The organism is Paenibacillus amylolyticus (genome assembly GCF_001570725.1).
Classification (GTDB): domain Bacteria; phylum Bacillota; class Bacilli; order Paenibacillales; family Paenibacillaceae; genus Paenibacillus; species Paenibacillus amylolyticus_A.
Window position 1 is genome coordinate 1 of the sequence record NZ_BCNV01000004.1, and the last position, 57,671, is coordinate 57,671.

At 46.3% G+C, this 57,671-nt stretch carries 46 protein-coding genes, 11 tRNA genes, 1 rRNA gene and 1 riboswitch; of the genes, 43 read left to right on the forward strand and 15 right to left on the reverse strand.

The genetic code is table 11. The annotated features are described in order from the left end of the window. The first annotated feature begins 114 nt into the window (after nucleotides 1-114). The 12 genes from rrf to PAHA3_RS19155 all read left to right on the forward strand — a co-directional run bounded on the left by rrf (nucleotide 115) and on the right by PAHA3_RS19155 (nucleotide 1,232). Nucleotides 115-231, forward strand: a 5S ribosomal RNA gene (gene rrf, locus PAHA3_RS19100). An 84-nt stretch (nucleotides 232-315) separates the two neighbouring features. Beyond that, nucleotides 316-391, forward strand: a tRNA-Asn gene (locus tag PAHA3_RS19105). Nucleotides 392-394: 3 nt separating this feature from the next. Next, nucleotides 395-467: transfer RNA gene (locus tag PAHA3_RS19110), tRNA-Thr, on the forward strand. A 10-nt stretch (nucleotides 468-477) separates the two neighbouring features. Further along, nucleotides 478-549, forward strand: a tRNA-Glu gene (locus tag PAHA3_RS19115). 7 nt (nucleotides 550-556) lie between these two features. Then, nucleotides 557-632, forward strand: a tRNA-Val gene (locus PAHA3_RS19120). A 12-nt stretch (nucleotides 633-644) separates the two neighbouring features. Beyond that, a tRNA-Gln gene (locus tag PAHA3_RS19125) sits at nucleotides 645-719 on the forward strand. Nucleotides 720-728: 9 nt separating this feature from the next. Continuing rightward, nucleotides 729-804 (forward strand) — tRNA-Lys (locus PAHA3_RS19130). A gap of 6 nt (nucleotides 805-810) precedes the next feature. Continuing rightward, a tRNA-Leu gene (locus PAHA3_RS19135) sits at nucleotides 811-891 on the forward strand. Between the two features lie 10 nt (nucleotides 892-901). Next, a tRNA-Gly gene (locus PAHA3_RS19140) sits at nucleotides 902-976 on the forward strand. 7 nt (nucleotides 977-983) lie between these two features. After that, a tRNA-Arg gene (locus tag PAHA3_RS19145) sits at nucleotides 984-1,060 on the forward strand. A 15-nt stretch (nucleotides 1,061-1,075) separates the two neighbouring features. Further along, nucleotides 1,076-1,149: transfer RNA gene (locus tag PAHA3_RS19150), tRNA-Pro, on the forward strand. Between the two features lie 12 nt (nucleotides 1,150-1,161). Next, nucleotides 1,162-1,232: transfer RNA gene (locus tag PAHA3_RS19155), tRNA-Gly, on the forward strand. 213 nt (nucleotides 1,233-1,445) lie between these two features. Here the strand turns inward: PAHA3_RS19155 and PAHA3_RS19160 are convergent. Beyond that, nucleotides 1,446-1,778: a WGxxGxxG family protein gene (locus PAHA3_RS19160; protein ID WP_235599507.1), complete on the reverse strand. Its 333-nt coding sequence runs from the start codon at nucleotides 1,776-1,778 to the stop codon at nucleotides 1,446-1,448. A 580-nt stretch (nucleotides 1,779-2,358) separates the two neighbouring features. Here PAHA3_RS19160 and ppc point away from each other — a divergent pair. The 8 genes from ppc to glmS all read left to right on the forward strand — a co-directional run bounded on the left by ppc (nucleotide 2,359) and on the right by glmS (nucleotide 13,285). Then, nucleotides 2,359-5,151 carry a phosphoenolpyruvate carboxylase gene (gene ppc / locus PAHA3_RS19165; RefSeq protein WP_062836342.1) on the forward strand — a complete coding sequence of 931 codons (2,793 nt, stop codon included), beginning with the start codon at nucleotides 2,359-2,361 and terminating at the stop codon, nucleotides 5,149-5,151. A gap of 267 nt (nucleotides 5,152-5,418) precedes the next feature. Next, nucleotides 5,419-5,985: an RNA polymerase sigma factor SigW gene (gene sigW / locus PAHA3_RS19170; RefSeq protein WP_017692117.1), complete on the forward strand. Its 567-nt coding sequence runs from the start codon at nucleotides 5,419-5,421 to the stop codon at nucleotides 5,983-5,985. A gap of 136 nt (nucleotides 5,986-6,121) precedes the next feature. Continuing rightward, nucleotides 6,122-6,736, forward strand: coding sequence for a zf-HC2 domain-containing protein (locus PAHA3_RS19175; protein ID WP_062836343.1), 615 nt, complete (start codon nucleotides 6,122-6,124; stop codon nucleotides 6,734-6,736). A gap of 314 nt (nucleotides 6,737-7,050) precedes the next feature. Further along, nucleotides 7,051-7,887, forward strand: coding sequence for a diadenylate cyclase CdaA (gene cdaA, locus PAHA3_RS19180; RefSeq protein ID WP_017692119.1), 837 nt, complete (start codon nucleotides 7,051-7,053; stop codon nucleotides 7,885-7,887). Continuing rightward, nucleotides 7,880-9,373, forward strand: coding sequence for a CdaR family protein (locus tag PAHA3_RS19185; protein ID WP_062836344.1), 1,494 nt, complete (start codon nucleotides 7,880-7,882; stop codon nucleotides 9,371-9,373). Before cdaA ends, PAHA3_RS19185 begins: the two co-directional genes overlap by 8 nt. Nucleotides 9,374-9,445: 72 nt before the next feature. Then, nucleotides 9,446-10,786, forward strand: coding sequence for a phosphoglucosamine mutase (gene glmM, locus PAHA3_RS19190; RefSeq protein WP_062836345.1), 1,341 nt, complete (start codon nucleotides 9,446-9,448; stop codon nucleotides 10,784-10,786). Between the two features lie 220 nt (nucleotides 10,787-11,006). Next, entirely contained in the window at nucleotides 11,007-11,207 is a 201-nt protein-coding gene (locus PAHA3_RS19195) for a hypothetical protein (protein ID WP_062836346.1), read from the forward strand. Nucleotides 11,208-11,452: 245 nt separating this feature from the next. Further along, the gene (glmS, locus tag PAHA3_RS19200; protein WP_062836347.1) at nucleotides 11,453-13,285 is read left to right on the forward strand and encodes a glutamine--fructose-6-phosphate transaminase (isomerizing); all 1,833 of its coding nucleotides are present in this window, start codon (nucleotides 11,453-11,455) and stop codon (nucleotides 13,283-13,285) included. A gap of 439 nt (nucleotides 13,286-13,724) precedes the next feature. On the opposite strand, the gene PAHA3_RS19205 is transcribed toward glmS, so the two are convergent. Beyond that, on the reverse strand, nucleotides 13,725-14,375 hold the full coding sequence (locus PAHA3_RS19205; protein ID WP_062836348.1) for a nitroreductase family protein: 651 nt from the start codon (nucleotides 14,373-14,375) through the stop codon (nucleotides 13,725-13,727). A gap of 128 nt (nucleotides 14,376-14,503) precedes the next feature. Here PAHA3_RS19205 and PAHA3_RS19210 point away from each other — a divergent pair, with 128 nt between their 5' ends. After that, a complete protein-coding gene (locus PAHA3_RS19210; protein ID WP_062836349.1) occupies nucleotides 14,504-14,869 on the forward strand; it encodes a MerR family transcriptional regulator in 366 nt (121 codons plus the stop codon). Nucleotides 14,870-14,911: 42 nt separating this feature from the next. Here PAHA3_RS19210 and PAHA3_RS19215 read toward each other — a convergent pair whose 3' ends face one another. Together PAHA3_RS19215 and PAHA3_RS19220 are read right to left on the reverse strand one after the other, a co-directional pair. After that, nucleotides 14,912-15,586, reverse strand: coding sequence for a VOC family protein (locus PAHA3_RS19215; protein ID WP_062836350.1), 675 nt, complete (start codon nucleotides 15,584-15,586; stop codon nucleotides 14,912-14,914). A gap of 22 nt (nucleotides 15,587-15,608) precedes the next feature. After that, on the reverse strand, nucleotides 15,609-16,508 hold the full coding sequence (locus PAHA3_RS19220; protein ID WP_235599508.1) for a LysR family transcriptional regulator: 900 nt from the start codon (nucleotides 16,506-16,508) through the stop codon (nucleotides 15,609-15,611). A gap of 151 nt (nucleotides 16,509-16,659) precedes the next feature. Between PAHA3_RS19220 and PAHA3_RS19225 the strand changes: the two genes are divergently transcribed. Beyond that, nucleotides 16,660-17,856 carry an MFS transporter gene (locus tag PAHA3_RS19225; protein ID WP_062836352.1) on the forward strand — a complete coding sequence of 399 codons (1,197 nt, stop codon included), beginning with the start codon at nucleotides 16,660-16,662 and terminating at the stop codon, nucleotides 17,854-17,856. 26 nt (nucleotides 17,857-17,882) lie between these two features. Here the strand turns inward: PAHA3_RS19225 and PAHA3_RS19230 are convergent, their stop codons facing one another. Then, a complete protein-coding gene (locus tag PAHA3_RS19230; protein WP_062836353.1) occupies nucleotides 17,883-18,914 on the reverse strand; it encodes a helix-turn-helix transcriptional regulator in 1,032 nt (343 codons plus the stop codon). 87 nt (nucleotides 18,915-19,001) lie between these two features. Between PAHA3_RS19230 and PAHA3_RS19235 the strand changes: the two genes are divergently transcribed. After that, nucleotides 19,002-19,445 (forward strand): VOC family protein, encoded by a 444-nt coding sequence (locus tag PAHA3_RS19235; protein ID WP_062836354.1) that lies wholly within the window; start codon nucleotides 19,002-19,004, stop codon nucleotides 19,443-19,445. Nucleotides 19,446-19,598: 153 nt separating this feature from the next. Beyond that, nucleotides 19,599-20,192, forward strand: a complete 594-nt coding sequence (locus tag PAHA3_RS19240) for a TetR/AcrR family transcriptional regulator (RefSeq protein WP_062836355.1) — start codon at nucleotides 19,599-19,601, stop codon at nucleotides 20,190-20,192. A 61-nt stretch (nucleotides 20,193-20,253) separates the two neighbouring features. On the opposite strand, the gene PAHA3_RS19245 is transcribed toward PAHA3_RS19240, so the two are convergent. Beyond that, the gene (locus tag PAHA3_RS19245; RefSeq protein ID WP_062836356.1) at nucleotides 20,254-22,197 is read right to left on the reverse strand and encodes an NAD(P)/FAD-dependent oxidoreductase; all 1,944 of its coding nucleotides are present in this window, start codon (nucleotides 22,195-22,197) and stop codon (nucleotides 20,254-20,256) included. A 349-nt stretch (nucleotides 22,198-22,546) separates the two neighbouring features. Between PAHA3_RS19245 and PAHA3_RS19250 the strand changes: the two genes are divergently transcribed. The 9 genes from PAHA3_RS19250 to mmuM all read left to right on the forward strand — a co-directional run bounded on the left by PAHA3_RS19250 (nucleotide 22,547) and on the right by mmuM (nucleotide 37,386). Then, a complete protein-coding gene (locus PAHA3_RS19250; RefSeq protein WP_062836357.1) occupies nucleotides 22,547-25,651 on the forward strand; it encodes a hybrid sensor histidine kinase/response regulator in 3,105 nt (1,034 codons plus the stop codon). Further along, nucleotides 25,629-26,753, forward strand: coding sequence for a response regulator (locus PAHA3_RS19255; RefSeq protein WP_062836358.1), 1,125 nt, complete (start codon nucleotides 25,629-25,631; stop codon nucleotides 26,751-26,753). The genes PAHA3_RS19250 and PAHA3_RS19255 overlap by 23 nt, the downstream gene beginning before the upstream one ends. Before the next feature lie 147 nt (nucleotides 26,754-26,900). Further along, nucleotides 26,901-29,381 carry a bifunctional diguanylate cyclase/phosphodiesterase gene (locus tag PAHA3_RS19260; RefSeq protein ID WP_062836359.1) on the forward strand — a complete coding sequence of 827 codons (2,481 nt, stop codon included), beginning with the start codon at nucleotides 26,901-26,903 and terminating at the stop codon, nucleotides 29,379-29,381. Between the two features lie 177 nt (nucleotides 29,382-29,558). Next, entirely contained in the window at nucleotides 29,559-30,464 is a 906-nt protein-coding gene (locus PAHA3_RS19265; protein ID WP_062836490.1) for a methyl-accepting chemotaxis protein, read from the forward strand. 147 nt (nucleotides 30,465-30,611) lie between these two features. Further along, nucleotides 30,612-32,324, forward strand: a complete 1,713-nt coding sequence (locus PAHA3_RS19270; RefSeq protein ID WP_062836360.1) for a spore germination protein — start codon at nucleotides 30,612-30,614, stop codon at nucleotides 32,322-32,324. A gap of 38 nt (nucleotides 32,325-32,362) precedes the next feature. Then, the gene (locus tag PAHA3_RS19275; protein WP_062836361.1) at nucleotides 32,363-33,463 is read left to right on the forward strand and encodes a GerAB/ArcD/ProY family transporter; all 1,101 of its coding nucleotides are present in this window, start codon (nucleotides 32,363-32,365) and stop codon (nucleotides 33,461-33,463) included. After that, nucleotides 33,460-34,662 (forward strand): Ger(x)C family spore germination protein, encoded by a 1,203-nt coding sequence (locus tag PAHA3_RS19280; RefSeq protein WP_062836362.1) that lies wholly within the window; start codon nucleotides 33,460-33,462, stop codon nucleotides 34,660-34,662. Before PAHA3_RS19275 ends, PAHA3_RS19280 begins: the two co-directional genes overlap by 4 nt. 72 nt (nucleotides 34,663-34,734) lie before the next feature. Further along, a riboswitch (SAM riboswitch) is annotated at nucleotides 34,735-34,836 on the forward strand. A 92-nt stretch (nucleotides 34,837-34,928) separates the two neighbouring features. Next, nucleotides 34,929-36,341 (forward strand): S-methylmethionine permease, encoded by a 1,413-nt coding sequence (gene mmuP, locus PAHA3_RS19285; protein ID WP_062836363.1) that lies wholly within the window; start codon nucleotides 34,929-34,931, stop codon nucleotides 36,339-36,341. Then, nucleotides 36,319-37,386, forward strand: a complete 1,068-nt coding sequence (mmuM, locus tag PAHA3_RS19290) for a homocysteine S-methyltransferase (protein ID WP_062836364.1) — start codon at nucleotides 36,319-36,321, stop codon at nucleotides 37,384-37,386. The genes mmuP and mmuM overlap by 23 nt, the downstream gene beginning before the upstream one ends. Nucleotides 37,387-37,468: 82 nt before the next feature. Here the strand turns inward: mmuM and PAHA3_RS19295 are convergent, their stop codons facing one another. The 5 genes from PAHA3_RS19295 to PAHA3_RS19315 form a co-directional block, all read right to left on the reverse strand. Further along, nucleotides 37,469-39,874 (reverse strand): ABC transporter permease, encoded by a 2,406-nt coding sequence (locus PAHA3_RS19295; RefSeq protein ID WP_062836365.1) that lies wholly within the window; start codon nucleotides 39,872-39,874, stop codon nucleotides 37,469-37,471. Nucleotides 39,875-39,876: 2 nt separating this feature from the next. Then, entirely contained in the window at nucleotides 39,877-40,635 is a 759-nt protein-coding gene (locus tag PAHA3_RS19300) for an ABC transporter ATP-binding protein (RefSeq protein WP_062836366.1), read from the reverse strand. Nucleotides 40,636-40,782: 147 nt separating this feature from the next. Next, nucleotides 40,783-42,231 (reverse strand): sensor histidine kinase, encoded by a 1,449-nt coding sequence (locus PAHA3_RS19305; RefSeq protein ID WP_062836367.1) that lies wholly within the window; start codon nucleotides 42,229-42,231, stop codon nucleotides 40,783-40,785. A 20-nt stretch (nucleotides 42,232-42,251) separates the two neighbouring features. Next, entirely contained in the window at nucleotides 42,252-42,953 is a 702-nt protein-coding gene (locus tag PAHA3_RS19310; RefSeq protein ID WP_062836368.1) for a response regulator transcription factor, read from the reverse strand. A gap of 89 nt (nucleotides 42,954-43,042) precedes the next feature. Beyond that, nucleotides 43,043-43,873, reverse strand: a complete 831-nt coding sequence (locus PAHA3_RS19315; protein ID WP_076334058.1) for a helix-turn-helix domain-containing protein — start codon at nucleotides 43,871-43,873, stop codon at nucleotides 43,043-43,045. A gap of 198 nt (nucleotides 43,874-44,071) precedes the next feature. Between PAHA3_RS19315 and PAHA3_RS19320 the strand changes: the two genes are divergently transcribed. Further along, nucleotides 44,072-44,848 carry a sugar phosphate isomerase/epimerase family protein gene (locus PAHA3_RS19320; RefSeq protein WP_047841639.1) on the forward strand — a complete coding sequence of 259 codons (777 nt, stop codon included), beginning with the start codon at nucleotides 44,072-44,074 and terminating at the stop codon, nucleotides 44,846-44,848. Nucleotides 44,849-44,903: 55 nt separating this feature from the next. Further along, nucleotides 44,904-45,923 (forward strand): Gfo/Idh/MocA family protein, encoded by a 1,020-nt coding sequence (locus tag PAHA3_RS19325; protein WP_062836369.1) that lies wholly within the window; start codon nucleotides 44,904-44,906, stop codon nucleotides 45,921-45,923. Nucleotides 45,924-46,191: 268 nt separating this feature from the next. Here the strand turns inward: PAHA3_RS19325 and PAHA3_RS19330 are convergent, their stop codons facing one another. Both PAHA3_RS19330 and PAHA3_RS19335 read right to left on the reverse strand, forming a co-directional pair. Next, entirely contained in the window at nucleotides 46,192-47,139 is a 948-nt protein-coding gene (locus PAHA3_RS19330; protein WP_062836370.1) for an aldo/keto reductase, read from the reverse strand. Between the two features lie 20 nt (nucleotides 47,140-47,159). Further along, nucleotides 47,160-48,164, reverse strand: coding sequence for a Gfo/Idh/MocA family protein (locus PAHA3_RS19335; protein ID WP_062836371.1), 1,005 nt, complete (start codon nucleotides 48,162-48,164; stop codon nucleotides 47,160-47,162). A gap of 118 nt (nucleotides 48,165-48,282) precedes the next feature. Here PAHA3_RS19335 and PAHA3_RS19340 point away from each other — a divergent pair, with 118 nt between their 5' ends. The 3 genes from PAHA3_RS19340 to PAHA3_RS19350 all read left to right on the forward strand — a co-directional run bounded on the left by PAHA3_RS19340 (nucleotide 48,283) and on the right by PAHA3_RS19350 (nucleotide 50,366). After that, on the forward strand, nucleotides 48,283-49,122 hold the full coding sequence (locus PAHA3_RS19340) for an AraC family transcriptional regulator (RefSeq protein ID WP_062836372.1): 840 nt from the start codon (nucleotides 48,283-48,285) through the stop codon (nucleotides 49,120-49,122). 106 nt (nucleotides 49,123-49,228) lie between these two features. Beyond that, a complete protein-coding gene (locus PAHA3_RS19345) occupies nucleotides 49,229-49,636 on the forward strand; it encodes an RrF2 family transcriptional regulator (protein ID WP_017692155.1) in 408 nt (135 codons plus the stop codon). Nucleotides 49,637-49,916: 280 nt separating this feature from the next. Further along, on the forward strand, nucleotides 49,917-50,366 hold the full coding sequence (locus PAHA3_RS19350; RefSeq protein ID WP_062836373.1) for a nuclear transport factor 2 family protein: 450 nt from the start codon (nucleotides 49,917-49,919) through the stop codon (nucleotides 50,364-50,366). A gap of 193 nt (nucleotides 50,367-50,559) precedes the next feature. On the opposite strand, the gene PAHA3_RS19355 is transcribed toward PAHA3_RS19350, so the two are convergent. After that, nucleotides 50,560-51,939 carry an MFS transporter gene (locus PAHA3_RS19355; RefSeq protein ID WP_062836374.1) on the reverse strand — a complete coding sequence of 460 codons (1,380 nt, stop codon included), beginning with the start codon at nucleotides 51,937-51,939 and terminating at the stop codon, nucleotides 50,560-50,562. A gap of 206 nt (nucleotides 51,940-52,145) precedes the next feature. Here PAHA3_RS19355 and PAHA3_RS19360 point away from each other — a divergent pair, with 206 nt between their 5' ends. The 5 genes from PAHA3_RS19360 (at nucleotide 52,146) to PAHA3_RS19375 (ending at nucleotide 55,884) form a co-directional block, all read left to right on the forward strand. Beyond that, nucleotides 52,146-52,469, forward strand: coding sequence for an ArsR/SmtB family transcription factor (locus PAHA3_RS19360; protein WP_062836375.1), 324 nt, complete (start codon nucleotides 52,146-52,148; stop codon nucleotides 52,467-52,469). Between the two features lie 148 nt (nucleotides 52,470-52,617). Next, entirely contained in the window at nucleotides 52,618-52,806 is a 189-nt protein-coding gene (locus PAHA3_RS30920) for a hypothetical protein (protein ID WP_076334054.1), read from the forward strand. A gap of 83 nt (nucleotides 52,807-52,889) precedes the next feature. After that, nucleotides 52,890-53,810, forward strand: a complete 921-nt coding sequence (locus PAHA3_RS19365) for a helix-turn-helix transcriptional regulator (protein ID WP_062836376.1) — start codon at nucleotides 52,890-52,892, stop codon at nucleotides 53,808-53,810. A gap of 28 nt (nucleotides 53,811-53,838) precedes the next feature. Next, nucleotides 53,839-54,837: a C39 family peptidase gene (locus tag PAHA3_RS19370; RefSeq protein WP_235599509.1), complete on the forward strand. Its 999-nt coding sequence runs from the start codon at nucleotides 53,839-53,841 to the stop codon at nucleotides 54,835-54,837. A gap of 27 nt (nucleotides 54,838-54,864) precedes the next feature. Continuing rightward, nucleotides 54,865-55,884, forward strand: coding sequence for a hypothetical protein (locus tag PAHA3_RS19375; protein ID WP_153028261.1), 1,020 nt, complete (start codon nucleotides 54,865-54,867; stop codon nucleotides 55,882-55,884). An 88-nt stretch (nucleotides 55,885-55,972) separates the two neighbouring features. Here the strand turns inward: PAHA3_RS19375 and PAHA3_RS19380 are convergent, their stop codons facing one another. Further along, complete coding sequence (locus PAHA3_RS19380) at nucleotides 55,973-57,499, reverse strand: FAD-dependent monooxygenase (RefSeq protein ID WP_062836493.1); 1,527 nt, start codon at nucleotides 57,497-57,499, stop codon at nucleotides 55,973-55,975. Nucleotides 57,500-57,671 lie beyond the last annotated feature (172 nt).

Genomic DNA, 57,671 nt, shown 5'->3' on the forward strand with positions numbered 1-57,671 from the left:
AGCTGACCAGTACTAATCGGTCGAGGGCTTATCCAAATATGCAAGTTCTGATTGCGTAAGTTTTGTTTCGAATCTAGTTTTCAGAGAACAACACTCTGAAATGTAAGCACCGCGTTTGGTGGCGATGGCGGAGGGGTTCCACACGTACCCATCCCGAACACGACCGTTAAGCCCTCTAGCGCCGATGGTACTTGGACCGCAGGGTCCTGGGAGAGTAGGATGCCGCCAAGCGAACTCTTTCATCATACATAGAAAACAGGCTCTGCATGTTGACGTTGTACGATGAATTGCATTTGCACTGCAAATGCATATTATTCCCTGATAGCTCAGTTGGTAGAGCACTCGACTGTTAATCGAGTTGTCACAGGTTCGAGCCCTGTTCGGGGAGCCATTTGCTCTCATAGCTCAGTAGGTAGAGTGCATCCATGGTAAGGATGAGGTCACCGGTTCGATCCCGGTTGAGAGCTTTGAAAATGGGGCCCGTTGGTCAAGGGGTTAAGACACCTCCCTTTCACGGAGGTAACAGGGGTTCGAATCCCCTACGGGTCATATAGATGGAGGCTTAGCTCAGCTGGGAGAGCATCTGCCTTACAAGCAGAGGGTCGGGGGTTCGATCCCCTCAGCCTCCACCATCTAATTTTTAATGGGGATTAGCCAAGCGGTAAGGCAACGGACTTTGACTCCGTCATGCATAGGTTCAAATCCTATATCCCCAGCCATTTTATTATGAGTCATTAGCTCAGTTGGTAGAGCACCTGACTTTTAATCAGGGTGTCGAAGGTTCGAGCCCTTCATGACTCACCATTATATGCGCGTGTGGCGGAATTGGCAGACGCACTAGACTTAGGATCTAGCGTCTTTGACGTGGGGGTTCAAGTCCCTCCACGCGCATCCCTTATTTGCGGAAGTGGCTCAGCGGTAGAGCATCGCCTTGCCAAGGCGAGGGTCGCGGGTTCGATTCCCGTCTTCCGCTCCAATATTTTGCGCCCTTAGCTCAGCTGGATAGAGCGTTTGACTACGAATCAAAAGGCCGGGAGTTCGAATCTCTCAGGGCGCGCCATTATTTTTTTAGTATCGGGATGTAGCTCAGCTTGGTAGAGCACCTGGTTTGGGACCAGGGGGTCGCATGTTCAAATCGTGTCATCCCGATTTTATGCTTATGCGGGTGTAGTTCAATGGTAGAACTTTAGCCTTCCAAGCTAATAGCGTGGGTTCGATTCCCATCACCCGCTTACATAATGAAGAAGCCTATGCAGATGCAGAGGCTTTTTTATTTTTACACAGACTAACAGATATTTTTATGTAGAGCACAGTACAGGATTACTTAAAAAAGAGCCAAGACCCCTTTGCAATCCAAATAGGGAGGTCTTGGCTCTTCTGTTTACCTCTGTGAATGAGACGCTTCTAAGACACAGTAGCCATTGTTACGTAAACGTGACCGCAGTTTAACGTTCGTTATGATCAGTAACTCTTCTACGCATGCCAGCTAAACCCAGCAGTCCCAGCAAACCGAGCCAGCCCCAATCCATACCGTTGTCACGGTTGGTTGTCGTGGCGTTAGCACGAACACTGTTGGTACGGTAGTCACCATTGTTGCGGTAGTTTCCATCCATGTTCATGTTGGTGTTTGTGCGATCCAGGTAGTTGGTGTTCTGATAAGACTGGACACGTGAGCCGGTTGTATCCTCTCCTTTGGTCATATGACCATCAGCAGCAGCAGGACCAGCTATCGCCGCTACCAGAAGCACGGAAGCAATCATTGTTGTAGCTTTTTTCATCATTTGAGATCCTCCTTTTTGGTTAGAGCTATAAATTAATCTGCCCAAGGAGACATGGACAATATGTAGAAATGGTCTGTTAAGATATCCCTTGACTACAGTGGATTAACAAAGTACATAAGAAACTCGCCTAATAAGCAGACTGTAGTAGGAAGAAAATTTATAATTACATCTTTAATTTATTGCGTCACTGTGGTAAAGTATACAAAAGCTTGCTTTGCCGGTCATGTTTCTTTGTATATCATCTGTACTCAAACAATGACATTATGCTGTTTAACCTTACAATCAGGTACATGGGATCATATCTAAAAGAACTGTATAATTATGAATTTTTAAGTATAGGTATGAGATTTTTGAGTTATGTAAAGTACGTGAAAAAGGTATCATGCGACAGCATATGATCATTAATTGAAGCAGAACAAGAAAATGAATAAAAAAGCGTGTTTTTGTGCTGTAAATCGGGGATAATCCCCATTTTTTCTAGTAGAAAAATAAAGATTTTCGTACCATTTTATTGTATGATGTTATGAAGGTGTCAAATTTACGTGTACGAATGGAACGATCAGATGGGAGGATAAGCATGACTGAAACTATGGTAACCGCCAGCAAAAGCCAATCCAACAACCTGCTTCGGCGAGACGTGCGGTTCCTGGGCAATATACTCGGGGAAGTTCTTGTCCATCAAGGCGGCACGGAGCTTCTAGATATCGTTGAGAAGATTCGGGAAACGAGCAAATCGTTACGTGCAGAATTTTTGCCAGAACTCTATGCAGAGTTCAAAACGATGATCCAGGAATTAGACTCGGACAATCGTCATCAGGTTATTCGGGCTTTCGCTATTTATTTTCAATTAGTTAATATTGCTGAACAAAACCATCGGATCCGGCGTAAACGGGATTATGAACGTTCTGCAGGGGACGCTGTGCAGCCAGGATCGATTGAGAAAGCAGTACAGGATCTTAAGGAACGTGGATTGTCTCATACAGAGGTGGAAGAGATTCTTGACGATCTGTCGCTGGAACTCGTTATGACAGCTCACCCAACCGAAGCCATGCGCCGGGTTATTCTGGACATCCACAAACGGATATCCGAAGATGTCATGCTACTCGATAATCCTACGCTGACGTTGCGTGAACGTGAACAGTTGCGAGAGAAACTGTTGAATGAGGTTATTACCCTCTGGCAGACGGATGAACTTCGCGACCGCAAACCGACTGTACTCGATGAAGTGCGGAACGGCATGTATTACTTTCATGAAACGTTGTTCCACGTACTTCCGGATGTATATCAGGAGCTGGAACGCTGCCTGAACAAATTTTATCCTGACCATGACTGGCATGTGCCGACGTATTTGCGGTTCGGTTCCTGGATCGGTGGAGACCGGGATGGAAATCCTTCGGTAACTTCAGATGTAACATGGCAGACACTGTTGATGCAGCGCAAGCTCGCTTTGCGTGAGTACCAACGGATTATGATTGAACTTATGGGCCATCTCAGCTTCAGCACGAACATCATCCATGTATCGGATGAGCTGGTGCAGTCGATTGAGCAGGACCGCAATTATGTTACATTGAAAAAAGTGGATATCTGGCGGAATGAAAAAGAGCCATACCGCATCAAATTGGCCTATATGATTGCCAAGCTGAACAATGTACTGGATGAGAACAAATTAGGTCAGCCTGACCGTTATGATAGCGCTCAGGATTTGATTGATGATCTGATGATCATTGATCGAAGTCTGCGCCATCATTTTGCCGATTACGTAGCGGATACGACTATCCGCAAAATGATTCGTCAAGTCGAGTTGTTTGGTTTCCATACCGCGGCATTGGATGTGCGTCAGCACAGTAAGGAACATGAAAATGCGATGTCAGAGATTTTGGCGAAAATGAACATTGTAGAAGATTATGCACGTCTGACAGAGGACGGTAAAATCGATCTGCTTGCTCGTTTGCTGGATGATCCGCGTCCGCTTACTTCTCCTTACCACCAATACACGGAAGGAACCAAAGAGTGTCTGGATGTCTTCCGTACCATTAAGCGTGCCCAGAACGAATTTGGGACCGGCTGTATCACAAGTTACCTGATCAGTATGACGCAGGGCGCAAGTGATTTGCTGGAGGTTATGGTATTCGCGAAGGAAGTGGGCTTATTCACCAAAGGTCACAACGGTGAGGTTGTATCTACACTTCAAGCGGTACCGCTGTTTGAAACGATTGATGATTTACATGCGGCTTCGGACATTATGGAGAAGCTGTTCCATCTTCCTGTATACCGCGCAAGCGTAAGAGGACGGAACGAACTGCATGAAATCATGCTTGGTTATTCAGACAGTAACAAGGATGGCGGAGTGGTTACAGCCAACTGGGAACTGCGCGTAGCAATGAATGCGATCACGGCTGTAGGTAATGAACACGGCGTTAAGCTGAAGTTCTTCCATGGACGTGGCGGGGCTCTAGGGCGTGGTGGCATGCCACTCAACCGCAGTATTCTTGCTCAACCACCACATACCATTGGTGGAGGCATCAAGATTACAGAGCAGGGAGAGGTTATTTCTTCCCGTTACTCCCTTCAGGGGATTGCGTACCGTAGTCTGGAGCAGGCAACATCTGCTTTGATTACAGCAGCACTGAATGGTCTTGAGCCGCAAGAATCAGAATCTGAGCGTCATTGGGATAGCATCATCAAAGAGATTTCGGAAGTATCTCTGACGAAATATCAGGATTTGATTTTCCGTGATCCAGACTTCTTTACATTCTTCAAGGAATCCACACCGCTTCCAGAGGTGGGTGAACTGAATATTGGTTCACGTCCGTCCAAGCGGAAGGGTAGCGACAAGTTTGAAGATCTGAGAGCAATTCCTTGGGTATTTGCATGGACGCAAAGTCGTTATCTGCTTCCGGCATGGTATGCGGCAGGAACAGGGCTGCAAAGTTACTATCAGGATAAAGAGGAAAATCTGGTTGTCCTGAAAGAAATGTATGCAAGCTTCCCATTCTTCCGCACGCTGATTGATACGGTTCAGATGGCCGTAGCCAAAGCAGACCTCGTGATTGCCAAAGAATATTCAGCAATGACTTCGAACAAGGAAGCCCGTGATCGCATCTACGGTCAGATCGAAGCCGAATTCAAGATCACAAAAGAGCTGATTCTGAAAATTACCGGAGAAGCTGAAATTCTGGATGATGTACCGGTTATTCAAGAATCCATTCGACTTCGCAACCCTTATGTGGATCCGTTGTCCTACATGCAGGTTCAACTTCTGAGCGAGCTTAGAGATATGCGTGAACGTGGTGAGGATGATACGGAGCTGCTTAGAGAAGTGTTGTTGACTATCAACGGCATTGCTGCAGGACTTCGTAATACAGGTTGATTATTGAACTGAACTGATGCATATGAATGATTCATATGTAACAAAGTACGCATTACTTTGTTAACTAAAAAGCTCCATTCTCTGCTCTACGGAGTGAGAGATGAAACGGGACTCCTTCGGGAGTTCCCGTTTTTACTGTTTTTGGCGGATATTTGTCATACAGTCTTGATTTTTGACCAAAGTTGATTTACGATTTGATTGGTGAATTACAAGTGTGGACGGGTATCAGAAGACGGAAGACCCATCAGCATGTCTGGGGGAATAAGGGTGGACAATTTGGAGAACAGGCTTGTTAAACTGGTGCTCAAGGGCGACCAGAGAGCCTTCGCAGAAATCGTTGAACTATATAAGGACAAGCTATTTCATTTGGCATACCGGATGCTGAACAATCGTCATGAAGCCGAAGACGTTGTGCAGGAGACGTTTTTACGTGTGTTTCGTAATATGGAGAAGTACGATCCGAACCAGAAGTTCTCAACCTGGATCTACCGGATCGCGACCAATCTGTGTATTGACCGACTGCGTAGAAAGAAACCTTCATACTCTTTGGATGCTGAACTGAATGATCAGGAAGGATCTGATGGTTATGCGATGCTCCCGAGTGATGATCGTACACCGGAGAGTGAAGCGCTCCTGTCAGAAACGCAGACACTCATTCGTGAGGCCATTGACAGTTTGCCAGCCAAGTATAAGTCCGTTATGATTCTGAGATATTTACAGGACTTGTCGCTACAGGAAATCAGTGACGTCACAGGTATGCCCGTAACAACGATTAAGACACGTGTACATCGGGGCCGTGATTTTCTACGTAAAAAATTGGAGTATAAGTTATAAATGTTAAACGCCTTTAAATATGGGCGAAATTAATTGAAACATATCCGAAACGGATGCGTATGTAATGTATGCAAGTCTTATGCGTGCTTTTTAATGGCTCATAGACTAAGTGATTTAAGAAAGGATTGGCTCTCATATGGATTGCAACTCGGCCGTCTCTTTAATGCATGAATGTTTGGATGAGTCGTTGTCCCCGGCCCAGAAGGTTGAACTGAAAAGTCACCTTGTGACCTGTCCGGATTGTCGCATGCGCTTTAAAGAGTTGGAACAGACGGAAATGCTACTCTTTGCCATGAAACACTATTCACCGTCTGCCTCTGATGAGCTGACCAATCGAATTATGAATGCTCTGCCCCAGCCCAAGAGACAGCAAGCATGGCTCAAATGGGTCAAAGGACATCCCGCGCTGACGGCGGCAGCCTTCTTTTTGGTCGTGATGCTCTTTAGCGCCTTGAATTTCTGGAATCAGAACAACGAAATGGTCGTCAAGGGAAATAATTTGGACCAGATCGTGATTCAGGGTAACACGGTTATTGTTCCTGAAGGTAAGTCAATTGCTGGCGATCTTACGATAGAAAATGGAACCGCACAAGTATATGGTGATGTGAACGGCAATCTGACGGTTATCGACGGACAACTGTTTCAGGCTTCAACGGCGCATATTTCAGGTCAGGTGAAAAGTATTGATCAGGCGCTGGACTGGTTCTGGTACAAAATAACCAATATGGTAAATGAAGTGGCTTATCGCTAGAACAGGGTAAAATCTTCAATGGTATATACCAAGCAGGGTACCTCCAGATTGCATGGGGTACTCTTTTTTTATACGTAAACTTTGTAATTCATGGTAAATGTGATGTTTATGTGCAGTTTGAGACTGCCGTAACTTGCAACCTGAACGTTAACGTTATAACCTAGATACTAAAGAGAACATACTACTACATATAGATAAGCATTTTGCAGGAATCCAATGATGCAAAAATGCGAAGATAAAGGATTATTTAAAATCCTAATGGGTTAATATGAGATCAGGGTTCACTCATCAATGGGGATAGCGGGGGCTGGCTTATGAATTATTTTGCTGACTTAACGTGGACAGAGTCCATTAAGGACGTTATCGATATATTGATCGTTACCTATATTATGTACAAACTGATTTTGCTTGTGCGGGGTACGCGTGCGGTTCAACTCCTAAAGGGCATTCTGTTCCTTGTGCTGATCTGGGCATTAAGTACGTGGCTAAACCTGTATACGCTCAAGTGGCTGATGAACCAGATGTTTACGTTTGGTGTCGTTGCGGTGTTCATTATCTTTCAGCCGGAACTGCGCCGTGGTCTGGAGCAATTGGGGCGCGGTAAGCTGTTTGGACGTTCAGCGGCAGCGAGTGATGAAGAATTAACGGTGTTAATTGGTGAGATTATTAAGTCTGTTAATTATTTGTCACGGCGTAAAATTGGCGCATTGGTCGTATTTGAACGTGAAACGGGTCTGAACGATTACACGGAATCGGGCATTAAGATGCACTCTCTGGTCAGCTCGGAGCTGATGATTAACATTTTCATTCCAAATACACCGCTCCATGATGGAGCCGTCATTATACAGGGAAAACAGATTTCGGCGGCAGCCTGTTATTTGCCATTATCAGAAAATCCGTTTATCAGTAAGGAATTAGGAACACGCCACCGTGCAGCTATCGGGATTACCGAAGTTGCAGATGCGATTTGTTTGGTTGTCTCCGAGGAGACAGGACAAGTATCACTGGCAATGAATGGACAGGTCGTTCGTGATATTAAGGAAGAATCACTGATTGCCAAACTGTATGAGGAGTTGCGTCCTACATCCAATCTGAAAAAGAATGGCTGGACAACCTTCTGGAAACGGAAGGGAGGACGTAACAATGGATAAGTGGTTTAACAATAATAACTTTGCCAAAATACTTGCGCTTGCGGTGAGCCTGCTGCTCTGGTTCATGATTCATCTGGATGAAGTACCGACCACTCCTACGATTACGACAGGCACAACCAACAAGGTTGTGGAACGTACGGTGCCTGTTCAACCTTATGGATTAGACAGCAACAGCTATGTGCTTACTTCATTAAGTACGGATGAGGTCCGGCTGGAGATCAAAGGACAGCGCTCAATGCTAACATCGATTTTTACCAATGATGATTACAAGGTACTGGTCGATCTGAGTCAGGTGAAAGATGGGTCCAATACACTGCCGCTGGTACCTGATCTGCCTTCAGGGGTAGAAGTGGTCAGCATGGAACCTTCCATGGTTACGGTGAATGTAGAAAAATTGGGCACCAAATCCTTCAATGTGAATATTGTACCCGAAGGGGAACCATCCGCCGGATACAGTGCTGGAACGCCCGTAATTGAACCTTCAGCTCCGGTTAAGGTAACTCTGCCCGAAGGGCAGCTTGAGGCTGTAGCGAAGGTCCAGGGCAGTGTGAGCGTGAAAGATGCCAAGGAAGATGTTATACAGAAAAAAGTGAAGCTTCAGGCATACGATGCTGAAGGCAAGGTCCTTGAAAATGCGATTATAACGCCTCAAACGGTTGAAGTCCGAGTTCCGGTCAATCAGCCCTATACATCTGTACCCTTAAGAATCAAATATTCGGGACAGCTTCCGGAAGGCCTGGTACTCTCCACGGTAGAGCCAAGCGTGAAAGAAGTCTCGGTTTATGGATCAGAGGATGCGCTTGCGGGTATACAGTCCTACGACCAAGTAACCCTTGATCTGACGCAGTTTGATCAGTCGGGTACGTCGACAGTTAACGTGGACTTGACGCCGCCTTCCGGTTTTGAGAAAATCGAGCCTAGTTCGATTCAGATTAAGGTAACCATATCACCATTTGACGAGGCAGAGGAGACGACCAAAGTCTTTCCGAACGTCCCCATTACGCTTACAGGTGCGGGGAATGGACTGGAAGGTACGCTGGTTACGCCTCGAAGTGGCGGTCTGAACCTCACACTTACAGGCTCAGCAAGCATGCTTGAGGGACTGAGTAGTGATGATCTCACGTTGACCGGGGATCTTGCTGGCCTTGCGGTCGGAACGCATGAGATCAAGCTTGAAGCCGATCTGCCCCGTTTTGCCAAGCTGGATGAATCATCCACTGCTTTGAGTGCGACGGTCAAAATTAGCGAAAAAGCTGAAGACACAACGACCACTCCTGGCGAAGAACCGACGGACGAGGGAACGGTAGCACCTGACCCTACACCAGCCGAAGTCGAAAATGGGGAAACAGAGACTGCTCCTGATGAAGAAGAAACGGAATCGAATACGGATAATCAGGATCAGGGCCAACAGGGGAGTACCACCAATCGTGGAAATTTAAATAACAATAACAGTGGTACTGGCAGTAAAAGTGGCTCAAATCCGTAAACGATCTAATTTTAAAATTCTTAAAAAATAATAATAGTGCTCGTATATGATGCGAATAGAAGGAGTTAAATCATGGGGAAATATTTTGGTACAGACGGAGTAAGAGGGGTTGCCAATAAAGAGTTAACGGCAGAACTGGCTTACAGCATTGGACGTTGTGGTGGTTACGTGCTTGCAGGTGGTGTGGAAAGACCGAAAGTGGTTATCGGCATGGATACTCGTATCTCGGGATTGATGTTGGAATCCGCACTGGTTGCAGGTCTGTTGTCCATTGGCGCTGATGTGATTCGTCTGGGCGTTGTATCCACTCCGGGAGTGGCTTATATTTCACGTTTGTTGAAAGCTGACGCGGGCGTGATGATCTCGGCTTCCCACAATCCGGTTGAGGATAACGGAATCAAGTTCTTTGGCGGAGATGGTTTCAAGCTGTCTGATGAAACAGAGAACCGGATTGAAGAACTGATGGATGCGGAGACAGATCAATTGCCACGGCCAGTTGGTGGCGGCCTGGGTACCGTAACGACGGATGAAGAATCCCGTTATCGTTACCTCGATTTCCTGAAAACAACAGTAAATGAGTCGTTCTCTGGTCTTAAAATTGTTTTGGACTGTGCAAACGGGGCAGCTTATGAGCTGGCACCGAAGTTGTTCAGTGAACTTGGTGCAGAAGTCATTGCCATTGGCGCTGAGCCTAACGGCCTGAATATCAATGAGCAATGTGGATCAACTCATCCAGAGAACCTGAAACAAGAAGTGCTCAAACATGGAGCAGATCTGGGTCTTGCTTTTGACGGGGATGCGGATCGTCTGATTGCTATTGATGAGACAGGCGCTGAGGTGGATGGAGACTTCATTCTGTGTATTTGTGGTGATGCGATGAATCGTGCAGGAAAACTGAAAGATAGTACAGTTGTATCGACCGTTATGAGTAACATCGGGTTCTACAAAGCAACGGAGAAACTTGCACTGAAAACAGCTAAAACGGCTGTAGGTGACCGTTATGTGATGGAGGAAATGCGTCGCGGCGGTTACAACCTGGGCGGAGAGCAGTCTGGCCATGTTATTTTCCTGGATTACAATACAACTGGTGACGGTATGCTAACTGCGATTCAACTCGTGGATACGCTTAAAGCTTCCGGTAAAAAACTGAGTGAACTTAAAGCGCTGATGACCCAGTACCCACAAGTATTGGTGAATGTGCGTGTTGAAGATAAGAGCAAATACGAGGGAAATTCAGCAATTGAGCAAGCTATTGCTACAGTAGAACAACAACTCGGCGATAATGGACGCGTGCTCGTTCGTGCTTCAGGTACTGAATCCCTGATCCGTGTTATGGCGGAAGGACCAGACAAAGACGAACTTGAACAATTTGTGTCCCAAATCGCAGATGTAGTGCAAAAAGAACTGGTATAGGACTTATTCTTGAATATTCCTGCGTCCCGGCCTGATGAGACCATAGGTCCGTTTATCCGGTCGGGATTGTGGGTAAATATGCTGAAATTGTCACAGGTACTTTGCTCCATTGCAAAATGGACCTGACGTGCATATAATGAGTGGAGTCGTCATTCAGACACAGAAAGTGAGGAACGTAAGGTTACAGTTACACAAGCGCCAGAGCTTGGAGTTGCGCGGGATGATGTTGATCAGGATTTCTTCGAGGTTGGTTGAAGGAAAGCTGATTAACATCAACGGCAATCAAGCTGACGAGGTGGAGGTGTTCGGATTGTTCGGCGGGGACCTCCCGGTGAAGCACCAGAGCCGTAAACCGGATTGCGGAAAATGGATGGGTGACTGTCCACACAACGCGCCGGTGCAGGTGCAAGAGTTAAACTAAAATTCAAATGAATGTGCGTGAAGAGCGTAAACAGTACGCGGACGGGAAAATGATGTACATTCATGATTGCATTCATAACAGCTTATGATGACTGCGGGGCGACACGAGGTCGCTCTGATCATTGATAATTGAATAGGTAACAAGTATTCATGAAACGTTAGGCAATCACTCATTTTTCCGATATGCCGCCTCTGCCTGTTTCTCTTCGTGACACAGTATTCATATACAAACGGAGGAAATAAATTATGTGCGGTATTGTTGGATATATTGGTAATAAGAACACTCAATCGGTATTGGTCGAAGGTTTGAAGAAACTCGAGTATCGTGGTTATGATTCTGCAGGTATCGCAGTATTCACACCGGAAGGTCTGCAAATCACGAAAGCTCTGGGTCGTCTTGCGAATCTTGAAGCCAAGCTGGATGGTGCACCACTGGTAGGTAATGCCGGAATCGGACACACACGTTGGGCAACTCATGGTAAACCATCGGATGAGAACTCTCATCCACACACGGATGGAAGCCAGAAGTTCTCTGTTGTGCATAACGGTATTATTGAGAACTACCTTGATCTGAAGGATGAATTGATGGCTCAAGGTCACACGTTCACTTCCGAGACAGATACTGAGGTTATCTCTCACCTGATCGCACGTGAATACAACGGTGATATCGTTAAAACAGTGCAAAAAGTAATCACGTTGTTGCGTGGTGCATTCGCACTGGGTGTATTGACAGAGCATGAGCCTGAGAAACTCGTAGCTGTGCGTCAAGCAAGCCCATTGATTATTGGTATTGGTGAAGGCGAGAACTTCATTGGTTCCGACATTCCGGCAATTCTGGAACATACACGTAACGTGTACATTCTGAATGATGGTGAAATGGCTGTATTGACACATGATGCTGTCGAATTGATGACGATTGAAGGCAACTTTATTTCTCGGGAAATGATTCGTGTCGATTGGGATGCTGTAACCGCAGAAAAAGGCGGATTCGAGCACTTCATGCTGAAAGAAATTCATGAGCAACCAAAAGCATATCGTGATACAATGCTGGGTCGCATCGATAATGAAGGTAAAAAAGTTCAACTTCCTGAGTTGAAAATGACTGAAGAACAAATTAAAAATATCCGTAACGTTCAAATCATTGCATGTGGTACAGCGTACCATGCAGGTCTGGTTGGACGTACAGTGATTGAGCAATTGGTGCGTATTCCGGTTGAAACAGATGTGGCTTCCGAGTACCGTTACCGTTCCCCAATCGTGCACAAAGATACACTCGTAATCGTAGTGAGCCAATCCGGTGAAACTGCCGATACGCTTGCTGCATTGCGTGAAGCACAATCCAATGGCGCACATGTACTGGCAATCACAAACGTAGTGGGTAGCTCCATTGCACGTGATGCAGATGATGTTATCGCAACATTGGCAGGTCCTGAAATTGCAGTAGCTTCTACCAAAGCGTATACTTCGCAGTTGATTGCGTTCAACTTGCTTGGTCTGTACCTTGCACAAGTTCGTGGTACTCAATCTGCAGAAGAGATTGAACACACGCTGGCAGCGATGCAAGCATTGCCTGAGCAAGTGGAATCCATGTTGGAGCAAGCGGAAGCAATCAAAGGATATGCAGAGCAAATCTCCAAACATGAACATCTCTTCTTCATCGGTCGTGGTCTTGACTATGCAGTAGCTCAAGAAGGATCTTTGAAGTTGAAAGAGATCTCTTACATTCACTCCGAAGCGTATGCTGCGGGTGAGTTGAAACACGGTACGCTTGCATTGATCGAAGAAGGTATCCCTGTTATTGCCCTGGCAACGCAGGAGAACGTACTTGAGAAAACAGTGAGCAACATTAAGGAAGTGAAAGCACGTGGCGCGGATGTACTGGCAATTACGTACGAAGAGCACGTAGCACCATTGCTGAAATCCGTAGACCAAGCGTTTGCCATTCCTAAGACGTTGCCACTCTTGAGCCCGGCTCTGTCTGTAGTTGCGCTGCAATTGCTGGCATACTACGCTTCCCTGGCACTGGGTCACGATGTGGATAAACCACGTAACCTGGCGAAAAGCGTAACGGTTGAGTAACAGATTGTTAAATTCTTATAACATTTAAGTATATTAAAAAGGGTCCTGATGACATTTGTCATTAGGACCCTTTTTGTTATGACCTATCCATTGTTAGCCTATCCATTATGATTCTATCGCTAAGGTTCTTATTTCGAAATCAGTAGGAGAGAGGGCACATTTATGAAATCCTATGACTGATAGCCGAGGCTATAGGATAAATTCTCTGATGTTATAGGGACGCACAGGGAGTATATCTATGTCTCAAGAATAATATACAATAATAGTTGTTATATGAACTTATATTCTTAATCCAGAGATAATACAGCTTAATGACTCTCCACAAGATCAGTTTTTAACGGTATGCCTATGAGCAACAGGATAATTTGCAATGAGTATGAAAATGATGCTCATAAATAGCGTTATCCATTGTCATATTTGTTTCGAAATATACTATTGGTTACGCCCAAGTCGTAATCGTTTCAACCGGGAGACGATAGGAAGGATACCCTTCTTTGGCTGCTTTCCCTATGGAGATTAACATCACGGGCTGGAACCGTTCTTTATCCAAGCCGAAAACTTCAGCAATCTGGTCTTTGTCATAGCCGGCCATAGGGTTCGTATCATAGCCATGAGCACGGGCAACGAGCATGAGTTGCATGGATATGAGGCCTGAGTCAATGAGGTTCATATCACGCAGTTCGGATGCGTTTATGTTCGCATAGTAAGGTTTCACCTGCTGCATCTGCATATCCATGATGTCTTGTGGCATATACCCAAGTTCGACTGATTTGCTGAAAATCTCTTCCATGTATTCAACGTTGTCAGCATCGTAAAAGACGGCAATGACAGCCGAAGACGTTAGTGCCTGTGTCTGGTTAAAAGAGGCCAGTGGTGCAAGCTTCTCTTTGCCTTCAGCACTGTCGATAACAAGAAAACGCCAAGGTTGCATGTTAATGGCCGAAGGAGCACGTGAAGCTTTCGCTAATATTTCGGTCATCTCCTCGCGACTGATTTTCACTTCAGGGTCGTAGGCTTTAACGGAATGGCGCTCCAAAACGATGGTATCAAAATCATTTGTTTTGTTGAATTTGCCGGTAATTGTATTCATATCGATATCTCTCCTCATATCTATATTGGTGAGAGTGGGTATAGGTTATATCTCCATCTGTCTCACTATGAGGATTGTAAACTATGAAGTATACTTTATAGCAAGAAGAAGATACGGGGGAAATCCATATGAAAATTAGTGAAGTAGCGAACCATGTAAACCTTCCGATATCCACGATTCGTTACTACGAGAAAATAGGTATTATCCCGGATGAACATATGCTAAGAGATCATAACAACTATCGAATATATGCGGAGAGCATTATTCAGCATCTGGAAGTGGTCAAACAATGTGTAGCCGTAGGCTTTTCGATTCATGAGATCCAGTCCATGATCTCTAAAGACGGGTTTTCAAGTAAAGATCAAGCAAGCATTATCCAAGCAAAAATATCAGAAATTGAAGAAGCACAAAAACAATTAGAGCATTCCAAACAAAATCTGTACGAAATTCTTAAATCGGATATCACGTGTGAGGATGGTTTCGGTAAGTATTGAGCCGGACGTCCTCCTGAGGATTTCATTCAGTACGGTCTTACCTCAAATCGAAACAATAGAGTACAGACCGTCCTGTATACTTAGACTGCCGGGCTGCCCAGTTTTCACCTTAACCTCAGTAGCAAATACACCTGGCATGCGCCCGTCTGGGAACCAGGGCATCTGTTTATCAATGACAATAAACATGCCTTCTGCGTTACCCGTGGGAGAGAATTTCTTTCCGTCTCCAGCAAAGGGTTCAAGTCGATAATGCCCATTCAATGTGCTCATCATCTCAGGAACATCATCGACAGGCAGGCCGATTTCACTTATGCATAACAGATGATTCGCTTCAAAAGCTTCCTCGACTGCATTATCGAGTGAGTGGTGAGCAATGAATTCCATCAAGTTGCCGTTTGGATCATAGAAGTAGAAGGCTGTTGCATCCCAGTAGGGGAAATAGAATTCATCCTGTCCATCTTTGGAAAGCAACGGAATGTTACGGTCTTGGGCCCACCTCTTCGCATCAGCAAGTTTATTTGTTGGAATCGTAAACGCTACATGATAGTAAGGCTTCTCCTGTTCTGGAGCCTTCTTGAATGAAAGGACCGAGTCTCCCGCATGAAATGAAACGAAAGTAGGATTATCCTCCACAACATCCAACTCCAATAGTGTACCGTAAAACTCCTTTATGGCCTCGATCTGATGTGCCAACAATCCAACTTCTTTTATTTTCATTTCAATACCTCTCCTTTTAAACTTACCTTTGATTGAAATACTCGATTGTCTTCTCAATAAATGCTTTAGCTGATTGTGTCAGGTAACGGTCGGACCGATGGATGATCTCAAAGTGTCGGTATGGCGGATCGTCTGTAATTCGAATGCAACGTAGCGTGGGTTCATTCATAGCTTGGATCAGAGGATAAGGCAGCAGTGTTCCTCCGACGTTGGCTTTGACCAGGCTAATGATAGAGGTCGCCGAGCTGGTTTCCATGATGGTATTTAGGGTGAATCCATATTTACGGCAATAGCTGTCGACCAATTCTCTGCCTGTAAATCCTTCGGGGAACATCACCGTTTGGATATCACGCAGTTCCTGGATTCCAATCGTACCTCGTTCTGCCCAATCATGATTCTCGGAAACGACCAGTACATACTCTTCGCTGCACAAAGGAATGCGTACAAGCCGATCATCAGGGGCAGAGGTGATCTCAATGCCGATGTCGACTTCATTTTCCAACACTTGATTCACGACATAGATCGAAGAGATCACCTTCAATTGCACTTTGGGGAATCGGGCATGAAAATCAACGAGCAGTGGAGTGAGACGATAATCCAAATCGGATGGAAGAACACCAACGACTAATCGACCTCTCTGATCATTGCGGAATTCAGCTAGCGCATCTTGGGTATTCTGTAAATGCCGGATCATCTGTACACAGTGCTCCAGAAACAGAGACCCTGCCTGAGTCATCACGATCTTTTTGCCAACACGGTCAAATAAAGGAACACCAAGTTCATCCTCCAACCCACGTATTTGTTGACTCAACGTAGGTTGAGATATGCCAAGTTTCTCAGCTGCCCGAGTAAAATGAAGCTCCTCGCACACTGTAATAAAGTTCTCCATCTGACGAATCTCCATGAATTCACCTTCAATCATTGGTTTTAGTAATCATTTTAATAGAAACAATAGTATTGTTCAATCATTATATTGAATCTATACTTAGTCAATGTACCAACCCAAGATCCTTTCGCGGCCCAATAAGATCTTTGGTGAAGGCAAGAATACTACTACCATGAGGTGATCCATAATGAAACTTTTTTATATTGTCTTGGCGCTTATCCTGGCTTCACTGAACTTGAGACCACCCATTACATCCATTTCTCCGCTAATGAGCACCATACAGCATGATCTGGGTTTGAGTGGTATGACCGCCAGTCTGTTAACGACACTACCTGTATTATGTATGGGCATATTCGCTCCGTTCTCCGTAAGACTAAGTAGAAGGTGGGGGAACGAAGGTGCCATTGTGCTGGCTTTAATCCTTATTGGGTTAGGAACGGGACTACGATTATTCGTAGGTGCAACGCCGTTAATGATGTTCACTTCTTTTCTGTCGGGTGTAGGTATTGCACTCACAGGTCCGCTGTTGTCCAGCTTCATTAAGCAGTATTTTCCTAACCGAGTGGCAGCCATGGTAGGCATCTACTCTACAGCAATGGTGATGGGGGCCAGCATTAGTGTGGGATTATCGGTTCCGCTCCAGCATACGCTGGGTGGATCTTGGAGAGGGTCTTTAGCCACATGGGCATTACTCGCAGTTATTGCATTACCGATCTGGTTGAAATTAGCTTGGTCTGCGCGCACAGAGCGACAATCTGGACAAACTTCAGCTGTCATTCATGCATCACTTCCGGTGAAGAACAGGCGAGCATGGGTGCTGACATTGTTCTTCGGGCTGATGGCAGCGATCTTCTATTCACTAACCGCTTGGCTAGCACCAGCGATTCAAAGCCATGGATATAGCCAAGAGACTGCTGGCAACATCCAAACGTTATTTACATTGATATCGCTGCCCTCAACGTTATTCATTCCCATGCTTGTACACCGGTACCAAAGACGTGTATTCTGGCTTGTCGGATGTGCATCGTTAGAGTTGATAGGTGTCCTGATGCTGAATCTCTCTGTCAGCCCGTGGCTCGCGGCGATCCCGCTCGGTATTGGTGCAGGTGGACTGTTCCCGATTGCACTGATGTTGCCGATCGATGAGACAAGCAATGCACAGGAAGCTAGTAGCTGGTCTGCTATGACTCAATCCGGTGGCTATATCTTGGGAGCACTGGGGCCGCTTGCGATTGGTTGGCTCCACGATCTGACAGGCAGCTTCGTGCAAGCATTCTATGGTTTGGCTATCATCATCGTACTGCAGATTATCGTTCAATTCGCTATTGGTAATAAGAAAAAATTAAAAGTAGTTGACCATGAACAGGAGTTCAAAGGCATGTAAAGTAAATGGATATAGAGATATGATCTTTATACATGATCTAACAAGTCCATATAGTACTGCCGCAATGATTCTTTTAACGTGTCCGGTTCCATGATCTTAATGGATTTACCGAATCCTGCGAGGTACCGAGTAATGAAATCAAGCTCATGAGGTTCATACGAACCGACAAGAAGCCTTTGTGCCGGCTCACTGCCCGATTCGTTGACGTGCGTAATCTGCATGGATGGAAAATGTTCTTGCTGGAAAAGTTCAACCCCGGCTTCGTCAATCCGACATTGAAATGAAATAGCATCTTGTGATGGTTCCCATAACGAATGGGTATCCTGTGCTTGAAGTTCAATAACATGAGCCAAAGGTTCAATGTCGGACACTTCAGCCGAAGTGATCCGGTCGCAGCGGAACACACGATACGCCTGCTTATTCAGATCATAAGCCTGGCAATACCAGTAGCCTTTCCTGGCATAGAGCGCAATGGGTTGAATGGTACGATTGTTGAAGCTGGATGTGCGAGATGGTGAATCCCATGGTTCAGGATCAGAAAAGTCGGCAGGAGACGACCGTGTATCTGTAGATCTTCTTTGATCAGGATACGTAATCTGGATCACTATATTTTGCACAGCAGCCAACAACAAAAACTCCAAATGCACACTATCGCGAATCTGCTCCGTATGACGGAAGGAAACCCGATGTTGGATGTTCTCAATATCCTGTCGTTGCTTGTCGGATAACGCGCTCATAAATTTCTCATGAATGGTACGGAAAGAAACCTGAAAGGGCAAGCTGGAGAAGCTGCGGAGGGCCTGCATCGCAAAATAAAGGGCATGAAGCTCACCCGTGTTAAACGAAATGGGAGGTAGCTGCATCTGTTGCAGCAGTCGATATCCGCCGTACCGTCCATATTCCACATAGATGGGTGCACCCAACTCTTCCAATGAAGCGATATCTCTTAACGCGGTCCGCTTGGAGATTTGGAACTCCTGCATGAGATCTTGCAGGGTGAACTGTTGTTTTTGATTAATGAAACGTAGCATCTGGTTCATGCGTTCGGATTTTTTCATATCGAACCCTCTTAATGGTGCCATGAGTTGGCACCTTTCGTTGTTATAGTGATAAGTGTAATCCAATAGGAACAAGGAGGCAATCTAATGAATTTTGAAGTGATACCATTTTTGTCGATGAACGGTGATGCGGCGGCAGCCATTGCTTTTTATGAGGAGTTTCTGGGCGCCAAGGTGATATTCAAGAAAAGTTATAAAGAGATGAAGGAGATGAACCCAGGCTTCGAGTACCCTGCCGGACAAGATGAGTATATTACACATTCGGTGCTGGAGATTGGGGTTAACAAGATCATGATTGCGGAAGAAGCAATGGACACAGAGAGAGCGTGGCAGCTCGGAAACAGCACGTCATTATGTATTCAATCTAAGGATAAAGCTACAATCGATCAACTGTATCATTCTTTGGTGCAACATGAGGGTGTGAAAGTACTGGTACCTTACGAGCAAAATGAATTCAGCCCAGGATACGGCATTGTGCGTGATCCGTATGGCATCGCGATTCAGCTGTGTGTGACGGTGCATGATTTTTAGAATGAGGTGAGGAGCCGTTTCATTCATTTATGTTTCAAGTGAACATTCATCACTAAAGCTTCACTTCAGTAGCCCCATAGATTAGGTATAATCTACAGTAGAGGTTTGGACAACAGAGCAGGATGTCTGAGCAGAGAGGGGCTGGGGGTTGAAGTGAGAAAACAAGGAGCTATTGGCAAAGAGAGCAGGCTTCGTCTCCTGGAGGCAGCAGCAGAGGAATTTGCATTAAGTGGGTTCTACCAGACAAAAATAAGTTCAATTGTTGCTCGGGCCGGGTTAACACAACCTGCATTCTATCTGTACTTTGAGAGCAAAGAAGCTGCTTTTGCAGAGCTAGTGGCAGATTTTCGCAATGGCCTCAGTCAAGCAGTGCGCGATAGTCATATCGGGCCGGGAAAGAATAGGGAGGACCTTAAGGAAGCGGTCGTGGCATCGTTGGAGCAGATCTACCGATTCCTCGGACGGAATCCGGCATTGACCCGAATTGGATTGTATCTGTCCCCGGCGTCCGTGGGCATCAAGGCTGAGATTGCCAGGCTCATGGAACAGAATCTGATTGAAGAACAGCAAGCCGGATATTATCGGCAGGATCTTGATGCGATTTTCTTTGCGGAATGTCTGCTGGCCATTATTGAACGGTTAACGCTGATTAAGCTGTTGCCGGGTCACGAAACGCCTTCCCAGTTGGCACGGCAGACACAGGATCTCTTTTTCTACGGCATATTGGACATGCAGCAGCGAAGCTAAATGAGTTCAATAGGAAGAGCCAGACCCGGATAACCGGAGTCTGGCTCTTCTTGAATACGGGCTAAATGGCGCTCGCCGCGTAAAAGCCGGAACGAACGGCAGTACCTACTTTGCCAATCTTCACACAATCGCCCATGAGGCTGGTCTTGGTTCCGAACTTGGCCCGGATCAGCTCAGCGATCGTTGTATTTTTTCTCATTCCAAAGGCGTTAATGATGGTATCCGCTTCAATGAACACTTTGGAACCATCAGCTTTCTCTGCTTGTAAACCATTGGCCTCAAAGGAGAGGACCTTATGTCCACCGAGAATGGTCACTCCGTAGCTATCCAGCATAGGCATCAGGGCTGCACGGTTAATGTACATCACATCTTGCCCCGCTTCCGGGCGCATCTCGATGATGGTGACTTTTTTGCCTTCCATAGCCAGCTCAAGTCCCAGATCGCAACCTGTTAACCCCCCACCAGTAATGACAATATGTTCGCCGCGTACAAGGTCTTTTTGTAAATGAGCCTCAATGGCTCCCACGACGTTATCGTTATCAATACCAGGGATTGGAGGCACAAGGGGTATGGCTCCTGCGCCGATGAAAATATGATCAGCGGCTTCCAGTGCCGGATCATCCGGCTTGATCTCATGATTTAACTTCACTTTCACGTGAAGCTGGGTTAACTGCCGCTCATACCAGCCAATCAGGGCGCGTAACTGGCCTTTGAATTCCGGTGTGGCTGCACTGGTGACCTGTCCACCGACAGAGGCCTCTTTTTCGTACAGTGTAACTTCATGTCCTTTGAGTGCTGCTACACGTGCCGCTTCCAGACCGGATGGTCCTGCACCTACAACAACGACCTTCTTGGCAGTCTCCGCCGGATGAATCGCGAAGCGTTTCTCGTTGGCTGCCTGAATGTTGACCGCACAGCTGATTTTGGTATTCCGTTCGATGATCCGACCGATGCATTCCTCATTACAACGAATACAAGGACGAATATCCTCCCGCACATTATCCCGCAGTTTGTTTGGAAGCTCGGCATCGGCAATCAATGCGCGACCAAACATGACGAAGTCCGCGTTCCCGGATTCAATTAGGCGGACAGCACTTTCAGGTGTATGGCTTCCCGAGTTCAAAATAGGAATGTCCACAACCTGACGAGCAGGCTCACACATATACTCCATACAAGCATCACCCAAGTAAGCTGGCGGGAAAATGTAATCGATTCTTTCGTAGGAGCCTGCATCGATATCAACGGCATCTACGCCAGCACGTTCAAGAATCTGCAACATCTCCAGACTGTCCTCAACTGTACGTCCGCCTTCAAAGCGATGATCCAGTGCCAAACGGAACAAAATGGGAATGTCCGGACCTACAGCTTGGCGGATCGCCTGTACAATTTCTATGGCAAATCGCATCCGTTTCTCTGTCGTGCCGCCATACTCATCTTCACGCTTGTTCCAGATCGGCGACATAAACTGATCGATGAGATAACCGGCATGGGCATGAATTTCGATCCCATCAAAGCCCGCCCGTTTCAATCTGGCTGCCGAATCGGCGAATTGCTCCATAATGGTCTGTATTTCTTCCACCGTAAGTGGATGGCACAGTACTTCCGGATTATAGGTGGCGGGGATGGCCGAAGCCGATACGGGAGGTTTCCCCGAACGGTATGGTAGCGCATTGCGCCCAGTGCCACAGCTGAGCTGAGCGATAATTTTGGTGCCGTAATGTTGAACTGCATCGACGAGATCCGTGAGCAACGGAATGACATAATCTTTCTCTACAATGCCTTCCAATACGCCCTGAGCCAGATCTTCGGTCAAAAATTGTGCCCCAAGGATGATCATACCCGCGCCGCCTTTGGCGCGCTCCTCATAATAATCGATCTCTTCAAGGGAAATGCGACCATCAGGACTGGCCGAATTGGTTCCCATAGGAGACATGACAATTCGATTCTTCACTTCCATTTTTCCGATGCGGAAGGGGGTGAACAGCTTTTCATAAGGATGATTCATGTGTGTGTCCTCCTGTTGTTAGTAAGTGTTGGATGAATTGAATAGATAGAAATATTGGATAGAAGCACAGGTTACTCTTGAGTAATATAAGTGATAAACCCATCGTAAACGTTCAGCAATAAATTATAAGTGAAAAAAATCACAATCAATTCATGTTATCTACATTTCTGGATCAGAGTATAGGTTACGAATCATTTGGAATAACAGAGGGACTTGCTCTGGCGATGCAATACAAAAGTGTATGCTCCTATGCTTTGTGTTACGATACGTACATGTAGGCAGCGATCGGAAGGTTGTTCTGTCATCACATGATTAATCACAGGTACGTTTTACGGATGGGGATAAGCTATTGAGTCGCACACGTTTTATTACATTTATTATTGGTGTCGTTGCCTTGTTTATCGCACTGAATGTGCTCTCTTTTCTGGAGGATGAGCATGCTCCGAAGGCGCATGAAGGGGTACTGGATCTGCGTCAGGTCGGAGGTTTGAAAAAGGGTGATATCGCCCTTAATGGAGAGTGGCTGTTTTATCCGGGGCAGTTACTGGATGGAACAGAGGAGACGAGGGCTCACGAATATATCGCTACCGTTCCTGGCAATTGGCAGTCGGCCATTGAACCTTATCTTCACCAGGGTGCGTTCGGGTATGGGACGTATCGTTTGAAAATATTGCTGGATGCCGAAGGAGAATCTGCACAGCAGATTGCCTTGCGTGTTCCCTTAATTCGTACAGCCCACACGTTGTTTGTTAACGGGGTACATATTGGTTCGAACGGAGTTGTCTCGACAAGCGCTGGACAATATAGCCCCCAAGTAGAGCCCTATATCTCACATACAGAGATAAGCGGTACCGAAGTGAATATTGATGTGCAGGTAGCCAACTATGATTTTGTGAATAGCGGGGGAATGATTGAACCCATTCACATCGGCAGTATGGATGCTATATACCAATCGCAGCAGAGGAATGTAGCTTTTGAATTTGGCATTCTGGTTGTATTTGGTTTTCTGAGTATGATTTTTGGATTCATGCATTATCAGTCACCGCGAAGCGGCTGGATCTATATGTCTCTTTTTTTCATTAGCATGATGATCACCAGCTCGTATCAGGGAACCAGATTATTATTCTGGCTATGGCCTGACCTTACATATGCTACGGGCTTCATTATATATTTTCTGTCCATAGTCAGTCTCACGTTCTGGATGTTTATGTTTGTCGCCTGTCAATTGGAAACGGTGATTAAACGTTGGGTGAGATATGCGGTGTACATCTTCAACGCGGTCTTCATTATCTTGTTATTTGTATTGCCAATTGACATGGTGTCACATCTGGTCGGAGTATTGGTGATCCAAAATGTAGCCGTGTATAGCTATTCTTTAGTAATCCTGCTTCGGAGTTTCCGAGGTGGCGATCCTGTTGCTGGACATCGATTTTTGGCCTTTTTTATATTTGCCGCACATAGCTTGTCCAATCTATTATTGCAGCTCGGTCTCACCCACATGGGTGACTGGTACTTTATTCAGGTCTTTCTCTTCTCGGGCTTGTTTATCTTGATGTTTGTGCAGCAATTTGTACTGACCTATAGACGTTTGAAGCGCCTATCCCTTGAAATGAAGCGTGTCGAGCGGTTCAAGAATGAATTCATGGCCAATATTTCAGATCAAATGAAAACTCCACTACAGGCTTTGATTAGTATCGCGGATGCACGCCTTCAATCGGACCATCACCTTACAGCTGACCAAAGGCAGGACCTGCAATTGCTTACATCGGTGGGCTGGATGATGCGCAGCATGGTGGATGATTTACTCGACTTTTCGCAAATTCGTGAGCAGCAAATATATTTGACGATCCGGTCTGTTGATTTCTATGCATTAGTGGATGAAGTGGTGGAACGTGTCCGATATATGGTATATGACCATTCGATAGAAATTACAAGTCATGTGGATAAAACACTGCCACGTGTAGCTGCCGATGAGCAACGCTTGCATCAGATTCTGGCAGGTGTGCTCCAGCATAGCTTGAAGGTTACCGTTACAGGTACGATCCAGGTTGAAGCTTCAGTAGTGAACGGGATGGTTGAAGTTCGTGTCCATATGCAGGGGGACGCCATTTCAATGGAGCAGACCTCGCTTACCCGTGCGTTGTTCGAATCCAGGCTGGATCAGGATCATGCACATATGCATCACAATCCGGATGCTCCAGGGTTATATCTGGTCAAGGCATTAACGGAATTGCATCATGGAACGGTACATGTACCTGACAGTGCATCTGGAGAAATGGACATCATACTTACGCTACCATTAAGTGCAGATTCATTCAGAGATGAAACACAAGTTGTATTGTCGCCTATGGTTGAGCAAAAGGCGGCAGTTCAATCGGTTGATAACCATACTCTGAATATATCAGTGAATCGAAGCAAACGATCTCTATCGAGCATGTACCATATTATGATTGTGGATGATGATGCGCTGAATTTGAATCTTTTGCTGCCTATTCTGAATCTGGATGATTATCATGTGACTGTGGTGAGAAATCCGGAAGAAATCATGCAGAGCATGCATCCATTGCATGAAATGGACCTAATTATCGTGAACCGAACGCTGTCTGGCATATCAGGTACCGTCATCTGTGGCAAAATCCGTGAACAGTACACCATGTTTGAGCTGCCCATCCTGTTACTCATTTCTGCGTGGCAAGGGGATCGCGCTCTGGAAACTGGTCTGGCAGGGGCTAATGATTTTCTGCGCAAACCGGTGGAAGGTTCCGAACTTCGTGTACGTGTACGTACCTTGTTACAGATGAAACGTTCAGTTGCTGAACGCATTCGCATGGAGCTGGCCTTTCTACAGGCGCAGATCAAGCCGCATTTTCTGTTCAATACTCTGAATTCCATTGCAGCGCTAAGCAAAAGCAAACCTGCACAGATGAATGAACTGCTCAATGAATTGGGAAATTATCTGCGGGAAAGCTTCCGATTTGACAACACGAATCCACTGACGCCTTTTGATCGGGAGTTAAAATTGGTGCAATCCTATCTACATATTGAAAAGGTAAGATTTGATGATTGGCTGGACTTTAAGATTGAAGTGTTGACCTCAACTAACTTCCGGGTCCCTCCCCTGACCATTCAACCTTTGGTGGAGAATGCCGTACGGCATGGTATTATGCGACGTGCTGAGGGGGGACGCATTCTGATTCGGGTTACGCGGGATGAACAATTCATTCTAATTACGGTGAAGGATGACGGGGTAGGCATGTCGCCGGAAACACTGGAACGGATTATGGAAGGGCCAACGCTTGAAGGCGGGATCGGCATCCGGAATATTGAGCGTCGACTCAAACAGCTATTCGGATGGGGACTGCTCATACATAGTTCCCTGGAACAGGGAACCGAGATTCAAGTCCGGCTTCCAATAGAAAAGGTGGGATTTCATGAAAGCGATACTGGTGGATGATGAACCGCTCGCGTTGAATCATCTTGCGGAGGAACTGGAGCGCATTAGCGATCTGGATATTATCGGGAAATACCGCAGTCCCAGGCAGGCTTTGGAGCATATTGTACAGGTTCGACCGAATGTGGTTTTTCTGGATATAGAGATGCCCGAGATGAGCGGGATTGAACTGGCTGAGCGCGTTCTGCAGCAACTTCCAGCGACTAAAATTGTATTTGTCACGGTATATGATGAATATGCAGTCAAGGCGTTTGAACTTAATTCTCTGGATTATCTACTGAAACCGTTGCAGACAGAGCGGCTGGAGAAGACGATTCATCGATTGTTGCTAACGTCCGATCCTACTGAACGGTTCCCGGATTCACAGGTTATACTTCATTGCCTTGGTCCATTGCAATTTGAAAAGGCGGGGTGCCCGCCCATCACCATACGATGGAAGACATTCAAAGCCCAGGAACTATTCTCCTTCCTCCTGCAATATCGAGATAAACCTGTTCGCAAGCAGGTGCTGCTTGAACAGCTGTGGCCTGAGATTGAATGGAAACGCGGAGTAACCCAGCTCTATACGGCTATCTACCAGATTCGTAAACAGCTACAGGCAGAGCAGGTTAATATCCAGATTTCTAACCTCGATGAAGGATATATGCTGCAATTGAACGGGGCATCCCTGGATATGGACACGTGGGAGAAAAGGGTAGCTGAGGCGCCTGCCGTTACAGCGTTAACGATGGATCTTCATTTACAGATTTCATCTCTCTACAAGGGTCCATATCTGGGGGAAACAACGTATCTGTGGGCCGAAATGGAGCGACGCCGACTGCGCAATCTCTGGCTTCGCCATGAGAAACAAATTGCAGATTATTATATCGCTGCCCATCAGGATGAAGATGCTGTTGCACATTATCTCAAAATACAGCGCATGTTGCCTGATGAGGAAAATATCTATGTGGTTCTGATGAACCTGTATCATCGACTCGGTGATCGACGTTCGGTCGAGGTTCAGTATAGCCTGCTATGCCGTATGTTGAGTCAGGAAATGGATATGCTCCCTCATCCGGCTGTCCAGGAATGGTTCGAAAGCTGGAAATCCAATCGTTCAACCTAAGCCTACTTGCCTTGGCAAGTGGGTTTTTCTTATGGTCTACTGCCTACGAAAATCATTTTGCTTGGGACTTATGGTTCAGGTTTCAGAAATGTTTCAAATCGATGTTCTATAATGAAAGAAGTAACATGTAGAGAGAGGCATCGAACAATGGAACATACCTTGGAACAGAGTATTCAACATGGCATGGGTTCACATGATAACGTACTTGTCCTGATTTCATATTTGATTGCTGTTGCGGCTTCTTATAACGTTCTGGACCTCACCAGCAGAATTAACAAAGCCAGCGGCAGAAGTCGTTGGTTATGGCTATCTTTTGGCGCAATTATTATGGGTATGGGAATCTGGTCCATGCATTTCGTTGGCATGATGGCGATGTCATTGCCATTTCCCGTTTCGTATGATCTTGTCATTGTGCTGATCTCCGTGGCTGTAGCCATTGTTGCATCTTTGGTGGCGTTGATGGTAGTCTCCCGACAGAGGCTGCCACTGTTACAGTTATTGGGGGGCGCCTGTCTGTTTGCACTCGGTATCGTGTTGATGCATTATATCGGGATGTATGCGATGCAGGTGGAGATTCAATACGAGCCCATGTATGTCATGTTATCCATTATAATTGCGTGTGCGGCTTCAATTACAGCACTGTGGTTATCGCTATATTTTCTTAGATCAGATACACGTCATGATGTTTGGAAAAAGGTTGGAAGTGCCCTCATCATGGGAGGGGCCATTGCGGGTATGCATTATACGGGCATGATGGCAGCGCACTTTGAATCGGACATGCCACCGAACAGGGTCATATCTTCATTAAACACGATTTTGGACCAGAAGCGTCTGGCTTATTTTATTTCCATGGGTACGTTATTTACACTGGGATTATCGCTTGTTGGTCTGTACATATCGAGACTGTTTTCCAAACAGGAATCGGAGAAGCAAGAGAATGAAAAATGGTATAAATCGCTCTATGAGCATAATCAGGATGGCATTATTTCCATCGATCTTCACATGCGAATTGTTGGAATTAATCCGGCAGCAGCTCGAATTGGCGGTATTAAGGAGAAACAATTAAAGGACCAATCCGTGAGTACTCTATTAACCATGGTTGTGGAGGAGGATCGGGAGCGCATCAGGCATATGTTCGGACGTGCTACGGACGGTGAAGAGATGAAGTACGAGACCGTCATCTATCGCACCAATCAGGAACGGGTTGAACTTGGCGTTGTGCTCGCACCCGTCATTGTAGATAAACAGGTCGTGGGAAATTACATCATTATGAAGGACATCACGGACGAAAAGCGCGTAAAGGTGAGAAACTATCATCTGGCTTTTCATGATGAGTTGACTGGACTGCCCAATCGCAGAATGTTTAATCAGAGGTTGTCGGAGACCATCGAATCGCATCGTAATGAGCATAAGCTATTTGCCGTTATGGTCCTTGATCTTGACCGGTTCAAAGTTATTAATGACTCTCTTGGACACATCTACGGAGATCTGTTTCTTCAGGAAATGAGCCGACGGATTAAGGATGAACTGAATGGTGAGGATGTAACGCTTGCCCGAATGGGTGGAGATGAGTTTGCGATTCTTGTTCATCAGTACACTAGTCTTGGAGACATCACCCGCTTGGCTGAACGCATTATTCAGGCGATTGCGAAGCCTTGTTATCTAAAAGAGAGCGAGTTCTATGTTACGGGCAGTATTGGGATCGCCGTATTTCCGGACCATGGGCAAGATGCTGTAGAGCTGCTGCAGCATGCAGATACGGCCATGTATGAAGTGAAGAAGAATGGCAAGAACGGATATCAGTTCTTCTCTGCCGAATTGCATCACGAGTTGCGGGAACGAATGGTTCTGGAGAATGACCTTAGAAAAGCATTGGATCGAGGGGAATTTGTGTTACATTACCAACCTCAGATTCAGACAAGTGAAGTCAGCATGATTGGTGTCGAAGCCTTGGTACGATGGAATCATCCGACCCGTGGATTATTGTATCCAGGCACGTTTATCTCGGTTGCAGAAGAGACGGGCATGATTATTGAGCTAGGTAACCGGGTGCTCCGCGAAGCTTGTATTCAGATGCGGAATTGGCATGATGCAGGCGGGCCTTTGATTCCAGTGTCGGTGAACCTGTCCTCTCAGCAATTTCATCAATCCAATCTGGTGGAACAGGTTCGTCAGATTCTAGTTGAGACGGGTTTGAGCCCGCAGTATCTGGAATTGGAAATCACGGAAAGCATGATGATGGATGCGATTGCTTCCATTGAAATACTCAATCAATTAACCGAGCTTGGAATCCGGATCAGCCTGGACGATTTTGGAACAGGGTACAGTTCCTTTAGTTATCTAAAAATGTTCCCGATTCACAAAGTGAAAATTGACCGCTCTTTTATTCAGGACATTGCGGTTAATCATAGCGATAGAGCCATTGTTTCGACTATGATTACAATGGCGAAACAATTGAATATGGATGTTATTGCAGAAGGCATTGAAACGAAGGGACAACTGGATATTCTGACCGAACAGGATTGCAATGAAGTGCAGGGGTACTACTACAGCAAGCCATTGCCAGCGGATGAGGTGGAGCAGATTTTCTTTTTGCCCCAGAGGTTGGGTAACGTATTGACGTTCTGAAAATAACACATAAAAAATAAACAGCAACAGGTGATCCAAAGTTCTGCAAATCGGGTATCAATAGTAGAGTCATTTAGAACCTGATGGATACATATGTTGTTGTACTCGTTGTTTTGCTGGTAAAAGGCTGTTTATTATGGAATGAACTGTGGGGGTTATCAAGTGCCTATATTAGATATGGAAAAGAAAGATGTTGTCACCGATGCACTGGTCATCAAGGCGATGGAGAAAAGTCTGGCGATCATTCGATTCGATCTGGATCGACGGGTAACGTATGTGAATGAAGTCTTTGCCCAGACGATGGGATATACAGTAGATGAGATGTATGGCATGAAGCATCAGCAGTTATGCTTCGGGCATTTTGTGAATACCCCGGACTATGACGCTTTTTGGAATAGCATATTTAATGGTGTTAGCTTCCAAGACAAGGTTGAACGCAAGGATGCAAAGGGAAATTCCGTATGGCTTGAGGCGACCTATATGCCAGTCTTTGATGAGCTGAACCAAAAAATACTGGGTGTCTCCAAAATCGCCACTAACATTACCAATCGTCAGAACAATATTTCAGTCGTGGTGAATGAATTGAAAAACATGTCCCATGAGCTAAATGGGCAGGCAGATGTAGGTATTGAACGCAGCCAGGAATTAATGTCCAGTATCTCCTATATCTCAGAGGTGTCAGCTTCTAACCGTGCAACGTTGACTCATCTGCAGGAACAGGCCGGATCGATTCAGGGCGTGGTACGAACCATACGCGAGATTTCATCACAGACGCAGTTGCTTGCGTTAAATGCTGCCATTGAAGCTGCGCATGCAGGCGAATTCGGCCGAGGATTCGATATCGTGGCCAAGGAAGTAAAGAAACTGTCCGCCATGGTGGAGAGTTCAATTAATGAGATTCGAGATAGTGTTACTGGAATAACGAAGGAGATTAGTAATATCACAGGCGGTACAAAAAAGGTAGAAGAATATGTCGAGCAGAGCCAGAAGCGGATTGAGATCGCTTTGAATGATTTTACGGCCATTGCTGCATCAGCCCATTTGCTGGACGCCAAAGCAGAGCATGTGACCAGAATTGTATAATCATATATAGCGGATAGCGGTTCCTTATACAGGAACCGTTTTTTTGTCGTTCTTTACATAAAATCGGGAATTATTGTGATCAAACGGGGACACAATACTTGGGAATACCTGCAGCTTCGTTATGCAGAGAAATGTTGGGGTGGGAACATGTGGTCAACAATTGTGTCCTACGTGCCGGATAGGTCCATATGGATTCAGGCAGTTTTGGTCTTTATCATTCCGATTGGCATTACCTTGACCATGCGCTGGATCAATGCCGCCATTAAGCGTGGCAGCTTCTCTCGCACGAAGCGACCTTCCATATCTTCGAAGGATATTTCACCAGCAGCCGCAGGGAAGGGCCAAGGTACTGAGACAGGTCAATATGCCAATATTAAATTAACCGATAAGTACAATACAAATCTGACTAGCGTAAAAGAAAGCTTTGGACTCAATGCAGACGTGCATATTAGGGAATTTACCATTAGGGGAACCAATACACTGGCTGCGGTCGTATATACCGAGGGCTTAGTAGATCAGGACTTGATTGATGATCATTTGATTACACCGTTAATGTTAGAAGGTGTTCCTTTACTCAAGCAAGAGGGTTTTCTTCATCCAGACAATGCACACTTACTGTCAGCATACCTGCAAGATCAATTACTGCCTGTCAGTCTGGTTGAGGAAACCAAGTCCCTTCAAGAGCTCGCAGTTGGCGTGTTGTTTGGGAAAAACGCACTGTTGGTTGATGGTTTGCCAGGTGCTTTATTAATTGGAGCACATAAGATCAAAACACGAGGTATGAATGAACCGTTGTCAGAGGGGCTACTTCGTGGACCGCGTATCGGTTTTACAGAGCAGTTAAGCGATAACACAGGCATTCTGCGTCGGTATGGAAGTGATCAAAGCCTATTTATTAAGAAGTATGAAGTGGGTTCACGGATCAAAAAAGATTTGGCGATAGCCTATATTCAGGATATTGCCGATCCTAATCTCGTGGCTGAAGTCTGCAAGCGAATTGAAGAGATGGATATGGATTCGATGCTGGAATCTGGTTATGTGGAACAACTCATTGAAGACAGTACACTGAGTCCTTTTCAGCAGGTACTGAATACGGAAAGACCTGACCGGGTCATCGGCGCATTGCTGGAAGGTCGGGTGGCTATTTTATTGGATGGAACACCATTTGTGCTGGTTGTACCGGTGACCTTCAGCATGTTGCTCCAATCTCCCGAGGATTATTATGAACGCTGGATTCCCGGAACCTTTTTGCGAATGCTGCGTTTTATGGCCGCCATGCTGGCATTGCTTGCTCCTGCACTGTATATCTCGTTTATCTCGTTCCATCCAGGACTTATTCCGACCAAGCTGGTATTGACGATTATTGAAACGCGTACGGGAGTGCCGTTTCCTTCGATTATTGAAGTACTGATCATGGAACTTTCGATTGAGATTCTGAGGGAGGCAGGGATACGGCTACCTAAGCCGATTGCGCCTGCGATGGGGATCGTCGGAGGTTTGATTATTGGCCAAGCAGCGGTACAGGCGGGTATCATAAGTCAATTCCTGGTCATTGTCGTTGCGGTTACAGCCATCTCATCCTTTACGATTCCTGTCTATAGTGCCGGGTTAACGCTGCGGATTTTAAGATTTGCCGCCATGTTTAGTGCAGCTATTCTCGGACTGTATGGCGTGGTTATGTTCTTCCTGCTTGTATGTACACATCTGGCTCGACTCTCGAGCTTTGGCGTGCCATATGTTGCCCCAGCGGTTCCTTATCACTTGAATGATTGGAAGGATTTTGTTATCCGTGCTCCGTTAAACATGATGAGAATGCGTCCCGATATGACTAATCCAATCGATAAGGACCGAAAAGAATAATTGAATTCCATGGACAGAAGGTCTGGAGGTGAACTGAAGTGAATGGCTCCCAACAAAAGATAACCACGACACAAGCCGTTGTAATTATTGTCAATTACATGCTTGGCGCCGGGATATTGACGTTACCTCGAACGACCAGCAAAGCTGTCGGAACACCGGATGTCTGGATATCCATTATTCTGTCTGGGCTAATTATCACGGGCGTCGGCATTATTTTGGTTACCCTGTGTCGAAGATTTCCGGGGAAAACCGTGTTCCAGTTCACCCGTGAAATTACGGGGAGCTGGATCGCTTACATACTGGGCGGTGCCATGATTATGTATTTTATGGTGATTGCTGCATTTGAAATTAGAGTTATGGCTGATGTAACCGGAATGTATCTACTCGAACGTACTCCCACCTGGGCAATTGTAATGGTCTTTATGTGGATCGGTATATATTTGATTTCAGGAGGGCTTAGCGTCATTGTACGCGTGTTTGAGATCATTTTGCCGATTACGATCATTATATTTGTCATTGAAATTCTACTGAGTAACCAGCTATTCGAGATTGGTAATCTGAGACCTGTGCTCGGAGATGGCATTATGCCTGTTTTCAAAGGACTGAAGCCTTCACTACTGTCATATACGGGATATGAGGTGATGTTAATCATGACTGCTTATATGAAAAACCCGAAGAAGAGCAATAAGGCGATGAGCTGGGGCATACTCATATCCACTATTATTTATTTGATCACGGTAGTAATGGTCATAGGCAGTTTATCGCTCGATGGGATCAAAACTCGAACCTGGCCAACGCTGGATTTGGTAAGAAGCTTTGAGATTCAGGGTCTGATATTTGAGCGATTTGAGTCTTTATTGCTTGTTATCTGGATTATGCAAATTTTCTCGACCACAGCAATTACACATTACTGTGCTTCGGTGGGCATTCGTGATTTGTTTCGTTCCAAAAAAATCAAAGGCATCATGTACGGTCTACTTCCGTTCATTTATTTGACGGCAATGATGCCTAAAACGGTGGACGATACCTTTGCACTTGGGGATATGCTGGGCAATGCATCTGTATTTTTATTTGGCATTTTACCTCTGGTGTTACTGTTCATAAGTCTGATTCGCAAAAAAGGGGGCAAGCATGCATGATTCCATTCCGTATGCTCTTACGTGTAGTCTCTGCCTTGTGTATTCTGTTAACGCTATCCGGATGCTGGAGTAGCCGAGAAATAGAGGATCTAAGTCTCTATGTTGGTCTTGGAATTGATGTCGGCAAAGAGACTGAATTCGAGAAAGACATCGCTGCTCAGGGAGGCTCATATCCCAAGAAGAACTATTTGACTGCTACGGTGCAGATCGCTCCGGGCTTCTCCAACAGTCAATCGAGTCAGCAATCCGGTTCGCCTTCTTCCGGCAAAACATCCTATGCCAATGAACAGCTCTCCGGAGACTCCTTGTTGCAAATCTTCCGCCAGTTTGCGTTAAGGCGGGATCGGCCTCTCATAGGACATCATCTGAAGGTGATCGTCGTTTCCAAGGATATTGCTAAAAAATATGGTTTGGACCAACTGCTTGATTTTGTTCTTCGAGATAATGATATTCGCCCCAACTGTCTGGTGTTAATTAGTCATCGTCGTGCAGTGGATGTGCTGACATCACAGGACCCTTCACGAATACCAGCATTTTATCTCACAGGCATTACGAACAATTCTTATATATCCAATAAAATACTTGATCCGGTTCTGCTATCTAAGTTAGACGCTCAAATGCAGTCCGGATCGAGCTTCCTGCTCCAGAATGTATTAAACTCCGATGGGGAGGACAAGTTCTCAGGGGGCAGCATCTTTGATGGAAAAACAACCAAGTTCATCGGGGAGCTTAGTCAAACGGATCTGGAAGGATTATCATGGCTCAATCCCCAAAAAAAGGGAGGCGTCTTAAAAACACACAACAAAGAAGGGTTCACTGTGTTATACGAAATGAAGAAGAAAAAAGTGAAAATCACCCCAAAGGTGGTGGGGAATGATATTTCATTCCATGTAAAGACTGAATCTGAAGGCTGGCTGATGGAGGATTGGCGTGCTCCTGAGGAAGAGGAAAAAGGTGCCTACCTCAGAGAACTGGAAAAGGAATTTGCTGAACTGGCTGAACAACAGATTCGACAGGTGTTATACAAACTCCAGCATACCTATAAAGTGGATGTTGCGGATTTTCGGGATAGCTTGCGTATTAAAGAACCTAAAACATGGAAGAAGGTCAAAGATGATTGGGACCAAATCTTCAGCACCGTGCCGATTACGTATGATGTGAAGATCACCATCACCAATCCGGGGTCTTCCACCGAATAGTGCAGCGTGGGACATTTATTATTTAAATGTTGACACATTCATGATAGATCGCTATATTAGTAAAAAATCATTTTCTTATCCAGAGAGGTGGAGGGACTGGCCCTTAGAAACCTCAGCAACAGATCTGAAGGATACTGTGCTAATTCCAGCGGGTGAAAGCCTGATAGATAGGAGCGTTTGTTTTTATTTGTCAGTAACGGCGCACTCTTTAGGAAGAGTGGGTCTTTTTTGTTTTTTCTGGATGAAGAAGTAGGGGAGCAGCAGGTATGGAGAACAACAACGACAAAGGGCATTTTCAGCGGAAAATGCAGGCACGGCATGTGGTCATGCTCTCTCTCGGAGGAGTCATTGGAACGGGATTATTCCTCAGCTCCGGTTATACGATTCAGCAGGCGGGACCACTGGGAACCATTCTGTCCTACCTAATCGGAGCGATCGTCGTATATCTGGTGATGCTCTGTCTCGGTGAACTATCTGTTCATATGCCGGAGACGGGAGCATTTCATAGTTATGCAGCTAAATATATCGGACCAGCAACCGGCTACACAGTGGCTTGGTTGTACTGGTTAACCTGGACTGTTGCGCTTGGCTCGGAATTTACAGCCGCTGGACTGCTGATGCAGCGCTGGTTCCCATCGGTAAACGTATGGATATGGAGCGCGCTCTTTGCACTAATGATCTTCCTGTTTAATGCATTAACGGTGAAATTGTTTGCGGAATCCGAGTTCTGGTTCTCCTCTGTAAAAGTAGTGACCATCGTAATTTTCATTCTAATCGGTGGCGCAGCCATGTTCGGCATTATTCCGATGGCAGACTCTGAACCGGCTCCATTCCTATCGAATATTACGGCATCCGGATGGTTCCCTCATGGGGCTACAGCGATATTGATGACCATGCTTGCAGTAAACTTTGCATTCTCGGGCACCGAGTTAATCGGGATTGCCGCAGGGGAGACGGAAAATCCGGAAAAGACGATACCCAAAGCGATTCATACGACGCTGTGGCGCTTGGTTATTTTCTTCATCGGAACGATTGTTATCTTGTCGGCCTTGCTGCCCATGTCGGATGCCAGTGTACTGGAAAGTCCTTTTGTAGCGGTAATGGAGCGGGTGGGTGTACCCTATGCAGCAGACATTATGAACTTTGTTATTCTGACGGCGATTCTCTCTGCTGCCAATTCAGGCCTATATGCATCTTCACGGATGCTCTGGTCTCTGGCTGATAAAAAAACGATCTCCCCTTGGTTTGCCAAATTAACCAAACGCGGAGTACCATTGAATTCACTTCTGATCAGTATGGTCGGTGGTGCACTGGCGTTGCTGTCGAGCATCATTGCACCAGGTACCGTGTATATTACACTGGTTTCCATTTCAGGTCTGGCTGTCGTTGCGGTATGGCTGAGCATCAGTGCCTCCCAATACATGTTCCGCAGACAATATATCCGGGAAGGACATGCGGTCAAAGATCTGGTTTATCGCACACCGTTGTACCCCGTGGTACCGATTGTTTCATTTATATTATGCCTGGCTTCATGCATAGGTATTGCTTTTGACCCGACACAGCGAATTGCGCTGTATTGTGGGGTTCCATTTATCGCAGTGTGTTACGCCGCTTATTATCTGACAGAACGTGCGAACAAGAAAAGAGGACAAGTACATGACGCAAGCAAAACAGATTAATCCCATAGAACAGATCCTTCGTGAACATCCGGTCATGATTTTGGATGGAGCGCTGGCAACGGAACTCGAACAGCATGGATGTGATCTGGATGATCCGCTATGGTCGGCTCGTGTGTTAATCGAGAATCCGGATGTCATCGTTCAGGTCCATGCGGATTATTTCCGAGCAGGAGCCGACTGTGCGATTACATCCAGTTATCAGGCGACGGTGGATGGCTTCAGCAAGAGAGGAATTGGAGAGCAGGAAGCGTTAGACCTGATTCGCAAGACGGTGGAGCTGGCTGCAAAGGCGAGAGATGACGTGTGGGCAGAAGTGCAGAGTGGTTTAGTAGGGATAGAAAGCTCGACAGATCAGTTTGTAGAAGTTCCTTCGGTACGTGCAGAGACGCTGGAGAATGAGGAGCATATAACAGATCATACAGGGGATCGCGAAGAAGACAGTCTTCGTCCACGTCCAATTATTGCTGGGTCCGTTGGACCGTACGGCGCCTATCTGGCGGATGGTTCAGAGTATGTGGGACATTACGGCGTGTCGGATGAGACACTTGCTGCATTTCACCGTCCGCGTATGGCGGCGCTGATTGAAGCGGGGGCTGACATTTTGGCGTTTGAGACGATTCCTTCCTTGCAGGAAGCACAGGTGCTGGTTAATTTACTGAAGGAGTTTCCTCATGCGTATGCCTGGCTATCTTTCTCTTTAAAAGACGGGACAACCATCAGCGAGGGTACACCCCTTGAGGTATGTGCACAGACGTTTGGCTCCGAGCTGCAGATTGCGGCGATTGGCCTGAACTGTGCTCCAATGGAAGTGGTGACGGAAGCCGTAGGTATTCTCAGCCGTGCCAGCGACAAACCTGTCATTGTCTACCCGAACTCGGGAGAAGTATACGATGCAGCAACGAAGACGTGGAGTGGACAGGGGACCTGTGGCAGCATGAGTGATGCTTCGGAGCAGTGGGTTGCAGCGGGTGCGAAAATTATTGGCGGCTGTTGCCGTACGACGCCACATCAGATTGGCGAACTTGCGAAGAAGTGGCGGAAATAGCTCATATCATTATGAAAATCCCTTCCATATTCTATAGAGGCGTGGAAGGGATTTTTTTATTGTGTTAAGGCATCGTATTACCTTATTCGATAACCAGCATACGTGGCGATGTCTCTCGAATGATTCGGGAAGAAAACCATGATCCAAGACCTGCTGCAATGATGCTTAGGCAGGCGAACAATATCATTCCACCCCAATTCATAATCAGTGGAAGCTCTACGATACCATAATTGGAAAGGACCATTTCGAGCAGAAGAGGTAGTACATATACGCCTACGAAAATACCCAGTATCGCTCCCATGGCGGACAGCACAACCATTCCCATGGTGAGCGATAATCGGATTTGACGGGATGTCATTCCCAGCGATTTGTATATCCCGTACGTTCTGCTCTCTTTGCGGATATTGATTCGACAGGTACTGAAAATAATGATGAACGTCACAATGGTGAACAGCAATCCAATCAGGCTCATCGGATAGATCAGGATGTTCGCAGCTTCAGCGTAAACCGAATCAAGCAATGTCTTCTGGGTAACTACTGAAGCAAAATCCTTAAATTGCTCATTCAACGCCCCGGCAACCTTATCCGCTAGTGCGAGATCCTTCACATTAATGAATATGGCATCAAATTCACCATAACCCCGATTCACACTTCTCATGGCATCGATGGTGATTCGGCCTGAAACAGACATGTTGGCGATCGCCTGATAGATGCCTGTAATGAGGAATGTACGCTTTTCTCCTTCAATATAGATGTCGATGAGATCACCGAGATCTTTGTTTGATGTTTTGGCTACATTTACACCAATGGCAATTTCATTTGCGTGCTGTGGGTTATCCCCTTTTAACGTTTCGAATCCAAGCTCCTGATAACTCCCGTCCATTACACTCAAGTTGAGACTGATGGATTTGCCCTTTACTGTTGTTGAAGATTCCGGGCTAATTACACCTGTGATGTTCCCTTGCCAGCCTACATTGCTGATCCTCGGATCCTGCGCTAATACGTGCTTTAGTTCAGCCTTGGGGAAGTTACTTTTGTTCACTACGACTGCTGCGATGTTGGCGTTGTCATACCCCCATTTAGCTGCTGTCTGTTCAATTCCGATTATACTGGTCAGCAGAACATACCCCAGAACTAGTACGGAGGAAGCCATGGTAGTCAGCAGGATTGTCAGAACAGAACTTTTAGTGTTTTTGAACACATGACGGAGTCCAAGGACCGCGGTCACAGGCATTCGTGTGAACCCGACCCAGTGTTGTGCCCATGGCGAATTCATTCTACTGGCCATCCGGCTGTGATCTGTTTCCGACATACCATAACGAATAGCCTGAACGGGTTGGATGCTGCGTGCCTTTTTGGCGTATAACACAGTAAACAAAATCACTAAAGCAAATAGAAGCACACCAGCCAGTATGGCCGCGTCCAACCCTTGGACTGGAATGTTCTGATTGTTCACTCGAAGAGAGGACGCGGATATATTAATGATCCACTTGGAGATCCATACGCTGAGTGTAATTCCTGGGATAATGGCTGCGATGGATAGCATCGCATATTGAATAACATAGGTGCCTATCGTTCTCCGGGCAGTTAGCCCGAGTGATTTGAGAATGCCTATTGTTCTGTAATTAGCCAGGATAGCATCCGAAATTGTGAACCCGATTGTCATCAAAGCGATGGATAGCATGACAACACCCATGAAGATCATAATGAAGCCAATAACCTGGTTAATAATCAGATAGAAAGAGGATATCGCTTCGAACTCCATTTTGGATTCAAGAAACGGAGTGCCTGTCTCACGATTGTATCGTTCCCAATACACAGAATTCATGCTGTAATCGTTGAAGTGGATGCCGATCATGTGATGTTCGTTGCCTGCGAGTGTCGCGAAATCATGTTGAAAATCGACAGGATTCATCCATACCCGTGCTGTATTGGAGAAAGGGGCTCCGTATGGTACATCGATTACAATTCCGGACACCTTCAGATTCAGCGTACTTGAGCCGGTTTTGAAACCAACGGTATTGCCTACCGAGATTTGGTAGGCATTCGCCATGGACGTTGGAATCCAGACGGAGCCTTGTTCGGGAACTGTGTCGGGCGTCCCGCTTGAGAAAATTAGTTCATCCACACCCCAAGGCGGCGGAGGCGTATTAAACATGTACAGGTAGATGTTAGGGATGTGAGTTTCATTCAAAATGATGCCTGACAATGTACGATACGTTAGCAAAGGAGACACCTGAGCTCCATCCTGAGAAGCCCACCAGTTGTGCACAGCGTCAGGGTCATTGAGCCCTTTTTCAAACGTCAGGATCTGATGAGATCCATGGGTTCGGGTATGCATTTCATAAAACTGATTGCCTGTGTTCGCCAGAATGACAATAGCTGTAGATACAAGAAGTGTCGAGAGTAGCAGGAGCAGCGCAATTAACGCATTTTGTATTTTGTTCCTGCTCAGATACGACAAGCTAAGTTTAAACATGACTGCCATCGTTATTCCTTCCCCGTAACCAAAGCGAAGATGATCGCTTCACGATCCTGAATTTGATGTTCGTCATAGGTATCGAGTTCAAGGATTCCACCAATCTTGCCGTCCTGAATATAGATTAGGCGGTCTGCCCGGCAGGCTGCTTTTATATCATGCGTAACCATAACAACAGACTGTCCCTTGCGGTGGATATCCGTAAGGATATCGAGAACGGCTGTGCCGTGTTCCATATTCAGGCTTCCAGTCGGTTCATCCGCAAAGATGATATCCGGCGAATTAATTAAAGCCCGTGCAATGGCTGCTCTTTGCTGCTGTCCTCCAGAAGTTTGGGAGGGGAGGCGGTTACGCTGTCCATCAATATCCATGGCATTCATCAGCTCAGCAGCCCTGGATTGGATGTCCTTCTTTTTGTTTCCTGCAATATATCCCGGTAAAGCAATGTTCTCTTTGATGGAGAGGTCTGGGACAAGATTGATGCTCTGATAGATATAACCGATCCGGCGGGTGCGGAAGTCAGACATTTCCCGTTCATTGTAAGCGTCAATCCGCTGGTCGTGAAAATAGACCTCACCCGCTGTGATCTGATCCAGTCCGCTTAGCAGATATAAGAGGGTTGATTTGCCAGAGCCAGAGTTACCCATGATGACCGTGAATTCCCCTTCATAGATGTTGAGATCGACATTACGGATGGCATGATGTTGCTCACTTCCGCTGTTGTACGTCTTGCACAGATTCTGTGCACGGATAATCACTTTTTTGGACAAGTCGAATCACTCCCGAGTGCAGTATAGGATTCATTCTAGAGGAGGGATGTTGAGGAAGCCTTATCAAATTATGAATAAAGTATTACAGGTACCTAAGTAAATTCGGAAATGGAAGACCGCTCCGCACAATAGCTTTGGAGTGTGGGCTCAGCAGATCGGCAGATAGAATCGGAAGGTCGTACCTTGTCCTTCTTTACTAGTAAAAGAAATACGGCCTCCGTGTGCTTCAATAATGCTTTGGCAGATAGAAAGTCCCAGTCCCGTACCTTCCTGCACACGTTGGTCTGCATGACTCGCTTGTCCTCTGAAATAACGCTGGAACACAAACGGCATATCCTGCACACGTATGCCCTGGCCCGAATCGGCGATGGTTACTTTCAAGTGCCCGGATTCAAGTTCTGTGGCTATACGTATCGTGTCTCCCCGAGCTGTATGCTTGAGGGCATTGGCGACAAGATTGGAGATGACTTGTTCAATTCGGATAGTGTCGATAGCGATTAACACATTGGGAATGTGGTTGGACTTGGGCCCGTTATAGACGAGACCTCTTGTGAGTATTACATGTTCAATAGGTTTCAACATAGCGTCAAGTACAGGACCACTGTACTTTTCACGGGGTTCCACCGAAATTTGCCCCAGTTCCTGAAGTGCATGAACCAGCAGATCCTCCACAAGCCGGGCTGTTTTATCCGTATGGGTACGCATGACTCTCATATATTCCATTAGCGTTTCCTGATCGTTGCATAGTCCTTCCTCAATAGCTTCTATGTATGCTTTTATCGTGGTAATTGGTGTTTTAATATCATGAGATATATTGGTGATGAGTTCTTTTTGTGCTTGTTCCTGCTGGATGCGTAGCTCGTTCATATGCTTGATTTCCGTACGCATCAGGTCAAACATGGCATACACTTCGCCCAGTTCATCGTTCCGGTTGTACTGAATCTGTTCTTCATAATTTCCTTTGAGAATGGATTCTGCATGCAACTTTAATTGATGGATAGGAGAGAGGAGCTGCTTGTTCAGTTTTCGTTTCATCCAGAATAGAAATAAACCCAAGATCAGTGACACGAGCAATAGTACGCTAATCCATATCATCGGAACAGTCATCGGTTTCTGAACCGTAACCATAGCTTGGGGGATGGAAAAGATGGCATTGCCGATCTGACTTCCCAGTGGTCCGTCCATCACGGGAAACGCAATATCAACTGATTCGTTACCGTCCGCAGCCTGCGCGGCATGATACAGATCATAATGAAGGGATGAACGCAGGTTAACTTGAGTTCCTTCAGAGCCGGGAGCGGAGGACATGATCACTGTTCCATCCAGGTTCACATAGGTAAGTAGAACCCCGCTTTCTCTGGCAATGGAACGTATATCTTCATGAATATTTTGTTCATTGAGATACTGATGATTTTGCTCCAAAGCGAGCAGAGTTGGATTGATCGTGAGGCGAACCTGATTTATGGACAGGTTGGATTGTTCAGAATTTCGATTTTGAAATAGCATTATCGCCAGCGCAAGGATACTTAAAACTATAATAATCAGAAGGCCAAGTGTTGTTAACAACCAGCGTTTGGACCAGCTGTTCAATGACATGTGGGAGCCTCCAATCTCACTTATTCGTAATTGAATTTGTAACCGACACCCCATACCGTCTTCAGAACGGTCGGATGCGAGGCATCTGCCTCGATTTTTTCACGCAGTCTGCGAATGTATACGGTTACGGTATTTTCATCGCCGTAGGTTGCATATCCCCAGATGGCGTCAAGCAACTGGGCTTTGGAGAACACCTGATTCTTATGGCTTGCCAGATAATGAAGTAATTCGAATTCTTTGGCGGACAGAGAAACTTCCGATCCGTTCAATGTAACTTTATAGGCTTTTTTATCAATCATAAGGTTTCCAAGACGCAGTAGATCTGTTCTGTCTTGATCCGATGTCATGCTGTCGTAACGTCTGAAGTGGGCATTGATTCGTGCTAACAGTTCGCTCAGCGAGAAGGGCTTGGTCATATAATCGTCTGCTCCAAAGCCAAGGCCAAGTACCTTATCGGTATCGCTGCCTCTAGCGCTCAGAATAAGGATGGGGATATTATTGCGTCGTCGAATCTCACGGCACACCTCAATTCCGTCCATATCTGGAAGCATAATGTCTAGAATAATGTAGTCCGGTTGAATAAGCTCCATAATCTTAAGCCCGTCTTGACCAGTGGCTGCCACGGCGGCTTCATATTGATTTTTGGTTAGATAATCTCTCAGGATACGCGAAATATCCGGTTCATCCTCGATGATGAGGACTTTGCGCGGGTGGGTTAGCATATGTATCGCTCCAGTATGATTGATGTGAATTTAATGGATAAACCCATGAACCTCTTTAAGGTCATGGGTTTCTAATCTGAAACTGCAGGTCATACATGCTCCAGATCATCGATAGGCTCATGCTGTCTGGATTTGAGATACTCCGCGGGGGACACACCGAAGTGCGCCCGGAATACCCGGTGGAAATAGGAATAGCTTGCAAAACCGCAAGATTCGGCAATATGCTCCAGTGTCATTTCACTGTATTTCATGCGTTCCAACGCCGCATTCAGACGAATCTCAATCGCGTATTGAATCATAGTCTGATTGTAATGCTCCTTAAATAAACGCACGGCACGTGACAGGCTGAGTCCGGCATAACGTGCCGCTTCTTCAAGTTTAAAGGTAACCGTGGCATGCTCCTCGATAAAACGTTTTAACTTCAACGCAGAGGAAATTGCCCGATCCGTCTGAATATTCTCGGTGATTGCCCGGTCGATATAAAGACATAATCCGCGTAGTAACGCATCCTTTAGCTCCGCATTTTCCTCAAGAGGTCCGCGACGCTTCTCTAGAAGCATATTTCGCCATAGGCTGATCAACTTATCATCGAGTCCTATCCGGCTCACGGTAGATCGATGCTGCCGTTTCCACCAGTTCTCGATCCAGCTGCCTTCACAGAACAGATAATAATCTCCGCTGGACAAACGTCCTTCCTTATGTGGTTCATCGACCACGAGATGGTAATCGTCACCAGGCTTGAGCAGCAATAAATCCCCGCTGGTCATCCTGAATTCTTTATCCTGTACATACACTTTGCACGAGCCTTCGGTCTGCAGACGAAACAGATAGGTTTGCAGCTCGCCCTTCATATTATGAGTGAACGCTTTATAGTGGTATGAGTAGTCACAGATCAGCACAGATGTCTCTAACGTATCCAAAGATGAAATCCCCCAATATGTTCATCCTGCATGCATTCAAATGGGCTACATTCTATAGATGCAAAATGATGGAAATAAAATTTGATCAGATAGTTCATGTTCTGACTATATTGTATATGTTCATTCTAGCCTGTTTTGCGTTAGGATGATACCAGATAGAGCAATGAAAGCAAATTTGAGAACAGAGGTGTATCCTACATGAAAAAACTTAATATTGGTTTGCAATTGTTTACACTCCGTGATGAAACTGCAGCAGATTTTCGTGGTACGTTGCGTAAGGTAGCGGCCCTTGGATATGAAGGCGTGGAGTTTGCCGGGTATGGTGACATTCCAGCTGAAGAAATGAAAGCGCTACTAGATGAACTTGGACTGAAAGGATTCAGCAGCCACGTTTCACTCCATGCGATGCGCGAAGACTTGCAAAAACAGATCGATTACCTGAAAACAATTGGTGCACAATATATCATTTGCCCTTACCTGATGCCAGAAGATCGTCCTGAGAATGCAGAAGGTTGGACCAAGCTATTCGCTGAGTTACAACAATATGGAGCTGAAGCAGCGAAGCAAGGATTGATCTTTGGTTACCATAACCATGACTTTGAATTCCACGGCCAGGTTGGCGATGCCAATGCGTTTGATGCCATGTTCGCTCAAACATCACCGGAAGCGGTAAAAGTGGAAATGGACGTATGTTGGGTACAATTTGCGGGACAAAATCCGATCGAGTATATTAAACAATATGCGGGTCGCTTGCCGCTGCTTCATCTGAAGGACTTCAGCAAAGACGAACAGGGCCAGATGAAAACACTGGAACTGGGACAAGGTTCGGTTGACCTGCCAGCTGTTATTGAAGGCGCTACGAATGCAGGTGTGGAGTGGTTGATCGTGGAACAAGACGTATGTCAGAATCCTCCACTTGAGAGCGTATCCAATAGCTACAACTGGTTGAAAGAAAACTACCTGAACCAATTCTAATGGACCATCGAACCATGAAAAATGCTAATCTATTTGTCAAAGGAGACTTATGTACATGAGTAAAATTAAAGTTGCTGTATTCGGCTGTGGAGCCATTGCCGAGCGCAGACATATTCCAGAGTACGCTGCCAATGAGAACGTAGAACTTGTCGCTTTTGCCGATCCGATCGTGGAGCGTGCGGAGAAGATGGCCGAGACTTACGGCGGTAAAGCGTACTCCAGTTACGAAGAATTGCTTGCTAACGAAACGGTAGATGCCGTTAGTGTGTGTACACCAAACTATCTGCATGCACCAATGGCGATTGCTGCTGCAAATGCAGGCAAGCATGTATTGGTGGAGAAACCAATGGCAGTATCCACTGAAGAAGGCGAGCAAATGATCGAAGCTGCCAAGAAAAATGGTGTGTATCTGATGGTTGGACACAACCAGCGCCTGATGCCTCCTCACGTGAAAGCAAAAGAAATTCTCGACTCCGGTAAACTCGGAAAAGTTCTGAATTTCCGTACTTCCTTCGGTCACCCGGGTCCGGAAGCATGGAGTGTGGACGGAGCTGAAAGCTGGTTCTTCCGCAAAGAAGAAGCCATTATGGGCGCTATGGGCGACCTGGGCGTACACAAATCAGACTTCATCCGTTACTTGCTGAACGATGAAGTATCTGAAGTAGCTGGTTTCATCAGCACACTGCACAAAGAGGGTACTAAGGTTGACGATAACGCGACTTGCTTGCTTCGTATGAAGAGCGGAGCGATTGGAACGTTGGTAGCGAGCTGGACACAATACAGAGCCGGAGACAATAGTACAGTTCTGTGGTGTGAGAATGGTGTTATGAAGATCGGAACAGTCGAAGGCGATGAAGTTATTGTTGAGCTGACCAATGGTACAGTTGAGACATACAAAGTCGGTGCCATGGCTACCAACGAGAAACAAGTGCCGAGTGGCGTAATTGACGCTTTTGTAGAGTCGATTGTTACTCAAACACCTCCAGCGATTTCCGGGGAAGAGGGCTTGCGTTCCCTGCAAGTGATCCTGGCAGCATTCGAATCCGAGAAAACAGGTCAGATCATTAAGCTGTAATCCAACCGAATGACAGTGCAAATTCTAACATTCTATATGTCTTAATCTATGATAAAAGGGACTTACCTTCAGAGATGTGTTCTGGGGTAAGTCCTTCTGTATTTGTACCAGGCAAGTGATAGGAAAGTGAACAGTATATTCGGTAATTTGTGCAAGGATAGAGCATCTGATCGCTTATGCAGAACTGAAAAGGGCTGACATCTCGCGCTATCGCGGAATATCAGTCCCTTGGAGTCATTCAATTGAATGATAAAATGATTAACTTTCTTTAAATGCCAGCTGGCACATTACTGCCCAGATCCAACCATGCGATTTCAGCAGGAGTCAGCGTGATACGGGAACCTTCATCACAGGAGAGCAGTTCTGCCTGATTCTGAGCACCGATCAGCGCACAGGTTGGGAACGTCTGATTCAATACATAAGCGAGTGCAATCTGGATTGGTGTTGTTTTCTTCGAATTCGCCAATTGTTCAGCCCGGCGCAAACGTTCCCAGTTGCCATCACTATAGAATACACGCACCAGATCGGCGTTATCTCGAACTTCAGGTGTAAATCGTCCAGTGAAGAAACCACGTGCTTGGGAGGACCAAGACAGCAATGGTAGCTTGGTTTGCTCATGCCATGCCAGCGTCTCTGCATCTGCTGACACACAGCCTTCCCAGAAAGGTTCGTTTGCTTTGGCGAGACTGAGATTCGGACTGCTGAAGGTAAAACCCTTCAGGCCATTCGCCGCAGCGTACGCATTGGCTTCCTCTAGCCGTTGCCAGGTCCAGTTGGAGGCGCCGATCGCGCCGATTTTGCCGGAATCAATATGTTCGTTCAGTGCTTCAAGAATAACACTGACAGGGGTATTGGGATCATCCCGGTGCAAAGCATACATCTCTACGTGATCTGTCTGAAGACGCTCCAGACTTTCCAGCAAATCACTACGGATGGCATCGGCGTTAACACGTGGTCCATTTTGATCATGATGTGCGCCTTTGGTGAGAATGACAATTTGGTCTCGGTTACCGCGTTCCTTCATATACCGGCCAAGGACTTCTTCACTTTCGCCATCACAATAAATATGCGCTGTATCGACGGTGTTACCGCCGATCGACAGAAAAGCATCCATATTCGTAGCTGCTTTATCGTAGGCATCATGCACGAAATAATCGGTTCCTTTAATCAGTCTGGAGACGGGTTTACCTGCACCAGCAATTTCGATATATTCCATAAGTCAGTTCATCCTCTCGATTATAGTGTAATTCGTGTACGTTGTTCCGCTGAACGAAGGCAAGCTTCCAATACTTTCATATTAGCTACCGCATCGGAAGGGGCGAAGCGCAGATCCTTGCCCAGAAGTACAGCACGTGCCATATCATCTCCCTGCAGAGAGTAGTGGTTCACTTGCGGGACCTCAATCTCTCTGCGTTCACCGCCAGCTGTTACATAGAAGTTCGAACTATTATCTTGCTCGCTGACAAATGCGGAAGGGACTTCAATAATGCCCTCGGACCCCAATACTTCCAGTGTGTTGCGGAAGGCTGCCCACATGCTGCTGTCAAACGTCACGCCAACGTGATTATCGAATTCCAGCAATCCGGATGCCATCATATCGACCTGATCATGCTGTGGGGAGAACATGCCGATAACAGTGGCAGCACTTGGCTCTTGACCAAGCAGCAGACGTGCTACGCTGATGGAATAACATCCGATATCATACAGTGCACCGCCGCCCCAATCCCGCCGAAAGCGGACATTGCCGGATGCATTGGAGTTATTGAACGAAAATGTACTGTGAATACCGCGGATCTCACCGATCTCACCGCTGGCGATGATATCCCTGATCTGATCGTAACGTGGATGATGGCGGTACATGAATGCTTCAGCCAGCTGCACACCTGCATCTGCACAAGCTTGAACCATCTCCTGAGCTTCCTGCTCAGTCAGAGCCAGTGGTTTTTCGCACAAAATATGTTTGCCTGCCTCAGCAGCAAGGATCGTCCATTCCCGATGCAAATGATTCGGTAGCGGGATATATACGGCATCGATGGAATCATCTGCGAGCAAAGCTTCATAACTGCCATAAGCCTTGTCGATCCCAAGTTGATCGGCTGTCTGCTTGGCTTTATCTTCGTCCCGACTGGCGATCGCGGTGACTTCATTCAACTCGGATTGCTGCAAGCCTGGAATGACGGATTCCACAGCAATGCTAGCGCTACCAAGAATTCCCCAACGCAATTTTTGAACTGAATTCATGTGTTGTATCCTCCTGTGTATAAATGTATATTGTGATTATAAGGAATAGATGATCGAATTAAAATGATAATATATTGAAGTTAGTTAACACAATATTGTTAAGTAAGGAGAAGTCGTTATGATGAGGCAAACGGTATTGCTAACCCTGCAGGATATTCCATATTTTTGTTATCCGGAATCGGTTGGACATTATATGGAACATCCCCAGCATTCCGTATTACGGGAGGCAGGCGTACTAAACAATTTTAATATTCACTATGTCGCTGCAGGCAAGGGATACGTGGAAGTGGACGGGGTGGTGCATGAGCTTCGCGCAGGTCAGGCCGTGCTTTATTTCCCGCAACAGCGACAGCATTATTATAGTAGTGAAGATGACCCGTGGGATGTGAGATGGGTTCATTTTTACGGTGAACGTCTGCATGATTATATGATCGAGCGGGGGTTGCATCGCAATCTGCTGTGGACGCTAAGGCAGCGTAGCTCATGGGAAGAGGCTCATCTGGCTTTGCTGACTGAAGCGGAACAGAACACCATGCTGCGTCCTGCTCAGCTATCCACACTGACTTATGCTGTACTCGCCGAGTTCGTGCAGCATGCGGTACCTTTAAAGAGCACACGCACCACAAGTAAGGCGGAGAGTCGGGTTCTTGCGCTGCTTCCACAGATGCAACAGGAGGCCTGCCAACCTTTCCTGTTACAGGACTGGGCGGATCTCGCAGGTGTGAGTTCGTATTACTTTTGCAAAATGTTCAAGAGTGCTGTAGAGATGACCCCTATGGAGTTTATTACTCGTTCACGGCTACAGATGGCAAAGCAATGGCTGCTGGAAAGGCCTGCGGCCAACATCGGACAGATTGCGGAGGAAGCGGGGTATCCCAATGCCAGTTATTTTAACCGCCAGTTCATGGCCCATGAGGGGATGACTCCTACGGATTATCGCGGATTGTATCATAATTAACCGGTATTCTTTCGATGTTGCCAGCGCTTAAAGAGTAATGGTTTGACAGAGAGCTTAATCAAGTCTATTATGGATAAATTAAATCCGTGTATAATGAGGTGCCCTCATGAAATATTCAAAAGCAACAAATTATGCTTTGCATACGATGCTTCATCTTGTAAGCACTGCCCCTGAACAGCTGGTTAGTGTACACCAACTTGCAGAATTGCAGAAGGTATCACCGACCTATCTGTCCAAAATACTGACCAAATTGGTTAAGGCGGGTATGATCGAATCGACTTCTGGCGCCAATGGTGGCTATCGTCTTAGTCGTAAAAATCCCGACCCTTCCTTCCTAGAGATCATTCATGCGATTGAAGGTCAGGCGTCTCTGTTTGAATGTTCCCAGAATCATAACGCAGGTTGCTTGATCCAACAGGTGATGGTGCAGGCGGAAGAAGAGATGGAAAGTTTTTTGAACAATAAAAAGATGTCGGAACTGGCTTCCCAGATGAAGGGTGCACACTCCCTATAACTTGTAGCTAGAAGTGTAGCTTCATTCGACGTGGTTAACTCGTCTGCCACATAGGTATAACTAGATCTTTCCATCCTCGCGAGAGGTAAGGAAAGATTTTTTGTATTGTAGGTATTTCGTTGCATGGGGACGCTTCAAGAGTAAGTGAAATGGTTAATATTCAAACGTATAATATGTCGTTGTACCTAATAGAAGTCGGATGGTACAATAAGGAAGGTATAATTGCATACATACTTGATCCAATCTTACATCACATTTTACATCTCTGGAGGGACAACACATGAGCCAATCAACGATTACAGGACTGGAACAATTGCTCGCACTGGAAAACATTCGGAATACCAAGGCCCGCTATTGCCGCTATATTGATACGAAACAGTGGGATACCTTGGGTGACGTGTTCGCTCCGGATGCAATCGCTGATTTCAGCACAGAAGGCAATCCGATTCCGGTATTAACAGGCCGTGATACGATTGTACAAGTATTCCGTGATCTGGTGGATGTTGCCGTAACCGTGCACCATGTACATAGCGCCGAAGTTGAATTTGTATCCGAGAACGAAGCGAAGGTCATCTCCCCAATGGAAGATTGGGTAACGTTCCCGGAGGGCAATGAGAACAAATCGTTCCACGGATTTGGGCACTACCATGAAACTTTTGTCAAAATCGACGGCCAGTGGTACATCAAACATACGAGTCTGAAACGTCTTCGTCTGGACCTGTTTGAATAGTATAATCTTTTAGCAGAATATCGAAGTGAGCAACATTAAAATAATAGCCCCGAGGAGCGTGATGAATGCGTCCTTGGGGCTTTTTTGTGTTTGTGGGAGAGGCCAGTTGACACATGTATAGAAAATAGGCAGAAAAAAAGCCAGGTTCAGAACCCGAGGGCCCCTTCCTGACTTCTTTCGGTTAAATGAGATGTTAGATCCGGCTACTTTTTTCCGTGACTTTCCGTGACTGCATTCTCAGATACAACTGAGAGAAAATAACGGATGCTAGTGCGACCACAGTCATGCCCCAGAAAATATTGGTGTACGCTGAGGATAGTGGCAAGTTCTGCATCGCCGTTAATGCTACACCAGTAACAGCAACACTGAAAGCACCGCTGAAGAATTGACTGAGTTGGAACAGTCCCATACCTGCGCCGACCTGATCCTTGGTCAGGTTGCCAGACAATTCATTGGATACGCTGGTGGTCAGGGATGAGAAACCAACGCTGAGCAGCACATAGACAGCCATAATGGCGTAGATGTTATTGTCTGCAAATAAGGCGAACAATCCGGCAGCGGCCAGTAGCAACCATGGTGCAAATTTCAGCAGCAGCGTATTGCCATGTCGGTCAATCATTCGGCCGATCCGGTTGGACAGCAGCATAGACACGACTGCACCCGGGAAGATGACGAGTCCGGATTGAGCAGGTGTCAGTCCATATAGATGCGCCAAAATTTGCGGCAGCAGGAACAGCGTTGAGAAGTTATTGATGTACGATACAATCCCCAGCGAGCTGAGCATCATATATTTTTTGTTTTTGAACAAAGCGGGTTGCACAAATGGATCTGCCGCGCGCCGAATTCGGAGCCAGAACAGAAGCAGTGCAGCAGCACCGATGACAAGCGTGAACCACTGACGGGAAGTCAGGAATAACAGCACACCTGTAGTACCGATGGCGAGAAGCACGGCACCCATCAGGTCAAATGAACCTTTTTGCGGTGTTTCCCGAGGAAGCAATTTGAAGAATACAGGAATCAAGAATAACGTTAATCCTGTAACGATAAACAGATCATGCCATCCCAGAAATTGTGTAATACTTCCGCCGATGACGGGACCAAGTCCAAGACCCAGTGAACTGGCGGACATGATGACAGCCATCGATTTACCCCGGCGATCATTCGGAATGTACCGGGTAATTAGCACAATGGCAAGCCCCGGAACCGATGCAGCACCCGCAGCCTGAATCAGACGTGCAATGAGCAAAATGATGAAGTGATTACTGAAGAATCCTAGAACGGATGCAGCACCAAGTAAAGTCAGCCCAGTCGTGAATAATGTACGGATGGGTATGAAATCGGATAGACGTGAGAACGTAATCGAGGAAATGGCAAATATAATGGAATACCCTGTAACGATCCATGAGGAAGCGACGGATGTAAGCATAAATTCGGCTGCAATTTTAGGCAAGGCCAGATTAAACATCATTGTATTCATAACAACGAGTACAACGGTGAAGCCAAGCAAGCTTACAATCAATCCTTCCTGTATTCCGGTCCGTTCCCCTGATGATGCGGTTGCGGTGTTGTTCATAAAAAACCTCCTGGAGTGATGTGTATTTCGCAACATTTCAGAAACGGTGTGTAACATTTGCAAAATGTAGTATGATGTTAATCCCGTGCCTGACAGCAGGGGATACATAACGAAATCATTAAAGTTCGATTGGTATCGAACATTAGAAATATATCATGGATCTGTGTTAAAATACAATGGATAGTCTGAAAAAAGGAGACTACAGTATGAAAATTTTACATCATCCACAAGTATCAGATATTGAACTTTCCTCTGTATTGTATGCATTAAGCGACCCGACCCGTCTTGGGATTGTTGCGGAAGCAGCGAGAAGCGGGGAGCAGCCGTGCAGTCATTTTCATGCACCTGTTGTGAAGTCAACGATGTCGCACCATATTCGGACCCTGCGGGAAGCCGGAGTTATTCGGGTCAGAGTGCAAGGCACACAGCATTTTCTCACCCTGCGGTCCGAAGATCTGGAAACACGCTTTCCAGGACTCTTGCAACCATTATTGCAGGCTGCCGCTCAGACCAGCACAGATCTTTCCTAAATGTTGTCCTTTCTTCAGGTCGAAGAGGGGACATTTTTATTTTCTATTTCTAGACAACCTCTAATACTGATGCGACATTCTGTGTCGTACCATGCCCCATATAATAACGGTGAACACACAAACCATATTGAAAAGAGGTTCACAACCATTGGCAAAAACCAAAAGAGGACGCATCTTGTGGAGTCTTCCTTCCAGGGGCCGGGGAACATGCCCGGTGTGTAGCAGTACCCGAATTAAATTGTTGTATACGCAAACAAAAACAGACGGTACAAGTCTGAAAGTATGCAAGAAATGCTCCAAAGCAGTGCAATCCAGAGTGGATAAGGCACACGTATAACATTACTGGCCTGTTCTTCGGAACGGGCCATGTCTTTTGATATAATGGAATATATTAGAATTGGATGAGATGGGGGCGGGAAGATGAGTAACATGCATCGGATTCACTGGTTTGACGAACAGATTCGGGGTGGACGTTTTCCGAACAGTATCGGGCTTGCCCGTGAATTTGAAATCTCCCGTCGTCAGGCTCAGCGTGATATTGAATATATGGCAAGCTCCCTGCGAGCCCCTTTGGTATATATGGCGAAATATCGGGGCTATTGTTATGAGGATCAGACCTTTCGATTGCCCCATTTGTATATGACCGAAGAAGAACAGGGTGTGCTGAAATATCTGGCGCATCGCTATCGACATTACAATTATGATCAAGCAGATGCGGTGAAACGTGTAGCACATTTGCTGGAGCGTTTTACGTTGGAGGAACAACAGCTGGGAAGTAGCGAGCTCCCAGTGTTTTCGGCGCAACCGAAGCAACTGCAATTCTTTGAATTGTTGTCCCATGCCATAACTGACTTGCGTAGAGTACATATTCATTACAGGGATCACGATGGAGAACGGCAGTTTTCCTTGTGTCCATTAAAGATGATATCCCAGTTTAACGCCGATTACGTGGTGGGTTATGAATCAGACCCTGTACAGCAAGTGGCCATTCGTTTGGAGGGCATTGTTCATGTATCGATCTCGGATGGGAGATTTGAGTACAGGTCAGATACCCTCCTAGGTGGATGGGAAGAACCACTGCCTGTACGTAAACCTTTTGTAGCTGAGATTCGCTTGAAGGAATTGCAGCAAATGGACCTATGGAAAGGGTATCGTATCCAGGCTAGGCAAGATCTGATTTATTCAATTGAATTTTATGACACGGACGCTTTCTTGCAGCATTTGTTTATTAGCGAATGGGAGGAGCTTTTATCTCCTGGATGGCTTAGACGAAAGCTTCAGCAAAGCGCAGAAGGGTTAATTGACAGGCTCGCGATACAACGTAAGCAAAACGTGGAATAAAGCAGGATAGAGAGGAGAAGATACGTCCTTGGCTGAGAATATTTTAGATAACCTCATCATGAAGCGGGAGTCCAAATCGTACGTGGATAGTCTGCATGCGATACTCACCCATACGGGCCAGTTTCAAGGTTCCAAGGTTGTACTTGCCGGATATACGGGCATGGCTTTCAAGCTGTCAGTACATCGCAGACTACTTCCCATGTCGGTTACAGCGTATGGACAATGGGGGGAGGCACATCGTCCCGGAGTCGATAACCTGGGGATATTCACGATCTGGGATGGGGGACGTACACGTCATTCCACGTTTGGTTATTATCAGCAGGATGCAGTGAATTCGGTGAGACGGAGTATTGATGAAGGCACTGGTGTGATTTACTGGATTCCTGAGTTCGGTGTTATTCATGGATATGATGACAGTGACCGCATCTTTTATGTGCAAGACGGATGGAGCAAGGAACCGCAGATTTTGCTATATGATAATTTCGGCCTGAACTTTACTGGATTTTGGTATTGTCAGATGTTTGGTGATCAGGTCCGCATCCCTGAACAGCAGATGCTGCTGGAATCCCTGAGACTGGCGATTGAGGATTGGGATATCCCATACCGTCTGCTGCCTGATCGGAATATTGCTTCAGGTAGACAGGCATATGATGTGTGGGTGCAGGCCCTGCGGAGTGGGGATTTCGATAAATCGGGTGCGGCTTATATTTTGGAATCCTTCTGCCATTCTCGAACCGAAATACGTATGTATTTGCAGGATGTTCGAGGGATATGGAAGGAACTGGACCAGGCTTGTGCATGTTATGAACAGCTTGGGACGTTAATTGACCAAATGAAGGGATATATGGTTCAGCAGGAGAATAGACGTGTTTTGCCACCAGACACCACAGAAGATCTAGCACAGGTACTCGTGAAGGCGAAAGCACTGGAAGAGCAGGCTATTGATTATTTTCGAGTGATATCCAGGAAGTATCCTGACCTTAAACGGTCCACGATACCACGGTGGGGAGCACATTCCGCACGATAGGATGAGAAATGAAGGGCGTGGAGGATGATGGCGACAAGAGTAGTATTGCAGGACTGGATTCAATCCCCGCAAACTATGAATTCTGCTGATGCAAATAGATCATGGAGCGGTGTGAGTACGTATACAGATGCGATGTATCGCATTTTGTTACATAAACAGTGGACGGATTTCCCACACCACATGATTGCAGGTATGACAGCAAGTGCATTCAGACTAGTGGTGGATCGGTGTCTGACGGCAGAGTCAATCTCCGCATACAACTGGATGGCAGAGAACTTTGTCGCAGCCGACTTCATTGGCGTGACGGCGAGCCAGGCAGCGGGCTTTTCGTTCGAACCCACCTTTCCCTTGTATCAGAAGCAGGCTCTGCTGGACATTAAAGCTTCCATTGACCGAGGCGTAGGTGCAATTCTCTGGCACGATCAATTTGTCATTGTTACTGGATATGATGATGTGGAACGGATGCTATTCATCTGTGAAAGTAAAGGCAATGAAGTCATTCGTCTGCCTTATGATTCGTTTGGAAGGAACAGTACACCCTACTGGTACTATCAGGTGCTGGAAGCTTGTGCACCCATAGATCGATGGGAAGTCTGCAAGGAATCGTTAATCCAAGCCGTGTACAAATGGGAAACCCATGACTATATGCTGCCGCCCCAAGATTATGCCTGTGGGGCGGCTGCGTATGCCGCTATTGCTGCTGCTTTGCAGTCAGGAACATATGACGCTGAACAAGCGGCAACTGTACTTTGCTATTATGCCAAATCAAGATTGGATATTGCCTCTTATGTTGCAGGACTTAAGCATCTGTCCATTCAAATGGACCAGGTCATAGACGAGTATGAGCTACTCGCAAACCTGTACACAATGATCGTTGAGGTAATAGATGACTCCATCTCTTGGGATTCGAGAGAACCGGAATGTGTGCAAAGAGTAATTGAGCTTATCCGGAAGGCAGGGGCTACGGAACAACGTGCCATTGATGCCATTAAACGTGCCTTTCCAGAGACGATAGGCAATCGTTTTAAGGATGTTGGATTAAGATGAATGTAAATATAACAAATAGTTTATCTGATGTGATACCGCAGGCCGAAGTTCCATTTGATGCTAGAAGCGCAGTTTAAATATTTCTCACTTAACGTGGCGGGGTAACCATGCTGACTACATTCTCAAATTCCGTCTGCCAGTCGCTCTTGATGATGCTGCCGATGTAACCATCGGGTCGAATAAGTATCAGCGTGTCGCTATTAATGCCGTAGATGTCAGTCAGTTTTTGGGTGGTGTCGTTGATAACATTCTGTTCGGCTTCATTACCAGTACTGACGATGTATCTGTGCAATTCGGCACCACTAGCCGGCCAGATCAGGTCAGGGAGGATATGAGCGGCATTGGCTCCAAAAGCAAGCAATGTGAATTGTGGTCCACGGAGAATTTCAAAAAAACGTCTTACCCCGCCTGGGCCGATGCATGGAGCATCGGGTGCTCGATCTCCGACCTGAAGTGACTTGGTCGCTGATGAATTCTCAGAGCTAAGTGGACCACCATGATACGATAGTGTGAGCTGACGTTCTTCATCACCTCGTTTGAGACTGGCAAGGCGTTTATTATCGAGCTTGGCGTACAACTCGCTGGATTTTCCAAGTACTCGTGCGGCAATAGGTTGACGTTCAGCTTCATAGCTGTCAAGCAAGCGATCGGGTGCGCCAGCAATGACCTGACCTATCTTCCAGCCGAGGTTGTAAGCGTCCTGTACACCGGTATTGAGTCCTTGCGCACCGGCTGGGGTATGGACGTGGGCTGCATCGCCTGCAAGAATGACCCGGCCCGACCGATAATGCTCGGCAAGTCGCACGTTGGGACGAAATACAGAACTCCAGGTAATATCGTAGAGCCGTAAACCAGTGAGCTTGTGGAACTGAGCGGCAAGTACAGCCTCGTCGAGGTCTGGGTTCTCGTCTGCTCCCAACCTGATCATGACTTGGAATTGGTCGGAATGTGGCAGGGGACATGCTCCGACAAATTTACCTTTTGTGCGTGGCCACATATGCCAACGACTGCGCGACAACCCATCGATTGTACCGTCGATGATAAGCATCCGATCCGATTCGTTGGTCTCTCCCACAAAACGAATGCCAACACCTTTACGAACGGTGCTGGAACCACCGTCTGCCCCCACCAGATATCTGCTGCGAATCTTCTCCCCTGAAGAGAGCGTCACTGTCACCCCATTGGCATCCTGTTCAAAAGAATCCACCGCGTTGTTAAATTCAATATTCAGTCCCTGACGTTTGAGCAGTCGGTGCAGGATGGCATCCGTGCGGTGTTGAGCCAGCAGAAGAATATTCGGATAGGGCACATCTGGTGTAGGTTTATTCCGTTGTTGCATGCGCCACGGCACGGTGATGGGCCCGAGATGAATACCTGCGAGCGGGTAAGAATCTCCCTCCGCATGAGCCTCACTCAGCACGCCGAGGTCCTCCAAAAGCTCCTGGGTTCGCGGCTGTACTCCCTTTGCACGAGAACCTTTGAAGGCGTGGGGAGCCTTGTCGACCAGTCGGACACGAAGGCCGCGGCGCAAAAGATCTGCTGCTAATGTAGATCCGGTCGGACCGGCGCCTGCAACCAATACGTCGATATCGTAATCTTTCCTCGATGGACTCACACCCGGTTGTTGCTTCTCTTGCGATGGATTGAATCGTATATCTGTCATTTGTAATGTTCCTCTCTAAATTGGATCTGAAATAAAGTTCTGTTTCTAATAACTAACGGACTATGAAAATTACAACTTATTGTTTCTGAGAAACAATAAGTTTCCTTGCAACAATATTAGTTTA

What these genes read in the sequence shown, in the direction of transcription:
- PAHA3_RS19160 (WP_235599507.1), bottom strand. Translation starts at nt 1,778, where the DNA reads ATGAAAAAAGCTACAACAATGATTGCTTCCGTGCTTCTGGTAGCGGCG.
- ppc (WP_062836342.1), top strand. Translation starts at nt 2,359, where the DNA reads ATGACTGAAACTATGGTAACCGCCAGCAAAAGCCAATCCAACAACCTG.
- PAHA3_RS19175 (WP_062836343.1), top strand. Translation starts at nt 6,122, where the DNA reads ATGGATTGCAACTCGGCCGTCTCTTTAATGCATGAATGTTTGGATGAG.
- cdaA (WP_017692119.1), top strand. Translation starts at nt 7,051, where the DNA reads ATGAATTATTTTGCTGACTTAACGTGGACAGAGTCCATTAAGGACGTT.
- PAHA3_RS19185 (WP_062836344.1), top strand. Translation starts at nt 7,880, where the DNA reads ATGGATAAGTGGTTTAACAATAATAACTTTGCCAAAATACTTGCGCTT.
- glmM (WP_062836345.1), top strand. Translation starts at nt 9,446, where the DNA reads ATGGGGAAATATTTTGGTACAGACGGAGTAAGAGGGGTTGCCAATAAA.
- PAHA3_RS19195 (WP_062836346.1), top strand. Translation starts at nt 11,007, where the DNA reads ATGATGTTGATCAGGATTTCTTCGAGGTTGGTTGAAGGAAAGCTGATT.
- glmS (WP_062836347.1), top strand. Translation starts at nt 11,453, where the DNA reads ATGTGCGGTATTGTTGGATATATTGGTAATAAGAACACTCAATCGGTA.
- PAHA3_RS19205 (WP_062836348.1), bottom strand. Translation starts at nt 14,375, where the DNA reads ATGAATACAATTACCGGCAAATTCAACAAAACAAATGATTTTGATACC.
- PAHA3_RS19210 (WP_062836349.1), top strand. Translation starts at nt 14,504, where the DNA reads ATGAAAATTAGTGAAGTAGCGAACCATGTAAACCTTCCGATATCCACG.
- PAHA3_RS19215 (WP_062836350.1), bottom strand. Translation starts at nt 15,586, where the DNA reads ATGAAAATAAAAGAAGTTGGATTGTTGGCACATCAGATCGAGGCCATA.
- PAHA3_RS19220 (WP_235599508.1), bottom strand. Translation starts at nt 16,508, where the DNA reads ATGATTGAAGGTGAATTCATGGAGATTCGTCAGATGGAGAACTTTATT.
- PAHA3_RS19225 (WP_062836352.1), top strand. Translation starts at nt 16,660, where the DNA reads ATGAAACTTTTTTATATTGTCTTGGCGCTTATCCTGGCTTCACTGAAC.
- PAHA3_RS19230 (WP_062836353.1), bottom strand. Translation starts at nt 18,914, where the DNA reads ATGAAAAAATCCGAACGCATGAACCAGATGCTACGTTTCATTAATCAA.
- PAHA3_RS19235 (WP_062836354.1), top strand. Translation starts at nt 19,002, where the DNA reads ATGAATTTTGAAGTGATACCATTTTTGTCGATGAACGGTGATGCGGCG.
- PAHA3_RS19245 (WP_062836356.1), bottom strand. Translation starts at nt 22,197, where the DNA reads ATGAATCATCCTTATGAAAAGCTGTTCACCCCCTTCCGCATCGGAAAA.
- PAHA3_RS19255 (WP_062836358.1), top strand. Translation starts at nt 25,629, where the DNA reads ATGAAAGCGATACTGGTGGATGATGAACCGCTCGCGTTGAATCATCTT.
- PAHA3_RS19260 (WP_062836359.1), top strand. Translation starts at nt 26,901, where the DNA reads ATGGAACATACCTTGGAACAGAGTATTCAACATGGCATGGGTTCACAT.
- PAHA3_RS19265 (WP_062836490.1), top strand. Translation starts at nt 29,559, where the DNA reads ATGGAAAAGAAAGATGTTGTCACCGATGCACTGGTCATCAAGGCGATG.
- PAHA3_RS19270 (WP_062836360.1), top strand. Translation starts at nt 30,612, where the DNA reads ATGTGGTCAACAATTGTGTCCTACGTGCCGGATAGGTCCATATGGATT.
- PAHA3_RS19280 (WP_062836362.1), top strand. Translation starts at nt 33,460, where the DNA reads ATGATTCCATTCCGTATGCTCTTACGTGTAGTCTCTGCCTTGTGTATT.
- mmuP (WP_062836363.1), top strand. Translation starts at nt 34,929, where the DNA reads ATGGAGAACAACAACGACAAAGGGCATTTTCAGCGGAAAATGCAGGCA.
- mmuM (WP_062836364.1), top strand. Translation starts at nt 36,319, where the DNA reads ATGACGCAAGCAAAACAGATTAATCCCATAGAACAGATCCTTCGTGAA.
- PAHA3_RS19295 (WP_062836365.1), bottom strand. Translation starts at nt 39,874, where the DNA reads ATGGCAGTCATGTTTAAACTTAGCTTGTCGTATCTGAGCAGGAACAAA.
- PAHA3_RS19305 (WP_062836367.1), bottom strand. Translation starts at nt 42,231, where the DNA reads ATGTCATTGAACAGCTGGTCCAAACGCTGGTTGTTAACAACACTTGGC.
- PAHA3_RS19310 (WP_062836368.1), bottom strand. Translation starts at nt 42,953, where the DNA reads ATGCTAACCCACCCGCGCAAAGTCCTCATCATCGAGGATGAACCGGAT.
- PAHA3_RS19320 (WP_047841639.1), top strand. Translation starts at nt 44,072, where the DNA reads ATGAAAAAACTTAATATTGGTTTGCAATTGTTTACACTCCGTGATGAA.
- PAHA3_RS19325 (WP_062836369.1), top strand. Translation starts at nt 44,904, where the DNA reads ATGAGTAAAATTAAAGTTGCTGTATTCGGCTGTGGAGCCATTGCCGAG.
- PAHA3_RS19330 (WP_062836370.1), bottom strand. Translation starts at nt 47,139, where the DNA reads ATGGAATATATCGAAATTGCTGGTGCAGGTAAACCCGTCTCCAGACTG.
- PAHA3_RS19335 (WP_062836371.1), bottom strand. Translation starts at nt 48,164, where the DNA reads ATGAATTCAGTTCAAAAATTGCGTTGGGGAATTCTTGGTAGCGCTAGC.
- PAHA3_RS19340 (WP_062836372.1), top strand. Translation starts at nt 48,283, where the DNA reads ATGATGAGGCAAACGGTATTGCTAACCCTGCAGGATATTCCATATTTT.
- PAHA3_RS19345 (WP_017692155.1), top strand. Translation starts at nt 49,229, where the DNA reads ATGAAATATTCAAAAGCAACAAATTATGCTTTGCATACGATGCTTCAT.
- PAHA3_RS19350 (WP_062836373.1), top strand. Translation starts at nt 49,917, where the DNA reads ATGAGCCAATCAACGATTACAGGACTGGAACAATTGCTCGCACTGGAA.
- PAHA3_RS19355 (WP_062836374.1), bottom strand. Translation starts at nt 51,939, where the DNA reads ATGAACAACACCGCAACCGCATCATCAGGGGAACGGACCGGAATACAG.
- PAHA3_RS19360 (WP_062836375.1), top strand. Translation starts at nt 52,146, where the DNA reads ATGAAAATTTTACATCATCCACAAGTATCAGATATTGAACTTTCCTCT.
- PAHA3_RS19365 (WP_062836376.1), top strand. Translation starts at nt 52,890, where the DNA reads ATGAGTAACATGCATCGGATTCACTGGTTTGACGAACAGATTCGGGGT.
- PAHA3_RS19375 (WP_153028261.1), top strand. Translation starts at nt 54,865, where the DNA reads ATGGCGACAAGAGTAGTATTGCAGGACTGGATTCAATCCCCGCAAACT.